Annotated in this window: 53 protein-coding genes and 2 pseudogenes; 31 read left to right on the forward strand and 24 right to left on the reverse strand. The window is 42.3% G+C overall.

Annotated features, from left to right (window positions below; translation table 11 throughout):
* The 5 genes from V7K35_RS25560 to V7K35_RS25580 all read left to right on the forward strand — a co-directional run.
* Positions 1–329: hypothetical protein (locus V7K35_RS25560; protein WP_335082821.1), on the forward strand; the 329-nt coding region annotated here is incomplete at its 5' end.
* 218 nt (positions 330–547) lie between these two features.
* Positions 548–1,720: an ABC transporter permease DevC gene (gene devC / locus V7K35_RS25565; RefSeq protein WP_335082823.1), complete on the forward strand. Its 1,173-nt coding sequence runs from the start codon at positions 548–550 to the stop codon at positions 1,718–1,720.
* A gap of 65 nt (positions 1,721–1,785) precedes the next feature.
* The gene (locus V7K35_RS25570; RefSeq protein ID WP_334797276.1) at positions 1,786–2,478 is read left to right on the forward strand and encodes a DevA family ABC transporter ATP-binding protein; all 693 of its coding nucleotides are present in this window, start codon (positions 1,786–1,788) and stop codon (positions 2,476–2,478) included.
* 630 nt (positions 2,479–3,108) lie between these two features.
* On the forward strand, positions 3,109–4,044 hold the full coding sequence (locus tag V7K35_RS25575; RefSeq protein ID WP_335082825.1) for a M23 family metallopeptidase: 936 nt from the start codon (positions 3,109–3,111) through the stop codon (positions 4,042–4,044).
* Between the two features lie 121 nt (positions 4,045–4,165).
* Positions 4,166–4,705: a late competence development ComFB family protein gene (locus tag V7K35_RS25580; RefSeq protein WP_298921257.1), complete on the forward strand. Its 540-nt coding sequence runs from the start codon at positions 4,166–4,168 to the stop codon at positions 4,703–4,705.
* A 62-nt stretch (positions 4,706–4,767) separates the two neighbouring features.
* On the opposite strand, the gene V7K35_RS25585 is transcribed toward V7K35_RS25580, so the two are convergent.
* A complete protein-coding gene (locus tag V7K35_RS25585) occupies positions 4,768–5,739 on the reverse strand; it encodes a L,D-transpeptidase (protein WP_442939764.1) in 972 nt (323 codons plus the stop codon).
* Positions 5,740–6,018: 279 nt separating this feature from the next.
* Between V7K35_RS25585 and V7K35_RS25590 the strand changes: the two genes are divergently transcribed.
* From V7K35_RS25590 to V7K35_RS25600, 3 genes are all read left to right on the forward strand, one after another.
* Positions 6,019–6,168: a hypothetical protein gene (locus tag V7K35_RS25590; protein ID WP_334724397.1), complete on the forward strand. Its 150-nt coding sequence runs from the start codon at positions 6,019–6,021 to the stop codon at positions 6,166–6,168.
* Between the two features lie 368 nt (positions 6,169–6,536).
* Positions 6,537–7,193 carry a sigma-70 family RNA polymerase sigma factor gene (locus tag V7K35_RS25595; protein ID WP_334797282.1) on the forward strand — a complete coding sequence of 219 codons (657 nt, stop codon included), beginning with the start codon at positions 6,537–6,539 and terminating at the stop codon, positions 7,191–7,193.
* 156 nt (positions 7,194–7,349) lie between these two features.
* Positions 7,350–7,964: an anti-sigma factor family protein gene (locus tag V7K35_RS25600; RefSeq protein ID WP_335082829.1), complete on the forward strand. Its 615-nt coding sequence runs from the start codon at positions 7,350–7,352 to the stop codon at positions 7,962–7,964.
* A 16-nt stretch (positions 7,965–7,980) separates the two neighbouring features.
* On the opposite strand, the gene V7K35_RS25605 is transcribed toward V7K35_RS25600, so the two are convergent.
* Positions 7,981–8,436 carry a gamma-glutamylcyclotransferase family protein gene (locus V7K35_RS25605; protein ID WP_335082831.1) on the reverse strand — a complete coding sequence of 152 codons (456 nt, stop codon included), beginning with the start codon at positions 8,434–8,436 and terminating at the stop codon, positions 7,981–7,983.
* A gap of 158 nt (positions 8,437–8,594) precedes the next feature.
* Between V7K35_RS25605 and leuS the strand changes: the two genes are divergently transcribed.
* A complete protein-coding gene (leuS, locus tag V7K35_RS25610) occupies positions 8,595–11,213 on the forward strand; it encodes a leucine--tRNA ligase (protein ID WP_335082998.1) in 2,619 nt (872 codons plus the stop codon).
* A gap of 511 nt (positions 11,214–11,724) precedes the next feature.
* Here the strand turns inward: leuS and V7K35_RS25615 are convergent.
* Complete coding sequence (locus V7K35_RS25615; protein ID WP_335082833.1) at positions 11,725–11,976, reverse strand: hypothetical protein; 252 nt, start codon at positions 11,974–11,976, stop codon at positions 11,725–11,727.
* Between the two features lie 599 nt (positions 11,977–12,575).
* Here V7K35_RS25615 and V7K35_RS25620 point away from each other — a divergent pair.
* Positions 12,576–13,730, forward strand: coding sequence for a pyridoxal-phosphate-dependent aminotransferase family protein (locus V7K35_RS25620; protein ID WP_335082835.1), 1,155 nt, complete (start codon positions 12,576–12,578; stop codon positions 13,728–13,730).
* A gap of 558 nt (positions 13,731–14,288) precedes the next feature.
* Here the strand turns inward: V7K35_RS25620 and V7K35_RS25625 are convergent.
* From V7K35_RS25625 to petM, 6 genes are all read right to left on the reverse strand, one after another.
* Positions 14,289–14,516: a DUF2949 domain-containing protein gene (locus tag V7K35_RS25625; protein WP_012410503.1), complete on the reverse strand. Its 228-nt coding sequence runs from the start codon at positions 14,514–14,516 to the stop codon at positions 14,289–14,291.
* 492 nt (positions 14,517–15,008) lie between these two features.
* A complete protein-coding gene (locus V7K35_RS25630; protein ID WP_335082837.1) occupies positions 15,009–15,533 on the reverse strand; it encodes a DUF192 domain-containing protein in 525 nt (174 codons plus the stop codon).
* 153 nt (positions 15,534–15,686) lie between these two features.
* The gene (nblR, locus tag V7K35_RS25635) at positions 15,687–16,373 is read right to left on the reverse strand and encodes a response regulator transcription factor NblR (protein WP_273768161.1); all 687 of its coding nucleotides are present in this window, start codon (positions 16,371–16,373) and stop codon (positions 15,687–15,689) included.
* 319 nt (positions 16,374–16,692) lie between these two features.
* A complete protein-coding gene (locus tag V7K35_RS25640) occupies positions 16,693–17,610 on the reverse strand; it encodes an NAD(+) kinase (protein WP_334797289.1) in 918 nt (305 codons plus the stop codon).
* A gap of 131 nt (positions 17,611–17,741) precedes the next feature.
* Positions 17,742–18,740 carry an SDR family oxidoreductase gene (locus V7K35_RS25645; protein WP_335082839.1) on the reverse strand — a complete coding sequence of 333 codons (999 nt, stop codon included), beginning with the start codon at positions 18,738–18,740 and terminating at the stop codon, positions 17,742–17,744.
* Between the two features lie 246 nt (positions 18,741–18,986).
* Positions 18,987–19,091, reverse strand: coding sequence for a cytochrome b6-f complex subunit PetM (petM, locus tag V7K35_RS25650; protein WP_334970983.1), 105 nt, complete (start codon positions 19,089–19,091; stop codon positions 18,987–18,989).
* A gap of 207 nt (positions 19,092–19,298) precedes the next feature.
* Here petM and pdxA point away from each other — a divergent pair, with 207 nt between their 5' ends.
* Genes pdxA through V7K35_RS25665 form a run of 3 tightly spaced genes read left to right on the forward strand, consistent with a single transcriptional unit; the run spans position 19,299 to position 21,057 of the window.
* Positions 19,299–20,390, forward strand: coding sequence for a 4-hydroxythreonine-4-phosphate dehydrogenase PdxA (pdxA, locus tag V7K35_RS25655; RefSeq protein ID WP_335082841.1), 1,092 nt, complete (start codon positions 19,299–19,301; stop codon positions 20,388–20,390).
* Between the two features lie 39 nt (positions 20,391–20,429).
* A complete protein-coding gene (locus V7K35_RS25660; RefSeq protein ID WP_335082843.1) occupies positions 20,430–20,768 on the forward strand; it encodes a type II toxin-antitoxin system RelE/ParE family toxin in 339 nt (112 codons plus the stop codon).
* Positions 20,761–21,057, forward strand: a complete 297-nt coding sequence (locus V7K35_RS25665; RefSeq protein WP_335082845.1) for a helix-turn-helix domain-containing transcriptional regulator — start codon at positions 20,761–20,763, stop codon at positions 21,055–21,057. The genes V7K35_RS25660 and V7K35_RS25665 overlap by 8 nt, the downstream gene beginning before the upstream one ends.
* Positions 21,058–21,198: 141 nt before the next feature.
* Here the strand turns inward: V7K35_RS25665 and V7K35_RS25670 are convergent, their stop codons facing one another.
* Together V7K35_RS25670 and V7K35_RS25675 are read right to left on the reverse strand one after the other, a co-directional pair.
* Positions 21,199–21,660: a protein rep gene (locus tag V7K35_RS25670; RefSeq protein ID WP_335082847.1), complete on the reverse strand. Its 462-nt coding sequence runs from the start codon at positions 21,658–21,660 to the stop codon at positions 21,199–21,201.
* Between the two features lie 148 nt (positions 21,661–21,808).
* On the reverse strand, positions 21,809–22,528 hold the full coding sequence (locus V7K35_RS25675) for a response regulator transcription factor (RefSeq protein WP_335083000.1): 720 nt from the start codon (positions 22,526–22,528) through the stop codon (positions 21,809–21,811).
* A 1,020-nt stretch (positions 22,529–23,548) separates the two neighbouring features.
* Between V7K35_RS25675 and V7K35_RS25680 the strand changes: the two are divergent.
* Positions 23,549–23,995, forward strand: a pseudogene (locus V7K35_RS25680) (rhodanese-like domain-containing protein); the annotation flags it as partial.
* Between the two features lie 833 nt (positions 23,996–24,828).
* Here V7K35_RS25680 and V7K35_RS25685 read toward each other — a convergent pair.
* From V7K35_RS25685 to trpB, 4 genes are all read right to left on the reverse strand, one after another.
* Complete coding sequence (locus V7K35_RS25685; RefSeq protein WP_335082849.1) at positions 24,829–25,458, reverse strand: ribonuclease H-like domain-containing protein; 630 nt, start codon at positions 25,456–25,458, stop codon at positions 24,829–24,831.
* Positions 25,459–25,547: 89 nt separating this feature from the next.
* The gene (locus tag V7K35_RS25690; protein ID WP_334797300.1) at positions 25,548–26,096 is read right to left on the reverse strand and encodes a CAP domain-containing protein; all 549 of its coding nucleotides are present in this window, start codon (positions 26,094–26,096) and stop codon (positions 25,548–25,550) included.
* Positions 26,097–26,429: 333 nt separating this feature from the next.
* The gene (locus tag V7K35_RS25695) at positions 26,430–26,957 is read right to left on the reverse strand and encodes a CAP domain-containing protein (protein ID WP_335082851.1); all 528 of its coding nucleotides are present in this window, start codon (positions 26,955–26,957) and stop codon (positions 26,430–26,432) included.
* Positions 26,958–27,821: 864 nt separating this feature from the next.
* The gene (gene trpB, locus V7K35_RS25700) at positions 27,822–29,057 is read right to left on the reverse strand and encodes a tryptophan synthase subunit beta (RefSeq protein ID WP_335082853.1); all 1,236 of its coding nucleotides are present in this window, start codon (positions 29,055–29,057) and stop codon (positions 27,822–27,824) included.
* 229 nt (positions 29,058–29,286) lie between these two features.
* Between trpB and V7K35_RS25705 the strand changes: the two genes are divergently transcribed.
* Together V7K35_RS25705 and V7K35_RS25710 are read left to right on the forward strand one after the other, a co-directional pair.
* Positions 29,287–29,634, forward strand: a complete 348-nt coding sequence (locus V7K35_RS25705) for a translation initiation factor (protein ID WP_334795555.1) — start codon at positions 29,287–29,289, stop codon at positions 29,632–29,634.
* A gap of 141 nt (positions 29,635–29,775) precedes the next feature.
* Positions 29,776–29,934, forward strand: coding sequence for a YqaE/Pmp3 family membrane protein (locus V7K35_RS25710; protein WP_334871726.1), 159 nt, complete (start codon positions 29,776–29,778; stop codon positions 29,932–29,934).
* A gap of 264 nt (positions 29,935–30,198) precedes the next feature.
* Here V7K35_RS25710 and V7K35_RS25715 read toward each other — a convergent pair whose 3' ends face one another.
* From V7K35_RS25715 to lpdA, 4 genes are all read right to left on the reverse strand, one after another.
* Positions 30,199–30,879, reverse strand: coding sequence for a carbonic anhydrase (locus V7K35_RS25715; protein WP_335082855.1), 681 nt, complete (start codon positions 30,877–30,879; stop codon positions 30,199–30,201).
* Positions 30,880–31,797: 918 nt separating this feature from the next.
* Entirely contained in the window at positions 31,798–32,049 is a 252-nt protein-coding gene (locus V7K35_RS25720; protein WP_273769510.1) for a DUF5340 domain-containing protein, read from the reverse strand.
* Between the two features lie 245 nt (positions 32,050–32,294).
* Positions 32,295–33,185 carry an indole-3-glycerol phosphate synthase TrpC gene (gene trpC / locus V7K35_RS25725; RefSeq protein ID WP_335082857.1) on the reverse strand — a complete coding sequence of 297 codons (891 nt, stop codon included), beginning with the start codon at positions 33,183–33,185 and terminating at the stop codon, positions 32,295–32,297.
* An 88-nt stretch (positions 33,186–33,273) separates the two neighbouring features.
* On the reverse strand, positions 33,274–34,704 hold the full coding sequence (gene lpdA / locus V7K35_RS25730) for a dihydrolipoyl dehydrogenase (RefSeq protein ID WP_335082859.1): 1,431 nt from the start codon (positions 34,702–34,704) through the stop codon (positions 33,274–33,276).
* Between the two features lie 1,056 nt (positions 34,705–35,760).
* Here lpdA and V7K35_RS25735 point away from each other — a divergent pair.
* From V7K35_RS25735 to V7K35_RS29825, 7 genes and pseudogenes are all read left to right on the forward strand, one after another.
* Positions 35,761–37,599 carry a ShlB/FhaC/HecB family hemolysin secretion/activation protein gene (locus V7K35_RS25735; RefSeq protein ID WP_335083002.1) on the forward strand — a complete coding sequence of 613 codons (1,839 nt, stop codon included), beginning with the start codon at positions 35,761–35,763 and terminating at the stop codon, positions 37,597–37,599.
* Positions 37,600–38,189: 590 nt separating this feature from the next.
* Positions 38,190–40,826 carry an EAL domain-containing protein gene (locus V7K35_RS25740; protein ID WP_335082861.1) on the forward strand — a complete coding sequence of 879 codons (2,637 nt, stop codon included), beginning with the start codon at positions 38,190–38,192 and terminating at the stop codon, positions 40,824–40,826.
* A gap of 74 nt (positions 40,827–40,900) precedes the next feature.
* The gene (locus V7K35_RS25745) at positions 40,901–41,821 is read left to right on the forward strand and encodes a histone deacetylase family protein (protein WP_335082863.1); all 921 of its coding nucleotides are present in this window, start codon (positions 40,901–40,903) and stop codon (positions 41,819–41,821) included.
* A gap of 293 nt (positions 41,822–42,114) precedes the next feature.
* Positions 42,115–42,252: a hypothetical protein gene (locus tag V7K35_RS25750; protein WP_334793126.1), complete on the forward strand. Its 138-nt coding sequence runs from the start codon at positions 42,115–42,117 to the stop codon at positions 42,250–42,252.
* A 177-nt stretch (positions 42,253–42,429) separates the two neighbouring features.
* Entirely contained in the window at positions 42,430–42,876 is a 447-nt protein-coding gene (locus V7K35_RS25755) for a tellurite resistance TerB family protein (RefSeq protein ID WP_335082865.1), read from the forward strand.
* 318 nt (positions 42,877–43,194) lie between these two features.
* Positions 43,195–44,550, forward strand: a complete 1,356-nt coding sequence (locus tag V7K35_RS25760) for a UDP-N-acetylmuramoyl-tripeptide--D-alanyl-D-alanine ligase (RefSeq protein WP_335082867.1) — start codon at positions 43,195–43,197, stop codon at positions 44,548–44,550.
* Positions 44,547–44,687: pseudogene (locus V7K35_RS29825) on the forward strand (GNAT family N-acetyltransferase); the annotation flags it as partial. The gene V7K35_RS25760 and the pseudogene V7K35_RS29825, both read left to right, overlap by 4 nt.
* Before the next feature lie 84 nt (positions 44,688–44,771).
* Here the strand turns inward: V7K35_RS29825 and V7K35_RS25765 are convergent.
* The 3 genes from V7K35_RS25765 to trmFO all read right to left on the reverse strand — a co-directional run bounded on the left by V7K35_RS25765 (position 44,772) and on the right by trmFO (position 47,338).
* Complete coding sequence (locus tag V7K35_RS25765; protein WP_334793123.1) at positions 44,772–45,107, reverse strand: hypothetical protein; 336 nt, start codon at positions 45,105–45,107, stop codon at positions 44,772–44,774.
* A gap of 206 nt (positions 45,108–45,313) precedes the next feature.
* Positions 45,314–45,715 carry a fasciclin domain-containing protein gene (locus V7K35_RS25770; protein WP_292871282.1) on the reverse strand — a complete coding sequence of 134 codons (402 nt, stop codon included), beginning with the start codon at positions 45,713–45,715 and terminating at the stop codon, positions 45,314–45,316.
* Positions 45,716–46,021: 306 nt separating this feature from the next.
* Positions 46,022–47,338 (reverse strand): FADH(2)-oxidizing methylenetetrahydrofolate--tRNA-(uracil(54)-C(5))-methyltransferase TrmFO, encoded by a 1,317-nt coding sequence (gene trmFO / locus V7K35_RS25775; RefSeq protein ID WP_335082869.1) that lies wholly within the window; start codon positions 47,336–47,338, stop codon positions 46,022–46,024.
* A 550-nt stretch (positions 47,339–47,888) separates the two neighbouring features.
* On the opposite strand from trmFO, the gene V7K35_RS25780 reads away from it, so the two are divergent.
* Complete coding sequence (locus V7K35_RS25780; RefSeq protein ID WP_335082871.1) at positions 47,889–49,310, forward strand: VWA domain-containing protein; 1,422 nt, start codon at positions 47,889–47,891, stop codon at positions 49,308–49,310.
* Positions 49,311–49,598: 288 nt separating this feature from the next.
* Here V7K35_RS25780 and panB read toward each other — a convergent pair whose 3' ends face one another.
* Complete coding sequence (gene panB / locus V7K35_RS25785) at positions 49,599–50,372, reverse strand: 3-methyl-2-oxobutanoate hydroxymethyltransferase (RefSeq protein WP_335082872.1); 774 nt, start codon at positions 50,370–50,372, stop codon at positions 49,599–49,601.
* A gap of 85 nt (positions 50,373–50,457) precedes the next feature.
* Positions 50,458–51,564 carry a ligand-binding sensor domain-containing protein gene (locus tag V7K35_RS25790; RefSeq protein ID WP_335082874.1) on the reverse strand — a complete coding sequence of 369 codons (1,107 nt, stop codon included), beginning with the start codon at positions 51,562–51,564 and terminating at the stop codon, positions 50,458–50,460.
* Positions 51,565–52,369: 805 nt separating this feature from the next.
* Here V7K35_RS25790 and V7K35_RS25795 point away from each other — a divergent pair.
* The 7 genes from V7K35_RS25795 to V7K35_RS29830 all read left to right on the forward strand — a co-directional run bounded on the left by V7K35_RS25795 (position 52,370) and on the right by V7K35_RS29830 (position 57,610).
* Positions 52,370–53,800 carry a form I ribulose bisphosphate carboxylase large subunit gene (locus tag V7K35_RS25795; protein ID WP_335082876.1) on the forward strand — a complete coding sequence of 477 codons (1,431 nt, stop codon included), beginning with the start codon at positions 52,370–52,372 and terminating at the stop codon, positions 53,798–53,800.
* Between the two features lie 100 nt (positions 53,801–53,900).
* Positions 53,901–54,308, forward strand: a complete 408-nt coding sequence (gene rcbX, locus V7K35_RS25800) for a RuBisCO chaperone RbcX (RefSeq protein WP_335082878.1) — start codon at positions 53,901–53,903, stop codon at positions 54,306–54,308.
* Positions 54,309–54,354: 46 nt separating this feature from the next.
* The gene (locus V7K35_RS25805) at positions 54,355–54,690 is read left to right on the forward strand and encodes a ribulose bisphosphate carboxylase small subunit (RefSeq protein ID WP_335082880.1); all 336 of its coding nucleotides are present in this window, start codon (positions 54,355–54,357) and stop codon (positions 54,688–54,690) included.
* Between the two features lie 150 nt (positions 54,691–54,840).
* On the forward strand, positions 54,841–55,065 hold the full coding sequence (locus V7K35_RS25810; RefSeq protein ID WP_335082882.1) for a type II toxin-antitoxin system Phd/YefM family antitoxin: 225 nt from the start codon (positions 54,841–54,843) through the stop codon (positions 55,063–55,065).
* Entirely contained in the window at positions 55,065–55,445 is a 381-nt protein-coding gene (locus V7K35_RS25815) for a type II toxin-antitoxin system VapC family toxin (protein ID WP_335082884.1), read from the forward strand. Before V7K35_RS25810 ends, V7K35_RS25815 begins: the two co-directional genes overlap by 1 nt.
* An 87-nt stretch (positions 55,446–55,532) precedes the next feature.
* Positions 55,533–56,804: a ribulose bisphosphate carboxylase small subunit gene (locus V7K35_RS25820; protein ID WP_335082886.1), complete on the forward strand. Its 1,272-nt coding sequence runs from the start codon at positions 55,533–55,535 to the stop codon at positions 56,802–56,804.
* A gap of 572 nt (positions 56,805–57,376) precedes the next feature.
* Positions 57,377–57,610, forward strand: coding sequence for a transposase (locus tag V7K35_RS29830; protein ID WP_442939766.1), 234 nt, complete (start codon positions 57,377–57,379; stop codon positions 57,608–57,610).
* Positions 57,611–57,671 lie beyond the last annotated feature (61 nt).

Below are 57,671 nucleotides of genomic sequence, written 5' to 3' on the forward strand. Positions count from 1 at the left end.
TGGATGAACGAGTCTTTGAGGTGGATGAACGAACCTTTGAGGTGGATGAACGAGTATCTGAGGTGGATGAACGAGTCTTTGAGGTGGATGAACGAACCTTTGAGGTGGATGAACGAGTATCTGAGGTGGATGAACGAGTCTTTGAGGTGGATGAACGAGTCTTTGAGGTGGATGAACGAGTATCTGAGGTGGATGAACGAGTCTTTGAGGTGGATGAACGAGTCTTTGAGGTGGATGAACGAGTCTTTGAGGTGGATGAACGAGTCTTTGAGGTGGATGAACGACTCTTTGAGGTGGATAAATCCAGTTTTAAACCTCATCTATGTTGACAAGTGTAGTTTTTGCCCTCACCCTAAATGCCTCTCCCAAGTAAGGGCAGAGGGACTTCTTTCCGGCTCCCCTTCTCCCAATATTGGGAGAAGGGGCTGGGGGATGAGGGTTTTTCCTTTTCATACGGAAAGAACTACAGTTTTCAAGGTGGACGCGGTTTAACTCTCCCCTACCCCCTACCCCCCTGCCCCCTGCCCCCTGCCCTCCACTTCTTATAATGGGATTAATTAAACAACTGCGACGGCGAACCCCTCTAGGATGGCTGCAACTGAATTATGAAAAAAGCCGTCTTTTAGTGGCATTGTCAGGTATTGCCTTTGCGGATCTTCTCATGTTCATGCAGCTAGGCTTTCAGACTGCGCTGTATGACAGTAACACCAGACTGCATCGCAGTTTGCAAGCAGACATTGTTTTAACCAGTCCCCAAGCCCGTAACTTGCCAAGCTTGTCTACATTTTCTCGTCGGCGACTTTATCAAGCAATGGATATACCAGGGGTAAAGTCGGCAGAACCAATGTATTTCAACAACACAATCTGGAAGAATCCCCAAACACATCGTGAGACGGGGGTATTAGTTATTGGCTTTAATCCAGACAAGCCAGCCTTTGACTTAACAGATGTTAACCAGCAATTGCAGAAAATTAAGCTGCCAGATACCGTTTTGTTTGATCGTGGTGCAAGAGGAGATTATCAAAAAGCGATCGCTCAAATTGACCAAGGTAAAACCCTAACCACCGAAATAGAACGGCGCACAATTACCATTAGCGGCTTATTCCAAGTCGGGGCTTCCTTTGGCGCAGATGGCAATCTGATTACCAGCGATCAAAACTTTTTGCGGCTATATTCCGGGCGACAGTCAAGTAGTGTCAGTCTAGGTTTGATTGTTCTTAAACCAGGCTATGACCCGAAAAAGGTGGCAGCAACATTGAAAGCCTACCTGAGAGATGATGTCAGAGTATTAACCCATGCAGAATTTATTGAATTAGAGAACAATTTCTGGAGAACAAATTCCCCAATTGGGTTTATTTTCAGCCTGGGTGTATCGATGGGGTTTGTGGTGGGCGTGATTATCGTCTATCAAGTCCTCTCCACCGATGTGAATGCCCATGTTCGGGAATACGCCACCTTTAAAGCAATGGGATATCGCAATTATTACCTGCTAGGTGTGGTGCTTGAAGAATCGTTGATATTGGCAGCACTGGGCTTCTTCCCTGGATTGGGAGTGTCCTTAGCACTTTACCAACTGACTCGCACAGTTACAAATTTGCCCATGTACATGACTGCGATTCGGGCATTACAAGTATTAGTGCTGACTATCATTATGTGTGCAATTTCTGGTGCGATCGCCACCCGCAAACTGCAAGCCACCGACCCCGCTGATATGTTTTAAAAATGGGCATTGGGCATTGGAATAATTAACAATGCCCAATCTAAAATCCAAAATCCAAAATTGTTATGCTTCCCGTCATCTCCATCCATAATCTCGACCACTATTTTGGTCACGGCTCACTCCGAAAACAAGTTCTATCTAACATCAACTTAGAGATTAACGCCGGTGAAATTATTATTATGACCGGCCCCTCTGGTTCTGGAAAGACTACCTTGCTCACCTTAGTAGGTGGATTACGTTCTACCCAATCTGGTAGTTTGCAGGTATTAAGACGCGAACTTTGTGGTGCTAGTGCAGAAGAACTAGTGCAGGCGCGACGCCGTAACGGTTATATTTTCCAAGCACATAACTTGCATGGTAGTTTAACAGCACTGCAAAACGTCAAAATGGCTTTGGAATTGCACAAACATCTTGGGTTAAAAAAGATGCTAGCTAGGTCAGCCCAGATACTAGAGCAGGTAGGATTAGGAAATCACCTGCATTACTATCCTGATAAACTGTCTGGGGGACAAAAACAAAGAGTAGCGATCGCTCGCGCCTTGGTCAGTCATCCTCAAATTATCTTAGCGGATGAACCCACCGCCGCCCTTGATAGTCAATCAGGACGAGATGTAGTCAATCTTATGCACAAACTGGCAAAAGAACAAGGCTGTACCATCTTGATGGTTACTCACGACAACCGCATCCTAGACATTGCCGATCGCATCGTTCACATGGAAGATGGTAAGCTCAAGTCAAAATTAAAACTATTAGCTTAGAGGATGAGTCCTCTCCCAAAAGGAGACGATGCCGCACAACCAGTGTCACCCGTTCGCCCTTCGCGTTCCCGCAGGTAGGGCGGTTCATTTAATAAAAATTAAGTGCATCTTCATAGCGAATTGGTATAAGTTCTGGAATAATCCAGGCAAATATTGTTGAAGTTGGAATCACACCACTTGAAGTGGCGTGAGATTCAAAAGTGTTTATTACTCAAGCTCAGAACTCAGAACGTCGAGCTTTTTACTCCATTATTCCAGCTTAGAACTCGAAACGAGGAAATTTTAGCTAAAATCGCTGCTATCTTACCCCCTATCTCAACATCAGTAGAAGCTGTTATAAGTATATAAACGGTAATTAGGGTAGGCAAACTAACGCCACGGTATGCTAATTAAGTTTTCAGATCATTGACAATGTAATGCACCTTGGTTATCAAAGTTAATATCAATTCATTAAATTACACTTACAAATCATTCTCTCTTGTCTCCTACTCCTACCCCTGTACTGTCCATAAGTCCCTAGACAATTTCCCAACATCTATGGTTTTCAACAACATTTGCTTCAAACAGGAAACACTAGTAGAAATAAGCTAGTCTATTTTCCAATCAAAGCAAGGTATTTTTTATAGCTCTATGATTACTGAGAATCGCACTAATAATTCAAACAATAAGTTGCTCCGTTTTGATGTCAAAAGTTTGACACCTAATCGCCGTGCAATAAATGTGTTAAAGGGAATATTTGCTGTTCTCCCTCTCACCTTGGCATTGCCTGTAGATGCTTTACAAGTAAAAGTGATTCCAACTAATCCTAAATTAGGAGATACTCTCTCAGTGGAGATTAATCTAGATCATCAGGATAATGGTACAAATCCAACAGTAGCTAGTGGTAAGAATACATACCCGTCCTTTAAAATTGCCCCCAATCAGTATCGGGCTTTTGTTCCCACAACTCCACTAGAAAAAGCTGGAAATAGACCACTTCGGGTTGCAGCGGATGGTCAGGTGCAAAACTTGGCAGTGAATGTGCTAAATCGTAAATTTCCTATACAGCGCATAACTTTGCCACCTGGTAAAGCCGGAGTGGATGCCACAGAATATGAACTAAAACGGGTGGCAACTTTCAAGGCACTACAAACACCACAAAAGTATTGGAATGGAGTATTTCTGAAGCCAAATGCTGGGCGGATGAGTACAAACTATGGTGTACGTCGCTACTATAATGGTACATTTGCAAAAGACTACTATCATCGTGGTCTTGACTACGCTGGTGCTGCCGGTTCACCCGTGATTGCCCCAGCCGCTGGGCGAGTTGCTTTGGTAGGTAGGGTATCCCAAGGGTTTCGGATTCACGGTAATGTAGTTGGCATTGACCACGGTCAAGGAGTAATCAGTATTTTCATGCACCTGAGTCGTATTAACGTTAAAGAAGGTGATTTTGTGAAAGCTGGTCAACTAATTGGCGCAGTGGGTTCCACAGGTGCTGCCACGGGTCCACATTTACACTGGGGTCTATATGTCAATGGACAATCTGTTGATCCAACACCTTGGCGGACTAAGGTCGTTAACTAGTAGAGGCGGAATTGATCGCGTCTGTGCATAATTTGTGTTTTTTTTGCTGAGAATTAGGCAAAAGAAATTGGATTGATACCGTCCCTACCAAGCTTTGCTAACATAAATGATGATCAGCGTTATGAGTATCGAAAAAATTGTAGAACAAGCTCTCCAGGATGGTTATTTAACACCAGCAATGGAAGCAGAAGTCGGTAGAATCTGTGACAACGCCTCGGAACTCTCAATTGAAGAGTATATGGCGCTGGATCGGCTGATGGGAGCACTATTGACTGGTGAGGTAGTGGCGGTACCTCGGAAACAATTCATTAACGTCATGGAAGAATTGGTACTGACTGAAGCGATCGCCCGAGTCGCAGAAATTGAAGCCACCAGCGAAAGTTCTCTAGATGTCGGCGATATTGCTGCTTACGCTCTCAATCGGCTACCACCTTTGTATGCTACTACAGAAGAAGGTGCTACCTTCCAGCGCCAAACGGCTCGGGCACAACTGCAAGAATTAATTTCTCAGCAAGTAAGTGAGGCAATTAACCGTTACCTTGATCGACCCCATTTCTTCCCAGAACGACAAGCCTTAGGCAAAAACACTGGCAATGAGGTTGTACGCCAAGTTAGTGCTTTACTCCAAACATACGCACCTAATTTTGAGCAAAAATTATAACTTTAAGAGTCATTAGTCATTTGTCAGGAGTTTTAGACAAAGGACAAAGGACTCTTAATTAATTAATCACGCACTAACACTGTTGTCCCTAAACTCACTTGCTCATACAACAATCGGACATCAGAATTACGCATCCTTAGGCAGCCGTGGGATACAGCCGTTCCTACCAGGCCAATATCCGGTGTGCCATGAAAGCCAATTTCATTCCTTCCATCTGACCAAAAACCAATCCATCTATCTCCCAAGGGACTATCCGTACCAGCCTGAAATACTTTACCAGTGATCGGGTGACGCCAGATTGGATAATGTCGCATGTGGATCACCTGGAAAGAACCTGTGGGCGTTTCCCAACCTTTCTTACCTACAGCAATTGGGTAGCTGGCTATAACCTCATCTCCTGCGTATACATAGGTGCGGCGATCGCTTAAATCAACCATTACTTGCGTCTTGGCATCAGCCAGCCTATTAGAAGGTATTTGTTGGGCTGAAGCCTGAGACCATAGAGCTTTTGGCCAACTATCCGCAACTGGATTTTGTCTTTCTGCTTGCGCCACCAGCCGCGTCTTAGTTGGTAGGTCGGTTGCTTCAGCTACATCATTCTTAATTATTTGAGGCTGAGTTTGAGGCTTAATAGCAGCAGACCTGAGTATAGGTGTCTTCCGAACAATTGTACGTCTATCAGTTGCTTTCGCTACATTCTTCTTAATTATTTTCGATTTAGTTTGAGGCTTAATAGCAGAGGACTTTGGTGTAAACGCCCTCTGAGGAGTTGAGCCTTGGGTAACTTCACCAACTGGCACAGATGCACCCAGCGCAATTTCCCCTAAACTCACTTGTGAAACATTCTTGTAGACTTTCTCTGAGCGGCTTCCCTTAGGATTGGTTAGGGTAGAATCTCGCCGCATCGAACTAGATGCAGACTTCTCAGACTGCCCTTGGGCCGTAGTAATGCGCCAATGGACAGCTAAAGATAAAAATGCTGTGCCAAAACAGAGCAACATTACCATCCGCCCTACAGATTCGTTTCTTACCATTGCCATCGCCTATTGTTTATCCCTGACATATCCAGCCGAGCAATTGGATGTGTTCATCATCCGATTATCAAAAATTTATCAATACTTATCATTTCCGATATAAATCTGCCAACACCTCTGGGCAAACTAAGACTATGCAAATTGTCCCAGCAGCAAAACTCCAAGTGACCAACCTCATTCCTCCAAAGTTCTGGGGGTTGTAAGCCAATACTCGGACTTTCTGGTGGAACCTTTGAAATGTAGCAATCAATCATTAATGGTGTAGGTGGGAGAAAAACCATGTTTGAAAAACTATTGCTAGCAGTCACAATTACATTTTCCCTCAATTTATTTTTTCAAGTTCGCGTACCAGAGCAACAAAATGGTGCTACCTACGGTTCACAACCAGAACAATCAGCAACTATTCTGGTAATAAAATCAAAAAAATAAATCACCATTATAGTAACCACAGCAAGCCAACTTCCAGAAATTATTGCTTGAATTTTAAAGCTATCAAGAAGTTAGAATTACAAAATTTTTATCTTCATCCTTATAACCAGATTTAATTATTTTTATCAAGCGTATATACCCAGTTGCTAAAATGACCAAAACATGCATATTGCTGCGCCTTTGTTAGTTGATGGATGCAAGGGCAACTATGCGAATAGTATAAGGAAAAAGTTGCTCTCCTTATTGCTATAAATGTATCCAAAATTGTATGCTTCAGTGTTCCAGTCATAAATCCGTCACCTTAGCATGGAACTTCTGTCCCATTAGCAGGTCTAATAGATAGGGATGATTTAGAGCCAGTACGATCTATGAGTCAGTCGATTACTGTATCCTGGTCAACGGTTGATGCAAAGTATCCAGAAGCATCAGTGCAAGTTGACAAACTCCCTAATCACGATTTAATTTTGCGCTGTCAAGCGGGACTGCGACCAGATCGTGCTGCGTTTGCAGAACTATTACGTCGCTATCAAAGTCAAGTTGATAAAGTTCTATACCACCTGGCTCCAGATTGGGCTGACAGAGCCGATTTGGCTCAAGAAGTTTGGATTCGAGTCTATCGGAATATTAACCGATTACAAGAGCCTGCTAAATTTCGGGGCTGGTTAAGCCGCATTGCCACCAACTTGTTTTATGATGAGTTGCGTAAACGCAAGCGGGTTATGAGTCCTTTGTCACTGGATGCTCCCCGCTTGTTAGATGACGGCGAGATGGATTGGGAAATCGCCGGCGATACCCCAGGTCCTGAAGAAGAACTGACAACTAGAGAATTTTACGAGCAATTGCGGGAAGCGATCGCGGATTTACCAGAAGTCTTTCGTACTACCATTGTCCTCAGAGAAATCGAAGGCATGGCATACGAAGAAATTGCCGAAATCACTGGAGTTTCATTAGGAACTGTGAAATCAAGAATTGCCCGAGCTAGATCGAGGCTGCAAGCTCACTTGCAGAATTATCTAGACTCCTAATTTACAGCATCTTGCCTCTGCCCAATGGCAGAATTTGAGCATTAATTAAGAATTACCACAAAGATGTAGATTGCCTCTGCCCTTAGGAGGAAAATTGGCTAATTTTTCCGAATTTCCGTGCAGTTTACCCGTGTTTAAATTGGTAATAATGTTAAGATGACTACTGATTCTCAGTTTTACGACCGTTCTCCTTTGAAACTTCCTCAAGATTTGTCAGATGGAATGGCCAAGCATACCAATGAATCAACGGGTCTTATGGATATGGTGAAGCGCGATCGCTTCGAGTTATTGAGTGCTTATCTCGATGGTGAAGTCACAGCCTTAGAACGCAGGCAAGTAGAAGAATGGCTGGCAAATGATGCCTCAGTTCAATGCTTGTATGCCCGACTCTTAAAGCTGCGCCAAGGCTTGCGGACTCTCCCAGTGCCAACAGCCCAACAGTCACCAGAAGCAACAGTTCAGCAAGTATTCACACGTTTGCGCCGCCGTTCCCGTTTAAACTGGATGGTGGGAGGCGCAGCCATTGCTGCTTGTGTAATCGGTGCAGTATCTGGCATAGTATCTGGTGGTTCTAGTCCGCGGCAACTAGCACAACGACCAGAAATAGAACCGATACAAACGTCATCAGCGTCTATGGTTCCACTTTCCCCGCTGATGGTGGGACTAAATAACCCGGTAATTGAAATTCCGAAAGCAGCAGTAGCTTCTCCAGAAAATCCAATCTATCCGGTACAGCCGCAACGGCACGACTCTAAACAGGATATAAACTAATCGTCAAGTTAACAGTTCACAGATCATAACTGTACTTTGCTGTTAAACCACAGCCTGTCCACCAACCGTCAGGTTGGAGGAATCCTCCTAATTGGTTAATTTGATCTAGAGTCATCAAATAAACCCAAGCCAAACCCAGAGAGAGCGACTGTGGCTGATAAATCTCGATAATTTGTCGATTATAGAGGTTTTCTGATGGTTGTCTAGTGGACTGGTAATTTTCCAGCAGATCTAGCTCATTTAAAATCCTTGGGTTGGAAAAAGAAAGTAAATATCCGTAAACTTGGGTATTCCCTAGCGTCATTGCTGGGTAGCCCATTGGCAGAGCAAACAATTTACCTTGTACAAAAGCTCTTTTAACATCTATTATCTTGTCAGTACAGTATTTTTTATAGTTAGCTTCACCTGGTTTGAGTGTGCCGTAAACAAAAACCTGCACCAAATCGGAAAATTGTATATTTGATTCAACCATCTAAACCTTTATAAAATGACTCTTGCTATACCTGAAACATTAGCAGTTCGGGCATAATCAGGCTGATGCTCAATTATATAAATATGTGAGTAGTTGACCTACAATATAGGTTAACCTAGCAGGTTAACCTAGATAGACCCAGTAGGAGAATTTTTTTGGTGGATTCCCGATATAACCCAGCAGCAATTGAGGAAAAATGGCAAAAAACATGGGTAGAACTTGGCTTATATAAAACACCCACAGCTAGCAACAAGCCAAAATTTTACGCTTTATCCATGTTCCCTTATCCATCGGGCAGCCTACACATGGGTCACGTCCGTAATTATACGATTACCGATGTGATTGCCCGTCTCAAGCGAATGCAAGGCTATCGGGTAATACACCCAATGGGTTGGGATGCCTTTGGGTTGCCGGCAGAAAATGCCGCCATTGATCGTGGTGTGCCGCCAGCAAAGTGGACTTATCAGAATATTGCCCAGATGCGGCAGCAATTGCAGCGTCTTGGTTTATCCATCGACTGGGGATGTGAACTTGCTACCTGTTCACCGGATTATTACAAATGGACGCAATGGATTTTCTTGCAGTTTTTGCAAGCGGGGTTAGCTTACCAAAAAGAAGCAGCAGTAAACTGGGACCCCATTGATCAAACTGTACTGGCAAATGAGCAAGTCGATAACGAAGGACGTTCTTGGCGCAGTGGGGCAATAGTTGAGCGCAAATTATTGCGGCAGTGGTTTTTCAAGATTACCGACTATGCTGAAGAATTGCTTAATGACTTGCATAAATTGACAGGTTGGCCAGAACGCGTCAAGTTGATGCAGGCAAACTGGATTGGTAAATCTACAGGCGCTTACTTAGAATTTCCGATCATTGGGATAGATGAAAAAATCGGCGTGTACACCACACGTCCAGATACCGTTTATGGTGTCAGCTACTTAGTGTTAGCACCAGAACATCCCTTAACAAAGCGCGTCACCACAAAAGAACAACAAGCGGCGGTAGAAGCCTTTATTAAAGAAGTTTCCAATCAAAGTGAGTTGGAACGGACTGCTGAAGACAAACCTAAGCGGGGTATCCCAACTGGTGGGGTGGTAATTAACCCGTTTACAGCAGAAAAAGTGCCCATTTGGATTGCTGACTATGTACTGTATGAGTATGGTACTGGGGCAGTGATGGGAGTACCAGCACACGATGTCCGAGATTTTAAGTTTGCTAAAAATTACGATTTGCCAATTGATTTTGTTATAGCTTCCTCAGATGATGTTGCAGGTTTTGACTTAACTCCAACATCAGAGATTGATGAAGTCACACAACTCATTCAAATTGAATATAATCAGGCATACACTGAACCAGGAATTTTAATTAATTCTGGGGCTTTTACTGGTATGGCTTCCGCAGATGCTAAACAAGCCATAATTGAATACGCCGAACAACAAGGTTTTGGTAAAGTGCGAGTGCAATATCGCTTGCGGGATTGGTTAATTTCGCGGCAGCGTTACTGGGGCGCACCAATACCTGTAATTCACTGTCCCAACTGTGGGATAGTGCCAGTACCTGATAAAGATTTGCCAGTTCAGTTGCCAGAAGAGGTGGAATTTACTGGACGTGGTGGTTCACCTTTAACTCAGTTAGAAAGCTGGGTAAATGTGCCTTGTCCAACTTGTGGCACTCCAGCGAAGCGGGAAACTGACACGATGGATACTTTTATTGATTCTTCGTGGTATTTCTTGCGCTTCCCTGACGCTAAAAATGAACAACAGGTTTTCGATTCTAGTAAAGTTAACGACTGGATGCCAGTTGATCAGTACGTGGGTGGGATTGAACACGCAATTTTACATTTGTTGTATTCGCGGTTCTTTACTAAGGTACTACGCGATCGCGGTTTGATAAATTTTGACGAACCCTTTCAACGCCTATTAACTCAAGGGATGGTACAGGGTTTAACTTACACAAATTCCAATAAGGATGGTAAAGACAAGTGGGTTCCCTTTAATCTTGTAGATCCAGCCGATCCACGAGATCCTAAAACAGGTGAAGCACTGGAACTCGTTTATGCCACCATGTCTAAATCAAAGGGCAACGGTGTAGCGCCAGAAGATGTAATTTCCAAATACGGTGTAGATACGGCGCGGATGTTCATCTTGTTCAAAGCGCCGCCAGAAAAAGACCTGGAATGGGATGAAGCCGATGTGGAAGGACAATCCCGCTTTTTAAATCGGGTTTGGCGTTTGGTGACAGATTATATTGCGGCTGGCGTATCCCGTAAGCAAGCCCAATCTGATTTAACTAAGGCAGAAAAGGAATTGCGGCGGGCGATTCACACGGCTATTCAAGCGGTGACAGAAGATGTCGAAGGTGAATATCAATTCAACACAGCTATTTCAGAATTGATGAAGTTGAGTAATGCTTTAACGGATGCCAGCGGCAAAAATTCACCAATTTATGCAGAAGGGATTCGGACTTTGGTAGTATTGCTAGCACCCTTTGCACCACACATTGCTGATGAATTATGGCATTTATTGGGTGAAACTGATTCAGTTCACACTCAAACTTGGCCATCATTTGACCCAGCTGCTTTAGTAGCTGATGAAATCACTTTAGCGATTCAGATTAATGGCAAAACTCGCGGCACAATTCAAGTGCCAGCGCAAGCAGATAAGTCAGCGCAAGAGAACTACGCCCGTGAATCAGAAGTTGCCCAGCGTAACCTTGAGGGTAAAGAGATTAAAAAGGTGATTGTGGTGCTTGGGAAGTTAGTGAATTTTGTAGTCAGTTAAGAGTAGAAGGAAGAGAACACGGCAGGCGTTCATCCTGACCAACCATTGCTAAATCACATCTGAATTCATAACTCTGTATTCCTATTTTTTAATGCCCGATTGCGATACCAAGCGGGGAAGCGTATCGTCATCAAGATGGCGATCGCAACCAGGACTATGTGTAGAATCGTAGAAATGTTGAGTGGCAGCGGCCAACTGATCAATGCACTCAGCGCAAAGGCAATTTATATAAGTGTCCAGAGAGTAGGACTGTTTTATTTATACACGAAAAAGCGCTTGAGAGTTTTGCTCACTCAAGCGCTTTCCCGTAAAAGCTTATACCAACTCACTCGTTTGATGTAACATTTGAAATCTGCAACACTCCCTTCACAGGGAGTATTACGGGGATAACTTGTGACAAACATGTGGTGAAATGGTATCACTCCTTGCACTAACTAAGAATATCTCTTTTGCAAGAAAACCGGGGATCTAGTGAGTGACAGTTTATGAACTGACACTAGTTAAAAACGACTCACCATGAATGGTGACTAACAAGACTAAGCACAACTGGAGCAATTTTGTAAGTACAGTATAAAAACTTATAGTTTCTTAGCGTAGGCGTAGCCCGCCTTAGCGATCGCATACCGCTGAGTGCCGGTCCACAATGTGCAACAATTAGTAGCATAAATATCTCAACTTCAGCAGCAAATGAATCGCCATTGAGTAAGCCAGAGAAGTCTTGGATATTAGCATCGAAGCGATTTGGACTCAAATAAATCGTCACCTCCTCTATAGATGGAGGTATTCTTTAGAGAATGGCAATCCAATAACAAATCTTCGACCCAAGCAGATTGAAAAGTTCGGGTTAGGTATCTTCTATCTCTTAGCAAACGGTGACATCCTAGTCTTCCGCATAGTATAAGAGGTTACTTCCTTCGTTGAAGCAAAACAGAGCTTTTTCACCGACGATTCCCGCGATATTCAAAACGATTTTGCGTATTTCAATAAAAACAACAGAGGCGGATTATAGGTAAGATTTAAGAATTTCTCATACCTGTGCCTAAAATTGCGAAAGTCTAGATAGACGCTTCACGCCTGGCTAAAATAGCCACTCCCCTATGAGCAGACACCTTAACCTGGCATCTAGGTGTGTGGTAAAATTGCCTGGAACAAAGGTTTCATCTGAGTTGGAGTCTTATATAAATTGCAAAGGTCAAACTTACGGATCAATAACTCCCACAGTACTTTTCCTATGGATTCGGAAAATAGACAACAAGACTGGTGACAAACTGAGTGTAATTTGTAAATGAATATCTAGAATTTGCTACCAGACTGAACGAACTTCCCACAATTTTGACTTCTATTTAACTTTAGGATAGACACATGAACGATAAGCTGATGCTGATGATTCCTGGCCCAACCCCGGTGCCAGAAGCTGCCTTACTGGCATTAGCCAAGCATCCGATTGGGCACCGCACCAGTGAATTTAGCAACATATTGGCAGAGGTGACGGAAAACCTCAAGTGGCTGCACCAAACTCAAAGTGATGTGCTGACGCTGAATGTCAGTGGTACAGGTGCTGTAGAAGCTGGAATAATTAATTTTCTCTCTCCAGGCGATCGCATTTTAGTTGGCTCTAATGGTAAATTTGGCGAACGCTGGGTAGAAATAGGTGAAGCCTACGGTTTGAATGTAGAAGAAGTTAAGGTTGAATGGGGAAAACCCTTAGACCCCGCAGTATTCGCCGAAAAACTCCAAGCAGATACCCAAAAGCAAATCAAAGCCGTAATCATTACCCACAGCGAAACCTCGACGGGTGTGTTGAATGACCTACAAACCATCAACCGCCATGTCAAAGAACACGGTGAAGCTTTAATTATCGTTGATGCCGTGACTAGCTTGGGTGCGTTCAATCTACCTGTGGATGCTTGGGGCTTGGATATAGTCGCCTCCGGTTCCCAAAAAGGTTATATGATTCCGCCGGGATTGGGTTTTGTCTCTGTCAGCCCCAAAGCTTGGGAAGCTTACAAAACTGCGAAGCTACCGAAATATTATTTGGATTTAGGCAAATATCGCAAAGCCACAGCCAAAAATACAACTCCATTTACTCCGCCTGTGAACTTGATCGTAGCGTTGCATACCACGTTGCGAATTATGAAAGAGGAAGGCTTGGAGTCAATATTTGCTCGACACGAACGGCTCAAGAATGCTACCCGCGCCGCCATTCAAGGGTTAAATTTACCCCTGCTTGCAGCAGATAGTTCTGCTAGTCCGGCGATTACGGCTGTAGCACCGCAGGGAATTGAACCGGATAAGATTCGGTCATTGATGAAAAAACGCTTTGATATTGCCCTAGCAGGCGGTCAAGACCATTTGAGTAACAAAATTTTCCGCATTGGTCACTTGGGCTTTGTGAGCGATCGCGATATCCTTAGCTGTATATCATCCTTAGAAGTTACCCTAAGAGAACTTGGCTACGAAGACTTTACCCCTGGATCTGGTATAGCGGCAGCAGTTAGAGTGTTTAGTCAGTCCTGAGTACTAAGGACTAAATCAAAAGAGCGAGTTAAATTATCAACTCGCTCTTTTGATTTGGATGTAAATGAGTAGAAACCGCCATAGTCAATATATTTATGTATCAAATTTTACACATGGTAAAGTTGATCTGACAAGCTTCAATTCTCCTAGATGATACCAACTTGCCCTAGATAGTATTATTTACTCAGTAAACAGTCGCACAGGGTATTTGACACTAAATAATACTAACTTTGGTAACTTAGTATGATCTTAAATTGGCATAAATGCATAAATAGCATTGTTTAAGATTCCGGTACAGCCTTTTGGTAGAGACTTTTAATCCCTGGTGCCCGATAGCACAGGGTTAGCTAGTCTGCAAGCGTCTGACTCGCTCTAAGCGTTGGCGCAGCCTCTCGTAGATAAGGCTTTACGCTACGTTACGCGCTAGCGTCTCACGCCACTTGCTCTGCTTGGGGAAACCCTTACAGCCCGAACGCAAGAGCGTCCCTGTCTTGAGAACGGCTGTAGGGAGAAAACTGCGCTGCTTCACCAAAATCCCAAATCCCAAATTGGTATAATCTACGCTGTCTCCAGCCAATCATAAATTTGTTCTAACTGCTCTAGAGTAATTAACCCATACTGCCAAAGAATCATTGCCAAAGGGCCTGGATCTTGCTCTCGATGCCGAAGCGCCACAGCTAGGGATGCTGTGGAAATTGCCAAATCTTCTTGCAAAAAATGAATAAGTCGAGAATATTTTGATGGTGACATTTGTATCTCACCTCCTTGTGCAGAATGTATTGTCATATATTCAGTTCACCATTGCTCGGTAGCCAGTAGCCAATATTTCATCTGTCACTGTGCCGTTATTGGCTATACACCCCAACACAGTTTTTTAATCTGCCTTAAAGAAAGGCTTTTCATACAGGGCCTGAGAAATAGAAATTTCCGTACAAATCATCTGCTCGATTATCAAGCAGTATTTTTACTTAGTTAAATTGACTCAATCTTGTTTACTTTTATGCTTTATTTAATTACACATCTAGTAACAAAGATTCCATAGCCTATATTCCCTTATTGGCGACTATTTACATTTACGCTGAAGGGAATATTTTTGCAACCAAACCTTAAAACTGCGATTTGAGCTTGGAGACAGGAGAATTTTACATTATTATCACAGTTTTTAAATAGTAGCGTTACAGATGACTGTTTTACCACAATACGTGACATTTTTTACAAAAAAAACATATATTTCGATAGTATAGGCTCTGAACAGAGCAACCACCAAAATCTTTATCCTCACAAAGCGCCGGAGTTTCTAAACTCAATTTTGACAATATCGCCTACTTTCAACTTCAATTCGGCAGCTCTTCCAGAGCGAAGTTCAATCACCTTATCGATTGGTGTATTGGAGCCATAGGTAGGACAAGGCTCACTTGCACAAGGAGGTGCAGCTGCCTGAATATATTTAACTACACCCTTATGTAGAAATACCATGTCCAAAGCCACAGGTACATTCTTCATCCAGAAACTGACTGGTTGGGCTGAAGGGAACCCAAACAGCATCCCTCGGTTATCTGGCAAAGCTGGTCGATACATCAACCCCTTCGCTTGCTGTTCTGACGTCTGCGCCACTTCTAGCTGAATCGTTGTGCCATTAGGAACAATGGCTTTTGCAGAAATTGGTAGTGTTTGACCTAAACTCTCTGGTGCTGGAGTTTGAGAACCAGACGTAAGTGTAGGAGGTTTAGCTGTTGTTGGCACAGAACAGCCGATCAGAAAAATACTCAGTAACATTGAGAGCAAACCTAGCCAACGAGTCATAATTATTTTTGATGTAATTTAGATTTCAATTTTACTAATGTTGTAGGCAAAAACTGTTGGGGTGAGAAGCCGCAGCCCCCAAATGTGTCAGTCTAAGACTGGAAATGCGGCAACGAATCCCCTTGTTAAAGATAGGCATTCCATCACAATGTACTAGGATTCTCTTAAAACATACCCTACGCCTCGCACTGTCTGAATAAGGCGCTTTTGACCTTCATCTTCAATTTTTAGGCGCAAGTAGCGGATGTACACTTCAATTACATTCGACTCACCTAGAAAGTCGTAACCCCAAACATTTTCTAAAATTTGTTCACGGGTTAACACCTCACGGGGATGTTCCATTAAGAATTTTAATAATTCAAATTCCTTCATTGTCAAGTCAATTGCCCGTCCGCTGTGTATGGCACGGCGAGTTGCGATGTCTAAAATCAGATCCCCAAAGCGTAATTGCTCCGTGGTATCCAAATCAGGTTTTAAGTAGAGGCGAATTAACTTTAAAAAGTCTTCTGAGCGGTAAGGCTTGAGGATATAATCATCGGCTCCAGCTTCTAGACAAGCTACACGATCATCGACTGTATCCCTTGCCATTAAAATCAATACAGGCGATCGCATACCAGTGCTTCTCAGATTTTTACACAATGAGAGTCCTGATTCGCCTGCTAGCATCCGGTCTAAGACAATTAAAGCAGGCTGGCGATCGCGGCAGTGTTGCAAACCACTCGTCGCATCATGAGCCAAAATTGATTCATAGCCGGCTTCTTGCAAATCGCAAGAAAGCTGATTTGCTAGGCTCTCATCGGTTTCAATCACTAAAACACAGGGACTTTGAGCAACTGTCATAACAATTTGGGATATTGGATTTGGGATTGTAAAGATATTCCAGTGAAAATCCTTACATCAGTTAAAAGTGCAATTACGAGTTTGTAGTGATGGAGCAATCCTGATTTGACATGTGGCTAAGGATCTTTTAGCACGTTCAGGTGTCAGCCATCGAATTCTCGGATGCAATCTTAATAACTAACTCCAAATACCATCTCCATACCAGTAATTCTGGAAGGAAATCAGCAAATTGAGTATGGGGCATGGCAGCAGAGAAACAGAGGGAAGAATTTTCTGTTTGCTTCCTCGCTTCTTCAACAATGCCCTGCTTGGCCAATAACTAAGGTAATTCTACGGAAGTTGGTTTAGCGATATGTGGTAGACCCCAACCTAATTTTTCTCGTAAAATTCTGAAAAACTCAGGCGGTTGCAGGCGAATAAATCTGGCACTATATTGCGATCGCTCCATATATACTCTATCTTCTGGTAGTACATAGCATCCCCCATTACCATCCACCACCATCACCAGTCGAGCAATATTAACTGGATAGATGTTGACAGATTCAGTATCTGGAAATACCAATGCTCTAGAAGCTAGGGAATGGGGACAAATGGGTACTAGCTGTAAAGCAGGTACGCCAGGAGTCACCACTGGGCCACCAGCACTTAATGAGTAAGCTGTAGAACCAGTAGGCGTAGAAACAATCACACCATCCGCCGCAATATCTACTGGCGCATGACGCCCTATGGCAATTTCAAAATGGCACATAGAGGTCAAAGGTTCCCGATGCAGCACCATTTCATTCAAGCAAAGGGCTTCCCATAGCACTGAATCTCCCCGAAACACTTTGACGGTGAGCATGGCTCGTTCTTCAATTTCATACTCACCCGCCATCAACTGTTCTAGTGCTTGGGGCAATTGATTCAGGAAACTTTCCGTCAAAAATCCCATGTGGCCGGTATTCACTGTTAGTAGTGGAATACCACAGGGAGCTACCTGACGAGACGCTGCTAAAACAGTGCCGTCTCCCCCTAATACCACTGCAAACTCCATATCTGAGTCAAAACCAGGGGGTGTCAGACCGTCAATGGGGGTGTGGCATACAGGACTATCTGGGTTAGAGTAGCCCAGTATGCCACCGATACTCGATGTCACACATACATTCCAACCGGCTGCGGTTAGCTTGTCTTTTAACTCGATAGCGACACGACTCGCTATCGGTTTAACGTCATTGTAGATAATGCCTGCTTTCGGCACACTCAAATATCCAAGTTTAGGCGATGTCTCTGTATTATGTAATCCTTACACATTTTTGACCATGTAGTCATTAATCTAGAGTCAAATATCCAGAGTCTAAAGTTTTACGACTAATGTCTGTTTTGTAATGACTATTGACTATTGACTTTTGAAGACTGTTTAAAAGGAGTTTTTTTAGATTTCTGCTTTTTGGTTTTATTTTTCTGGTAGTCTAACTCTTTGAGCTTTTTCATTATTCGGCTGAAGTACTCTTGTAGATAGCTTTCTAGAGTTGTGGTTTGTTGCTGATCTAAACCAAAAACTGTGTACACTTCATCCATTGGAGCATTTAACTCTTTACCACTAGCCAACACTTCTGTAAACGCTAACCTATCTGCTACATTCCATCCCCACTGAAAGAACCGCATTAAGCCCCGCACAGTACGCAGCAAGTTTATTGGCATCCGCGTTACCCTGGCATCTTTTCCAGATAAGCGTTCGCACAGGTTGATGATTTCCTCTGCACTCCATGCACGGGTACCGACTACAGGAAAAGCTTGGTTTTCCGTTTCGGGCACGCTCAATGCTCGAATAGCAAACTTAGCAATGTCCTGAGTGTCCATATAGGCGATGGGAGAAGAATTACCAGTCACCCAAACTGGCTGTGCTTCCAAAATCGGAATCCCATACTGACTGATTAATCCTTGCATAAACCCAGCTAGCCGCAAGATGGTGTAATTCAAGCCAGACTCAGCCAGGAAGAGTTCTGTACACCGCTTAATTTCCATTAGCGGCACTTCTGGGTATTTATCAGCATCTAAAATCGAAAAGAAGATAAAACGCTCTACACCCGCTGCTTTTGCAGCCTGAATCAATGCTACTTTGCCGTCCCAGTCCACTTGTTTGATACTCAGTGAATCTGTAGGGCGAGATGTTGACGCATCAATAACTTGGGTTACACCTAACAATGCTTCCGCTAGGCTTTCAGGGTAACGCAAATTTCCCGGTACGAGTTCTGCACCCCATTCTTTGAGAAAAGCTGCTTTTTTACTGCTCCGAACAAGACAGCGTACTTTATATCCCTCATCGATTGCACGACGAGCAACTTGTCTTCCTAAGGTGCCAGTGGCACCGACAATTAATAATGTCATGAGGGTTGTAATAAATTTTAATGTTTTATGAAAAGAATGTTATCAGAATAACCTATGCAAACAAAAGTTTACATCTTTTCTCAGAAAATCAATTTATTTTGAAAAACTCATAGGAAAATAGCTGTCCGGTAAACGGACAAGCTTTTTTCCCAATTAGCGAAAAGTATGAACGCCAGCTTGAGGTGAACAGAACTTTCCAAGGCAGAGGAAAAGCTCTTTCCTCTCAATAGCCGATTACCGTAGGGATTATTCTTCTGTGCCCTGAATTTTCAGTAACAATGCGCCTAAGCCCCAGCCCACGAAGATTAAACCGAAGGACAATAGAGCTCCATCCAAAATTTCGCCGCCCATTGGTGTGATTCTCCTTATGCAAAGTGGTGTGTAAACTAGGTCTACCAGAAGCTTTTCAATAGTTGCTGTAGGATTAGACCTGTGTAAATAATTTTAAACTAGTTTAGCAGGTAATCCTTACTGGTTTAGGGGGCAATCCCTACTGTTGGAAGAGGAGGAGATGGGGAAATTGGGAAAAATTGATGATAATAATTATGAAGATATTTTATGTATCAAAATAATCAAGGTAATTTAGTAAATTTTTGCAAAGAGAATCGTCCGCGTTTGGTGCTGACGGTGGGAGATCCGGCGGGGATTGGGCCAGAAGTGATTTTGAAAGCTTTAGCAGATCCGGAAATTAGTAAAAAATATGACGTTACAGTGGTGGCTAACCGGGATTTGCTGGCACAGAGTTATCACAAACTGAATTTAACTGAGAATTTAGCAGCTTTAGCAAATCCAGACGAGTTGTCAGTCAGCGATGTGCAGTTTGATAGGGAAATTAAAGGTGAAATTATCACCGGAACAGGTAATGCAGCCAGTGGTGCGGCTAGTTTTGCCTATATGGAATATGCGATCGCTCAAACACTCGCTGGTAAATTTGATGGTATTGTCACAGGACCCATCGCTAAATCTGCTTGGAAAGCCGCAGGCTATAATTATCCAGGGCAAACGGAACTCTTGGCACAAAAATCAGGTGTTGACCGTTTTGGAATGTTATTCGTAGCGCGATCGCCCCATACTAATTGGACACTCCGCGCAATACTAGCTACCACACATATTCCCCTACGTCAAGTAGCTGATATATTGACACCGCAGTTGTTGACACAGAAATTGGATTTGCTGGTGGAGTGTTTGGAGAAAGATTTTGGTATAGATAGAGGGAGAATTGCGATCGCAGGTTTAAATCCCCACAGTGGCGAACAGGGACAACTTGGACATGAAGAACAGGATTGGCTAATTCCCTGGTTGGAGCAAGAGCGGCAAAATCGTCCACAATTGAAGCTAGATGGGCCAATATCGCCAGATACGATGTGGGTTAAACCTGGCCAAGCTTGGTATGGAAATTCTTTAGTACAAAATCCAGCTGATGCCTACTTGGCACTTTACCACGACCAAGGCTTAATTCCTGTGAAGCTGATGGCATTTGATCGGGCAGTTAATACTTCTATTGGTCTTCCTTTCGTTCGGACTTCACCCGATCATGGGACAGCGTTTGATATTGCGGGTAAGGGAATTGCTGATGCTACGAGTATGAAAGCAGCGATACATTTAGCGGCTGAGTTGGTTACTCGAAGATTGGCGGCGAGAAAACTATGAATTATTTCATGATTTGTAAATAGATTTGTCCAAAGAATCATGGAAGTGCAACCAAGAGAAATTAGGAATTATCTGACAGGAGATGGAAAAAATATTTTTGATGAGTGGCTTGATTCTCTGCGAGATAGAAGAGCAAAAGCTAAAATAAGAGCCAGACTTGACCGAGTTGAAGATGGTAATTTAGGTGATTGTAAGTCAGTTGGAGAAGGTGTTTTTGAATTGAGAATCGATTATGGATCAGGTTATCGCATATACTTTGGACAAGAAGGGATAACAATTATTATTCTTTTGTGTGGTGGAGATAAAAGCACTCAGGAACGAGATATTGGTAAAGCTCAGGAATATTGGAAAGACTATAGGAGTAAAGATAATGCCTAGAAGTGTAAGCTATCACGAAGGACTAATTAAACATCTCCAAGACCCACTAGAAGCAGCATCTTATATCGAAGTAGTTATAGAAGAGGGTGACCCTAAAATGTTAGGAAAAGCGCTCACAAATGTGATTGAGGCACAGGGTGGAATTGATCAGTTTCCAGCGCAAGTTAAGCAATGCTATGAGCAACTCAACTTGATATTATCTGAGCAAGGTGAAATTGAATTTTATTGTCTCAGTAAATTACTCGATGCATTGGGATTACAGCTAGCAGTAACAGTGAAGTCAGCATGAGGTAATTTCTTAAGGATAGTTTAAATCACTCAGTCTTATATAGGACTTACGCACACTCTACGAATTCTCGGCGCTCTTGGCGTCTTGGCGGTTCGATAAATTAAGCGAAGTTGGCAATTTTTGCGTAAGTCCTATTATACCTTACCAATTTATTTTTACTATAAATTGCCCCTCGAAGTTATTTACAGTAATAAATAGCCAACGGTGCTTGGGGTAATCAGTGACAACCTGTGGGATAATTTTGTAAGCCCTTGCTTTCCACATCAGCGATCGCCGCCACTGACAAACCGGACAGTGACGAACCCTACAGAATCGGGCATCTGATAGCTTTAACTTAAGAATGCCTTCTGATTCCTCTGGCATTAATTGAAACTTCAGCAACTCGGAACAAATTCTCATCCGCCAAGCATACTGCTGAAAATAATGTTCGTCTGCTTTGGCGTAATAATGCAAGAGTTTATCAGTATTAGCTCTGTGCTTGTCCCAAATTTTACCTATAGGCGAAACTTCGGTTAAGCTCTGTATATTTTTATTTTGTTGGAACTTATCTTGAGACGATATATTAAAAGCAATAAAGTTACTGTCTGAGGCTTGACCAGACACGAAATTACTAAATCAGTTTGTATCAATGTCCCAAATTAACGCAAGTTATCCGGTCAAGCCTCAGTAAAAGTATTTAAGTAAGCAATAAGACTAATGCTAACTTATCTGAGTCGTTCATTATTATCAAGTACTCCCGAAATCAGAAAGATCAGGAATCAGTATTTTCGTCAGGCGCTTCAAACTTGTAACCATAGCCCCGCACAGTTTTAATAAACTCCGGTATGCTGGCATCGACTTCCATCTTCTTACGAAGCTGACCAATATGCACATCAACCACTCGTCCATCTCCTATGTAATCGCAACCCCAGATTTTTTGGATTAGCTGTGGACGACTCCAAGCCTGATTAGGATGACTTGCCAAAAAATGTAAGATATTAAATTCCAGCGCTGTTAAGGCCAGAGGTCTATCATTAAGTGTTACCTCCCGACCCTCTGGGTTAATTGCTAGCTGCTTGAAGAGAATACGTTGTGTTGGGGAGGGGTTGATGTAGCGTATTCGCCTCAAAAGAGCTTCTACTCTAACTTCAACTTCTGCAAGACTAAATGGTTTAGTCATGAAATCATCAGCACCTGCGCTCAAGATTTTAATTTTATCAGCCTCGTCAGTCCTACTAGTCAGTATCAGCACTAAAACATTAGTACGACTCTGCATTTCTTGACAGAGGCTATAACCATTAACATCGGGCAAATTCCAATCCAGAATTACTAAAGTTGGGTTGAATTGCTCAAACAACGACAAGGCAGTCTTACCATCTGCTGCCGACTCTATTTGATATTTCCGACTTAAAAAACGATACACGAGATTTCGGACACCGAAGTCGTCATCAACGATGAGAATTTTGGGAGTAGTCTCAGAAACTATAACCATAATGCTGCCTATTGTAGATTGGGCGATTTGCTGTTGCGCCAGCTTTACTTGAGGTGTTTCTGTTGAGAATGTATTCACACGCATCAATACTGAGTACTATCGCTACTATAGTACTTGTGTACAAGTAATTTTCCATAAATATGAAAACTTCAATCATCTAATGCTTATAGAATATATAATTATTGGATGATTTTTGTAAAATTTTTGATTTTTATTGTATAATATTAAACTTTTTTAGTGAAAATGAGTGTAATTGAAGAGGGTCTACGAAAGTTTACTCAGCGTGCATTTACATGTAGCTACCCTCTTAAGCATATAGTATACTACAAGTTTCCAGATGAGACTATTACAAGTCTTGGACTGGCAGCAAGCTAAGGAGAATTTTGGCAACAACTGGCAAAATTTTTGTAAGCTCTTAATCTGGCGAAGGGGAGTCTTGAAGATGGGGATTGGGACCCCACTTAATTGGGAGCCACCAAAAAGTGATACTTTTGCATTAAACCCGCATCGCGTTGCCGCGTATGCATTGGGATGGGGAAACAAATTTCCCAAGTCTTTAAATCTGTCCATACCTTGAGTCCTCTTGGTAAAGCCTGGGATGAATAATATAGCGCAGCTTGTGTAACTCTAACAGTGCAGCAAGAGATTGAAAAGATATTATTTTTAGCGATCGCAGATATTGAAAAATTCCAAAATTACTATATTAATGATTGAATATTTTTAATTTTAAACTAATATTTTTTCAGTTATGTATGGATTATAGGAAATTTAATCTTGTTTAAATGTGGCTGTATTATTCAATATTATCAACATAAAAATTAATATTAAATTAACTTAATATAAAATATTGTCTTCTCATAGTCTTAAATGGCTTTATTGGCAATTCATTAATTGGTATAAATTATTTAAATCACCCACTCTATCTGAGGAGAGAGGTTGAAAATATTCATCCCAGAGAAAGAGCAATTAAATATGCTAAGTCCATTAAATTGCTATTAATATCGTCAGTAAGGAATAATTATGACTAACAATTTAGCAGGCGGCATCATTCCCCCACAGCCACCAATAGAAACACAATCTGAAGCTCATGTCTTGAAGACTCGTCTAGAATGGGGCGAACCAGCTTTTACAATATTGGATGTGCGCGATCGCAACACCTTCAACGAAGGTCACATTATGGGATCGATGCCGATGCCAGTAGATGGATTAGTAGAGCGGGCAGTAGCTTCTTTAGCTAAGAGCCGGGATATTTACGTTTACGGGGCTAATGAAGAAGAAACTGCCCAAGCCGCACAACAACTACGTTCTAATGGATTTGAGCATGTCTCTCAACTCAAAGGTGGTCTTGCCGCGTGGAAGGAGATCGGTGGCCCAACAGAAGGTATTGTCGAATCTACAACTCCCCCAGGTGCAGATGACTACAATGTGGTAGATCGGCTAAAAAATCACCAAGAGAATCTGCAAAAGGGAGGCACTAGCCCGACAGAAGCCATTAAAAGGGGAGCTAGTAACCTAAAAGAAGGCATTCAAGAGGGAGCCAGTAATTTAAAGGAAAGCATTCAAGAGGGAGCCAGTAACCTAAAAGAAGGCATTCAAGAGAAAGCAAGTGAGGCTAAGGAAAAAGCCAGTGACGTCAAGGAAGGCATTCAAGAGAAAGCCAGTGAGGCTAAGGAGAAAGCCGGTGACGTAAAGCAAGACATTCAACAGAAAGCCGGTGACGTAAAGCAAGACATTCAACAGAAAGCCGGTGACGTCAAGGAAGGTATTGAAGAGAAAGCCAGTGACGTGAAGCAAGACATTCAACAGAAAACCGATGACGTGAAGTAAGACATTAGCGAATCTAGAACTCCTACAGGTTCAGATGATTCCAATGTTGGCTCTTATGCATAAAATAACTTAGGGACTTCCAGTTAAAAAAACATCCCATCCCTGCGGGACGCTCCGCGAACGTAGGGGCGCAAGGCCTTGCGCCCCTACAAATGTAAAAATAATTTTGGATAATTTATTTTTTGTCAGTCCCTTAGCAAATCAGCAATAGACTTCTTGCAAAATCTCAATTTTTCGTGAGGAAAGAAGTCAGAATTCATAGAGAACTCTGAACCGCGGCTTTTGCCATTCCTCGTAGGGATACGGGGAAGCAAGCTATGTAATAGCGTGCAGGAGAACAAGTTGCCGTTTGCCCTTGGCGTTGACTATAAGAAAAGGCATGTGAGAAGTTGAAGAGTCAGGAGACAAAATATTCTCCCTCCACAGGCTTATCCTCCAGAAATATAACTTTTGCAAGAGGTTTACTGTTTGATTCAGTGTTCAAACAAATCCTTGAATTGCAACAAATCTAAAGAAACAATTGTTGGTAGAAATTCAAAACATTCTTGAGCAATTTCCCAACGTTCTTCTCGTTTGAGCATTTCTGTTAACTTCTGCTGCACACTAAGTAAGTAGCGCACATCATTGGCAGCGTAACTCAGTTGAGCTTCAGATAAACTAGCAGCGTTACCCCAATCAGAACTTTGAGAGCTTTTATCCAGTTCCACTTTTTCTAACTCTTGCACCACATCTTTAAGTCCGTGGCGATTTGTGTAAGTACGGGCTAACTTACTAGCAATTTTGGTGCAAAAAACAGGCTGAACCTGAATCCCCAGATTAGCTCGTAAAGTGGCAAGGTCAAAGCGAGCAAAGTGAAACACTTTTACAACATTTGTCGCTTCCAAGAGTTTTTTTAAGTTTGGAGCGTCAGCTTGTCCTTTGGCTATGCGAATTGCAGTCACTTTTCCTTCTAAATTGCACAGTTGGACAAGACACAAGCGATCGCGTTGCGGCAATAATCCCATCGTTTCTGTATCAACTGCGATCGCTGTAGATTCTAAATACTGTCCAAGGGCTGCGTCACTGAGATCGCGATCGCTCACCTGAAAATCTAGTAATGTCATGAATTGTTCAAAAATAATTGCAGTGTCCAGCAGATAAAAGTCTTGTCAGACACTACATTATTATTGTGCAAAAAAATCAGAAATTAAATCTACCTAGTGCGGAAAAACATTTGTGTCAGGTAGACTTCGCCTTGATTATTAGTAGCAACGCCAATTCCAGTCAGGTTATAATTTCCTTTAAGATTTTTTAAATGTCCGGGACTGTTGATCCAACCAGTAACAGCTTCGTCCACAGGGTTGCTATATCCCCGATTGAAAGCAACATTTTCCGCCGCACTGTTGTAGCGAATAGGGATAGCTTTGACTCGCCGTTCAAATCCCTGATGGCTAAATGGGGTTTTACCTTTAGCCATATTTTGACTATGAATTCTTGCCTGCCGAGTGATATTTGCATTTGTGGTCAACTTTGGTAATCCTTTAGAAGCCCGATATCGATTAATTTCGTCAAAAACTGATTTTTCTAACTCTGTAGTTTTAAAAGTAGGAGTCGATATCGCAACCTGACTGGAAAAAAGTGACAACAGCTTATTACGGGTGGATGTATTTGTAGAAGGATAATTTGGTATCGGAACAGTCGTTAATCCACTAGCAAGGACAAGCGCACTTAAAGCGATGCCAAAAGCAGTTTGTCGGAACATGGAGAATTGCGTAATGTGTAGAGATGACTTCTACTCTACCCTATAGTTCCAATAATATATACCATGATCCTATTAAGGATTGATGAATTTCGGCAATCTGGCTACATCGTTGTACAGGAAGTATAAACAATCATTTCCAATTGTCAATACTTCAATAAATAAGCTTCATAAAATTACGGTTATTTTTACCGATAATTTAAGAATTTTCATCAATTACTCAAAAAATAATCTTGTCTTCAATAGACAAATGTCATTGAAACTACATTATTCAGCCTGCTAGCAGGCTGAAGTCTGGGAAGTTTGAAAAAACAAACCTAAATTTTACAAAATCTATCAGCGAAGGAAAATTTGTGTGAAGTAGATTGCGCCTTTACTGTTGCTAGCTACACCAATCCCCGTCTTATCATAATTACCTTTGATATTGGCTAGATGCCCTGGACTTTTGAGCCAGCCTTGAACAGCTATTGTGGCAGGATCACTATATCCCTGGTTGTAAGCAACATTTTCACCAGCTCCTCTGTAAGGAATACCGATTGCTCTAACACGTTCTGAAAATCCCGTATGTCCAAAGGGAACTGTACCATTAGCCATGTTTTGACTGTGAATCCTGGCTTGATTCTCAATGGCAGAATTACGAGTCAGCGCTGGTAGCCCTTGGGAAGCTCTGTATTTATTAATTTGGTTGAAAACCGACTGTTCTAGAGCAGCAGTGTCTATCCTAGATGCTGCAATCTTAAAAGTATCACTTGATACATATAAACTTTTTGCAGTAAAAGTTGGATTTGTTACCTGAGTAGCGATCGCTCCACTATTAAGAATAATGGTGCTTAAAGCAAGTCCGTAAATTGTTGTTTTAATCATTTGCTGTAACTAAAGTTACAGACAATCTAACCAAGATAGGTAAATGTGACAAATTGGTTGTCGGTCTATATACCTCTGTTTATGGGGTTTTATGTCCAAAAAATACCAGTAAACGTTTATATTCGTGTTTTTACGAAAGTTTTTTATATTTTTAAATAATTTGCATCTACCATTAGTATGATTATTTTTAGATAACCTCCTTTCTGTCCTTCATTTTGTAATACACGAATATTTCCAATATCTGGCTAATAATGGTTAAACAACAATCAAAAATTTCTAATAATTAACAGTAGCAATACTTAGTAAAATCAATTATTATGAACTATTATTGAATAAAAAGAGATAAATTTACTAAGGATTAATACTGAGTAAATTGGGGAATATGAGATATACAGCAGTTTTCTTTTGCATGAAGTACAAAGCTACGCGTTCGGAGGCAGGAGGTAAAAACTCTTTATATGTGATTTTGAGTCCTGCCTTTTGTACCTCACTTACTTGCAAACTGCTGTAAATGGCATAAATTTTTTCACTAAAACTTCTGGGCGACTAGCTTTGGTTGAGAGTTTCTAACTCTTTCTGTACCACGCGCAACACCCGCGCAATATATTCTACACGCCACTATTCCCGTTCCTTAGTTACTTTGACATCAGGCTCGTAAACTTCAATCTCAGTAGCTAAACTTCGGCTTGGCTAGTTTTTCATAAAGTACTTTATTCCCAGGATAGATATTCCTGGAAATGTGCATAGTCAGACTTTGCACAAAGTTTTAGGCGTGCTAACTCGTCGTGAGTGGGTTGCGGTAGCATAGAGTGTTGGAATTGTTGATCCATTATTGCTTCCTCTCAAAAATTGGATGTACATTTTTTAGGCATCATTTAATAACTTGGCTACTGTATGTACATCCTTATCGCCGCGTCCAGAGCAGTTAATTACAATCCGGGGACTGTCGGTTAGTTGAGGACATAGAGTTTCGAGGTAGGCGATCGCATGGGCTGTTTCCAATGCCGGGATAATCCCTTCCAATTTTGACAATCGCTGGAATGCCGCCAAAGCCTCTGCATCCGTCACACTATAGTATTCGGCACGACCAATATCCTTCAAATAGCTATGTTCTGGACCTACACCGGGATAATCTAAACCTGCACTAATTGAGTGTGCCTCAATGATTTGCCCATCCTCATCTTGCAGGAGATAGCTCATTGCTCCATGCAATACACCAACTCGTCCTTTTGTCAAGGTTGCTGCGTGTTTTTGGGTATTGACACCTTCTCCGGCTGCCTCAATCCCAATAAACCGGATAGAAGCCTCATTGATAAACTCATAGAATAGTCCCATAGCATTGGAACCACCACCGACACAAGCCAAGAGAATATCAGGCAATACACCCCACTTTTCGATTGCTTGGGCGCGAGTTTCTTGGCCAATTACTGCATGGAAATCACGTACGATCATCGGGTAAGGATGGGGTCCTGCTACCGAACCCAGGATGTAGTGAGTTGTTTCCACATTTGTCACCCAATCGCGGATTGCTTCAGAAGTGGCATCCTTGAGCGTTCCTGTTCCCGCTTCCACCGGACGCACTTCTGCCCCCATCAGTCGCATTCTGAACACATTCAAAGCTTGGCGTTCCATGTCATGAACGCCCATGTAAATTATGCATTCCAGCCCAAAACGAGCGCAAACTGTTGCCGTAGCAACTCCATGTTGTCCAGCACCAGTTTCGGCAATAATTCGTTGCTTACCCATGCGCTTTGCCAACAATACTTGACCAAGAGCATTATTAATTTTGTGAGCACCAGTATGATTTAAATCCTCGCGCTTTAAGTAAATTTGCGGTCCCGTGCGATCGGGTCGGGCATAATGAGCAGTGAGGCGTTCAGCGAAATACAATGGTGTGGCACGTCCTACATAGTCCCGTAACAACTGCTGTAGTTCTGCTTGAAAACCAGGATCATTGCGGTATTGCTGATAAGCTGTTTCTAATTCAGCAAGGGCAGGCATGAGCGTTTCAGGTACATACTTACCGCCAAAGCGTCCAAAGCGGCCTAGCGTATCGGGAACCTGAGCAGTTGAACTTGGAGATAGGGGAGTGGTAGTCACAAGCTGATTTTGATGACGGGAATGACTTTATTATTATAGAAAAGTCTGAGGCATATATGGAAAATGGTGATTAAGAACTAAATTCTTCGTTGATACTCAATGCCCAATGCCCAATTCCTTTAAATCCCTCACAATGGATTTGTGATGTTAGCCTAGAAATTGATATCCGAGCAGAGTGGTTGCGTAGAAGTTTCCACTGCCTTTGAAATTTTTCTTAAACATTCATTTTATGTCTTCTTCCAATCCCAAATCTTCTGACAAAAGCTTTATCTACCGCGAATTTGGCAACGACAACTCTGCCGCCACAGAAAGACCAATTCCAGAACTGCCATCACAACAACAAAATCTCAAAGTACAAGCTTCCCGCAAAGGACGCAAAGGCAAAACTGTCACGGTGATTAGCGGTTTTCAAGCCAAACCAGAAACCTTGGCAGATTTGGTGAAGCAGTTGAAAACCCAGTGTGGCACAGGTGGGACAATTAAAGATAACGAAATTGAAATTCAGGGCGAACACAAGCAGAAAATTGTCGAGATTTTAACCAAACTAGGTTATAAAGCCAAAATCAGTGGTGGCTAATTTTAAGTACGGTTTACCGGATCTCAACCGTGACCTAGATTGAGAGGAGCAATGTTATCTTTGAGAGGTAGAAATATACTTGAGCAGTGGTGAATCACTTCACCGACAATCTATCTTTTGTGAGATTAATAGGAGGTTCAAATGGATTTAGTTCGTCTTCTGTGTGCCATTTTCTTACCGCCTTTGGGAGTTTTTTTGCAAGTAGGTTTTGGTGTAGACTTTTGGATTAATATAGTTTTGACGCTTTTTGGTTACATTCCTGGGATTATTCATGCAGTGTGGATAATTTTGAAGAAATAATTCTTTGTAAGTGGAGGTTGGGTGTACCAACCTTGACAGAGGCAATTCAGAAATTGCCTCAATAAAAAGACTTAAAAATCGGATATCTGCAAAGTTTTGAACAAGAATAAGAAAAGAGTATTCTGAATTGTACATTCTGCATTCTTCAAAAGTTTGCCGGAGGTATTACAAGACTGTAGTGAAAAACTAACTATTTTTTTTATTTAAAATAAAAACTCTAAAGACACGAGCAATCATGTCTCCAAGGTATAACTTTCTGTGGCACTAAATACCGAATTGACTATCATTTTTTAACATGGCGTAGAGTCTAAACTCTAGAAGCAAGGGGCAAATGTGCAATTGCCATTGCTTAGTTAAGACGTTCAAATCTTTGATCAATCCAGTGCTTATATCTAGTACCCAGCCATGAACCATAGGCGCTTTTCGCTCATAGAGTACCTGACGCATGATGGAAGTTTGGTAAATATTTTTTACTTGCGCCACAACATTCATTTCCGCCAAACGATTCAGACGTTCTTCTCGTGTTGGCAAGGCATCAATTTCTTCTTGTTTCTGTAAATATAGTTCTCGAATCGGATTTACCCAGTTATCAAGGATTCCGATGGTTCTCCCTTCTAAAGCCGTCTTAATTCCTCCGCAATCGTAGTGACCACAAACAATAATATGTTCCACCCCAAGATGTAAAATCGCGTATTCTAAAACAGCTAAAAAGTTAATGTCCGTTAGAGAAACTTGATTGGCAATATTACGATGTACAAATAATTCTCCTGGTTCTGTACCGGTAAATCTTGTTAGTGCCAGACGACTATCAGAACACCCGATGTATAGAAAAGGTGGTGTTTGTCCATTAGATAATTCTTGAAAGTAAGTTGGGTCTAAAGCCAGTTTATCGGTAACCCAAGCTTGATTATTTCTCAATAGTTCATCAATGCTGTTATATTTCATCTTTCGTCCACTTCGAGAGAGAATATCATATTTATTTTAGCTGGTCTACAATTTTTTATAAATCAATATGAGCTTTTTGAGAGCTAAAATTATTGTGAAGATTACATTTTTTTATCCAGGATTAATTATTGTATGGCTTAAAAAAAGCTAACTTACTCGTTAGGTAAAAAAGCTATGTATAATTTTATAAAATGAGCTAAAGAAAGTAATATACATTGCTCTATGAAGATAAAATTGGGAAGATGCATTACTAAAATGAAAATAATTAAAGTATAGCGGCTGTTACATCCAATATTTGCTATAACAACCCGATTTGATTGCGTGAAAAAATCTAAGTATATGTAGCGTGCGTTATGGACATTAGTCCCAACGCACCAAAGCTTTCGGACGGTGCTTTATACCATTTCAGATTAATAATGATACAAATACGTTTGTAGGGGCATGGCAATGCCCATTGGTGTCAACTTAAGCTATAAACCTCGTAAAATCTCGTTTCCAGTCTCTGGCTGGAAATACATACTCTGGCAGATCTGCCGCCAAGAGAGGGAAAGCTTTATCTACCGCGAATTTGGCAACGACAACTCCGTAGCCACAGAAAGACTAATTCTAGGACTGCCCTCACAACAATAAAATCTTAAAATAGTAAAAGTTATTAAACTAGCGAGTTTAAGGAGTTCAACAGTCAACTGGCGCGATCGCAATCCGGTTATCTTAGCCAAGGACACTTTGATTTTAAACGCATCACGGCAGTCCCTACCAAGATATCTTTGCAGCTGTTTATAGACGTTTATAGATGCTCCCTCATCCAGAATTAAAATCTAAGATAAGGAAGTACACATTTGTATTACACTTTCTGATGGTGGTAAGCTAACTTAACAAAGATGCCAAATTTGAGGTTGAAATATTAAGTTATCACCTTCAATCGGGGACAACAACTTTGCTACCGTTATGATGGTTTATCGACCAACGGTGATCAACTGTAACAGAGGAAAATTCGCAAATTTCTTCTAGTCGTTTTTGTTGTACGGCAGCTTTGCGAAGAGTAATAATTAGCTGATTCACCTGATGCCGTAAATCTGGATTATCATTTACTGCTAACATGGTTTGTCTTTCTAAAAGTTGAAGTATAAGTTCGTAGTGAATAGGTGAAGGTAGAGGAATTTGCTCCATGAAGTTAAATTTTGATTTCATATTTGGGATTTTGTATTAGTAAAAATTTATCTCTTGTAAATGGATTGTTACATAATAAATAACTACTTGCTTATGGTTTTGATTTGATTAGCAATGAAGATTTGGTAAAGATATGATGATATTTGATGGCAAAGTGCTGCGGATCTACGCATAGTGTGCCCAATTGCCCAACAATTCTGTATGGTTAGTTGCCCTGCACCCCTAGTGCAAGGCAAGTGTTTTTTTCAAAAATTCTTCGGCAATATACGGGCGATCGCAGCACCCGGATCTGGTTGTTTTACCAATGATTCTCCAATGAGTACAGCTGATGCGCCTGCTGTAAGCACCAAATTCAAATCATCTGGGTTCTGTAGTCCTGACTCGCTGACAACAAGGATGTTTTTCTCCTGCAACTGGCTACCCCTTGCAGCTAAAAGTTGGCAAGTAGTTTGCAAGTCAACAGAGAAATCTCCCAAATTACGATTATTTATTCCTACTAAGGATACCCCATCTAAGGCTAACACACGGTCAAGTTCTGCCAAACTATGAACTTCAATTAAGGCTGCCATTTTCAGGTTGTTAGCAATTTTGAGAAAGTATTTCAAATCTTGATCGCTTAGGATAGCTGCAATCAACAAAATAGCATCTGCACCGTGAACCCGCGCTAAGTATATTTGGTAAGCATAAATGACAAACTCTTTGCACAGTAGGGGCAAATCTACCGCAGCCCGAATCTTGGCTAAGTTCTCAAAACTACCTTGAAAGAACTTGACATCTGTCAGCACAGAAAGACAACTTGCTTTGGCTTGCTGATAAGAAAGGGCGATCGCAACTGGGTCAAAATCTTCTCGGAAAACGCCTTTGCTGGGTGAAGCTTTTTTAACTTCTGCAATCAATGCTGGCTTAGTCTTACCTTGGCGCAAGGCGGCGACAAAATCACGGGTTGGCGGCGCACTAAGTACCTGCTTTTGCAATTCCTGCAAAGGAACCTTTTCCCGCATTTGGTCATATTCTACTTCTTTCTGCCAGACAATTTCTTCCAAGATGTTGTTTGGCGCTGCATCAGGCATAACAGCCTGATAACGTAATATGGATACATTAATAGCTGGGTTAGGGGAACGGCGACGAATTTGCATAATTAGTGTTGAGTTAGGAGTTATGAGTTAGGAGTTATGAGTTAGGAGTTATTAACATTCTTACTCCTAACTTCTCACTCCTAACTTTTTAGATAGCGATCGCTCGTTTATAAGCTTCGTCCAGCACTTCCGAAAGTGACGGGTGAGCGTGAACTAAATGTGCGAGACTTTGGACAGATTGACGGTTAGCGATCGCGGCTGACGCTTCGTGAATTATGTCTGAGGCGTGCAGTCCAAAAATGTGGACGCCCAAGACTTCTCCTGTGTCTTTGCGATATATCACCTTGGCAACACCATCGGCTTCATTTTCAGCTAACGCTTTGGAATTCCCTTTGAAGTAACTCTTACTTGTGGCAATTTCAAACCCTTCGGTTTGTCCCAACTCCTTAGCTGCGGTTTCCGTTAAGCCCACATAGCTGATTTCTGGGTGGGTAAACGCCGCTGCGGGGATGCTGCGATAGTCTACTATTCTTTCCCTCCCAATTATATTTTCCACCGCGATGATGCCTTGAGCAGAAGCCGCATGTGCCAACATAATCTTGCCGTTAGCGTCGCCAATTGACCACAAATGCGGCACTACTTCACCGGCTGATAGCACTGCCATGCGATCGTCAACTGGAATAAAATTCCGCCGATCAAGTTCCACACCCACAGACTCTAAACCAAGATTTTGTGTCGCCGGAATGCGTCCTGTAGCCACTAAGCAAGCATCTACTTCGATGACATCTACATCTTCTTTGGTTTTGAAATCTGCTAACTCAATTACCACAGGTGAACCTGGGATGACTTTTTTGGCGTATATCCCTACTTTGGTTTCAATATCGCGGGGAGTAATCAGCACGCGTTCAGCAAGTTTGGCAATGTCGCGGTCAAATCCTGGCATTAGCTGATCTAGGGCTTCAATCAAGGTGATTTCACAACCTAAAGCTGAGTAAATGTCAGAAAATTCCAAGCCGATGTAACCACTACCAATAATTGCCACCCAGTCTGGTAGCGACTCCAACTTAACGCCTTGGTCGCTGGTAAAGACAGTTTTGCCGTCTACTTCAATCCCTGGAGGCACAAAAGGAATTGAACCAGGCGAAAGGATGATGTCTTTAGCCGTGACCGTTTTTTCGCCACCGTCTCCGGTAATAGAGACTTTTTGCGCCCCAGCGATTTTTCCCCAACCCCTGATAATATCGACTTTTAGACGTTTGAGACTGTTGGTTAAGTCGCCTTGAATTTTTGATACCAGATTATTAGCATGATTAGCGATCGCTTGGCGATCAAATTCCACGCTACCAATTTGAATTCCCAGCGACTTGAGGTGGTGGGCATTGCGTAACTCCCGCACACGTCCAGATGCAGCCAGCAGCGCTTTAGAAGGGATACAGCCCCGATTAACACAGGTTCCTCCCATATCAGCAGCTTCAATAATCGCTGTTTTCAGACCACAACTTACGGCGTGTAAGGCTGCGCCATGTCCGCCTACACCAGCGCCTATAATTACTAAATCGTAATCAAATTCTTGACTCACGTTAGTTTCCCTGTGTGCTTCGCCTATTTATTCTCAACTTGACCGACAATCAGCGCAACCCCTTTATAGTTAGTTATCAGTTTTGTTGCTGGGTTTAAGCCCCTAACACACAGTTATCAGTGAACATTGGGAATTGGTAACTGATTTAAATCCCCTACCATCCGCCTGATAACTTTTTACTGATTTAACGTTCGGGTGTTGCTAACTTAAATTATGATTCACTCACTTCTAGCAAAAAGATGGATGTTTTCAGTAATTATAGTCAAATCTAGATACTTATTTTTTTTATACTCAAAAGGAAGTGGGGATTAAGGAGTAGGCCTGTCAAGGTGACATGTAGCTTTATCTTTAAACCATATTCAAAATTGATTAGAGGATGAATAAATTAGATAATGCTTAATATGCCATTATACCACTTTCTCTACTCTAAATCTTTTTGCTTACCTTCTGAAGTAATAAGTGTAACCTGGATCGCGCCATACACAAAACCCTGATTCATTTAAATACTTTAGTACATTGTGGCATCAGTTTATCTATCTTTAACAAAGGGATTTTGCCCCAAGTCTTGTTAATTAGACCTCTTGAATAAATTTAACTTGTCATGTTGAGCGGAGCGAAACAGAGTAGTGAGATTCTTCTCTCCACTGCGTTTTGCTCAGAATGACATTCCTGATTTTTTGACTTTTGCAAGAGGTCTATTGAGATATAGCAATCCTAAATGAGTCGTGAAAATCTCCGATTCCTCTCTCTGCGCTCTTTGCGCCTCTGCGGTTAATTTATTTTTACAATGACTTAGGACTGCTATAGTAGGTGGATTTACACGCCGTGTTGTACTAAGTCTATTTCTCTTGCAGCAACAAATAATTCCAACATATCTGCTTGCTTATGCAGTTTGAACACCATCAATGTTTTTAAGTCTGCAATAACCAGATGATTTAGCTTTAAATTGGGATTTGCCCAAGATATCAACTTTAACGGCAAAACATGAAGTAAAATTCACATCTGAAGCAGTCCCCGTATAATCCCATAATTCCTAACAAAAAATAGTCCAGTGTGATGATTGATAAATATCCTCAGAATCTTATAGTGTCCTGCTTACCGCTGAGTATGCTTGTATTACTCAGCAGCATATTTTATAGTCCACTAAAAGCCCACGCTGTTGATACTACACAATTACCAACTAGTAATTTCATCCTTTCCCAAAGAATTCCACCACCACAGGATATCCAACCACCCGCACCTTCGCCACTTCCCTCACCCGAACTGCCACAGCCACTCCCCCCACCAGCAGAACTATTTCCCCCCTCTGCCCCAACTCCTATACCTGAGGAACCATTTCCTGGCAACTTTCTTCAAACTATTGTTGTTGAACGGTTTGAAGTTGTTGGTAGTACGGTCTTCAGTCCTGAAGAGTTAGCCCTCGCCACTGCTGAATTTACCAAACGACCGATCTCACAGGCTCAACTGTTTCAAGCCAGTTCTAAAATCACTGATTTATACGTCAACAATGGTTACATTACTTCTGGTGCCTATATTCCACCCCAAACACTCCAATCGCCTGTTATTCAGGTAGTTGGAGGTAAATTAGAACCACTCAAATCCTATATTGTCAAAATTCAGGTGGTCGAAGGTAAATTAGAAGATATCCAGGTAACTGGAACTCGGCGGTTAAATCCGAATTATGTCCGTAGCCGACTAGCAATAGCGACATCACCGCCTCTTAATCGCCAGCGTTTACTAGAGGCGCTACAACTTTTGCAACTTAATCCTTTGATTCAAAAGGTATCTGCTGAACTCTCAACAGGATCGCGGGCTGGTACGAGTCTCTTAGAAGTCAAGATCAGCGAGGCAAAAACCCTTAGTAGCCAAATAATTCTTGATAATGGGCGATCGCCTAGCGTTGGCAGTTTTCGCCGCGGACTACGATTGAATGAAGCTAACTTACTCGGATTCGGAGATGGTCTGAGTTTAGGATACACTAATACCGATGGTAGCAACTCCTTTGACGCTAGTTACACATTACCACTCAATCCCAAGAACGGAACCCTCACCTTCAACTATGGCACTACATCGAGTCATGTCATTGAACCTCCTTTCGACTTTTTAGATATCGAATCAACTTCTCCCTATTACGAACTGACATTCCGCCAGCCAATAGTTCAAACTCCCACACAAGAATTCGTCCTTGGATTAACGGCGTCCCGACGGGAAAGTAATATTTCGTCCTTGCTACAGAGAGAGGGGTTTCCCGGTTCTGTACTTTCGCCTGGAGCGGATGAGCAGGGACGCACCAAGATATCTGCGTTGCGATTTTTTCAAGAATGGACGAGTCGTAATAGCCGTGAAGTCATCGCCCTCCGCTCGCAATTTAGCTTGGGTATAGATGTGTTGAATGCCACAATTAACCAAAATGCTCCCGATAGCCGTTTTTTTGCTTGGCAAGGGCAAGCGCAGTGGGTACGCCTTTTAGCTCCTGAAACCTTACTGTTACTTCGTTTAAATAGCCAACTCGCATCCAGAGCACTTTTGCCTTTAGAGCAATTTGGCTTAGGTGGGCAGGATAGTATTCGAGGCTACCGTCAAGATTACCTGCTGACAGATAATGGCACTTTTGTTTCTGCTGAAGTTCAAGTGCCGATTCTGCGCTTACCCCAGATAAATAGCACATTACAGGTTGTGCCGTTTATAGATTTTGGTGTTGGCTGGAATAGTTCTGGTAGAGAAAATCCCAACCATAATACTCTAGCTGCTGTTGGTCTGGGGTTGCGTTGGTCACAGGGCGATCGCTTCACCATTCGTCTTGACTGGGGCATTCCTTTAGTATCTGTTGACTCAAATGAGAGAACATTACAAGATAACGGTTTGTATTTTAGTTTACTCTATAATCCTTTTTAAAATTTAGGGGTTCATTGTCCTTCCTTTTGCTACCAGAGGCTGCGCCAACGAGAGTTCACGCCATTGAACCAACTGGCGTGAGACGATGCCGCGCAAATATACCATGTGTTCTATTCAGTATTTGATTTTATTCTGGGTATCCTAAGGAAGACAAGGTTGGATGATATAGACAAAAAGACAAAGTTTATAACTTATGGATGAGTGCAGAAAACAGCTAGAACTTCTAGTGCAAAAACTGATTGAACAATTAGCCATCTCATTCCAGAAGGTCAATCATGAAGAGAAGGGCTGGTTTGCACCCTCATACCAATTTTGGGATTACAGACAGTGACAACTTTAATTGAGCAAATTTTCCATAAGTTCAACCTGAAAGTCTTAAATTTATGGCAATACGCTTGGTGTTAGTGATATTTTGTCCCGAAAGATCCCCCCAAGTGGAGCAAGTGGCTTCCCTTAAAAAGGGGGACTTAATTCCCTTCTTTTTAAGGAGGATTAGAGAAGATCAACCCTTAACCTAAGTGGATTGCAACTTCTGGGAGTAGTATTTTTTAGACTAAAACATTAAAGATATGAGAATTTGAGGAATAGCCATGCTAGGAAATGAGCGGGAAAAAATACGCCATATGTTGGTCATCCAAGACCTACAAGGGCAGCGAACTGTCGTTTTGCAAGAGGCTACTTATTCTTTGGGGCGGCATCCCGCAAACACTATTGTCTTAACTTCCCGGTCAGTATCAATGCAACATGCAATTTTATTGCGAGTAACTGTTCCGCAGACTGACCAATACGGCTTCCAGATTATTGATGGCAACTACAAGGGCAAAGGAAGTACTAATGGCTTATTTGTAAATGGCACTAAATGCTTTTCTCATAATCTTAGAAACGGAGATGTCATTGCTTTTGGCGGTAATCAAGCTCAAGCAAAATATTATGCTATTTCCAACCTCTCAGAACAAGCATTTTATGAATCTTCTGATGTTGAAGACTTATCTGGTTTCCTATCACAGCAAGCCAGTCCTGCCAATCCTTTTCAAACCCTAGCTATCGATCCCACCTTTGAAGCAGCTAGTGAGTCCGCCCTAGCTCGCCTAGCATCCTTCCCTGAACTAATCCCCAATCCAATTATTGAGATGGATTTCGAGGGAACAGTGACTTATCTCAATCCAGCCGCAGCTCTGAAGTTTCCCAAACTTAGAGAAGTTGGGACACAACACCCCATTTTAACAGGACTTCTGGGTGCAGTTAACAATTTAGAAAAAAATTCTTTTGTGCGGGAGGTGGAAGTAGGTGCAGAAGTTTTTGAACAATCCGTTCTCTACCTTCCTGAAAGTGATTTAATTAGAACTTTTATTGTTAGGGATATTACAGAGCAAAAGCAAGCCACAGCCGAACTGCGCCAGCGCGATCGCTTACTACAGGCAGTTGCAGAAGCCGCTAATTATTTGCTAAGGGAAATGAATTCCGAAACTGGTATTGATCGAGCTCTAGCTGTATTGGGCGAAGCTGCCAAAGCAGATCGTGCCTATCTCTTTCAGAACCATCCCCATCCTGCTACAGGGGAAATAGCAGTCAGCCTACGGTTTGAATGGACGCACTCCTTTATTCAACCTACCCACCACCATTGGCAGAATCAGCCTTATCAAGCTTCTGGATTAGCCCGTTGGCATACTGTTCTATCTCGCGGCGAGTCGATTAGCGGACTCACCCAAAAATTTCCTGTCGCCGAACAAGAATTTCTGATTAGAGATGGCATTCAATCGCTTATCCTGGTGCCTCTCCGGTTAAAGAACGAATTATGGGGTTACATTGGCTTGGCTGACTGCACCTTTGAGCGGCATTGGTCAAGGCACGAAGAATCTACCCTTTTAACGATGGCCGCCAGTATCATTAGTACGCAGCAGCGTCAGCAAGTAGAAGAAAAGATTCGCTATCAAGCCCTTCACGACCTGCTGACAGGGTTGCCTAATCGTCTACTATTTAATGAGCTGCTCAGTAAAACTCTGCCAAACGCCACTCGGAATGGCGAAAGTTTAGCTGTGATCTTCCTCGACCTGGATCGCTTCAAGGTCATTAATGATACTTTAGGGCACACTTTGGGAGACCAATTGTTACAAAGTGTCACTCAAAGATTAAAAGACTTACTCAGAGGCGGAGACACCATAGCCCGTTGGGGAGGTGATGAGTTCACTATCTTACTCCCGCGAGTCCATGACATTGAAGAGGTAAACCAGGTGGCGCAGAGAATCTTACAAGCCTTAGAGGATGCTTTCCATCTTCAAGGGCATGAACTTTACGTGACTGCCAGCCTCGGTATTGCGTTGCTTGATGACAACAGTCCTGACGCTGAAACACTAATCCAGCACGCGGATGCCGCTTTATACTATGCTAAGGACAAAGGGCGGAATAACTACCAATTCTACAGTGTTTCCCTGAGCGCTAAAAATCCTGAACTCCTAACTTTAGAAAAGAGCTTGCGTTATGCCCTAGAACGCGAAGAATTTACGGTGTATTATCAGCCTCGTGTGAACATTGCCACAGGAGAAATTACTGGTATGGAGGCTCTGTTGCGTTGGCAGCACCCAGAGATGGGCTTGGTTGCACCCAGTGTCTTTATTCCCCTCGCCGAAGAAAGTGGATTAATTGTTCCCATTGGCGAATGGGTGCTGCGGACAGCCTGTAGCCAAAATAAAACCTGGCAAGATGCAGGATTGCCACCCATGATGATCGCTGTCAATCTTTCTCTTAAACAGTTCTGCCAACCTAAATTGGTGGAGACTATAGCCAAAGTTTTAGAGCAAACCGGTCTGGAGCCGCGCTTTTTAGAATTAGAAATTACCGAAACTACAGCTATTGAAAATTTAAGTTTTACCAGAAAGGTATTACAAAATCTACAGCAGATGGGTGTCTACATCTCCATAGATGACTTTGGTACGGGTCATTCCTCGCTCTCGCGCCTACAGCTTTTGCCACTCCACAATCTGAAAATAGATAAATCTTTTATTCAAGATTTGACACAGGATGTCAAAGTAGCTCATATTATTAAAGCCATAGTTAGCTTGGGACACAGCTTAGGATTGAAGTTAACAGCCGAAGGGGTAGAAAAAGAAGAGGAACTAGAGTTCTTGAAATCTATCAACTGTGAGGAGGTACAGGGCTTTTTACTCTACCGACCGCTTTCTGCAAAGATTGCAACAGAAATTCTCGAAAGTAAACGACCAATGCTCTAGTCACAAGGAAAAACTGTTTGTACCAGTGAGGATACAATAGCATTCATTGACCTGCTGCCAACCTTTTTCGTCTTATGCTGCCAGTCATCTATTCCGACGAATTTTTAGATCACAAGACTGGAAAATACCATCCCGAAAGACCAGAACGTTTAAGTGCGATCGCCACTGCCCTAAAAGCAGCTACCTTTGCAGATAAGATTGACTGGCGATCGCCTACACCAGTATCAGAACAGCCATCACTGATGTCTATGTTGGTTAAAGCGCATAGCCCAGCCTATATCAAAAAACTTTGGCAAATCGCCTCTAGTGGCGGTGGCCCTTTGGATGGAGATACGCCAGTTTCCCCTCGCAGTTATGATGTGGCATTGTTGGCAGTCAGTGCCTGGTTAGATGGAGTTGAGGCTGTATTAAAGTCGGCTAATCCGGCTTTTGTACTAGCGCGTCCCCCAGGACACCATGCAGAAAGTGATGCAGGAATGGGCTTTTGCCTATTTTCTAATGCAGCGATCGCAGCTTTATTTGCCTTAGAACAACCTGGAATTAACCGCGTCGCCATCCTCGATTGGGATGTGCATCACGGTAATGGTACTCAGGCGATCGTCGAAACCCAAGCACGCATCGCCTACTGTTCCCTACATCAGTACCCATGCTATCCCGGTACTGGAAGATCGACAGAACGCGGTTTTCATAATAATGTCTTAAATTTACCAGTACGCCCTGGTAGTGATATTGCAGTATATCAGCCACTATTTGAAACACAGGTTGTACCGTTTTTAGCTAACTTTCAGGCGGATTTACTGATTGTCAGTGCTGGTTATGATGGCAATGCCGCAGATCCTTTGGCAAGTATCAATTTGCAGCCACAAGACTACGCTTTATTTACTGATTATTGTCTGGGGTTAACTCGTAAAATTCTGTTTGGCTTAGAAGGTGGCTACGACTTTGATACTCTTTCTCAATCAGTTGTAGCGACGATTGAACGCTGTTTACTTTAAGCTTTCCTTGTTTACCTCATTGTCGGACAAAAGTTTATAGAAATGATGTATGCAAAGGTTTCTTCACCAAAAAAGCAGAAGGGAAATTGCAGTAAGTCTTTCTTCTCTGCCCCTTCGCCCAATGCCCTTTTTTGTAAACTTCATCGAATCTTCAGAAAGAAAAGTTTGAGTTGGTTCAGAAAGAGCTAAAGTTTTGTTAAGATGCAATTGCTAGCAGTTTCTCAGCGAAATTCACCTATCGGGGTGTGGAGAAATAAAAAGTACTAGCAGCACAAAGTTCAAAAGGTGAAGCAATGACCACCTACATTTTTTTCGATGAAGCTCTACGGATGCTGACTAATGCCTACTTGATATCAGTAGTACTGTTAATAGCAGCTTCTGGTATAGGTTTGGCGGTAATTGAAATAATAGAAAAGACAGGAGAACCTTAAGTTTACAGATGGCAATGTAGTTCTTGCCAAAAACCATTGGGTGCAGGTGTTCGCCGTGAATAAATCTTGGGAACACTAAAGCATGAAAGTCTCACAGCGTTGCAGTCTTACCTGGAAACCCACCAAACACACAGGTAACTGTAGCGCTATTGGGACTCTAACCAAGGAGCTACTACAATGGGTCTATTCGACGCCGTGTTGGGTACAGAAAGCCAAACCCAAGCAGCACTCAATCCAGAAGAAGCTTTTGCTGTCATTATCTTGGTGGCAACAGCCTCAGACGGTTACCTTTCTGTTGAGCAAGCAAATTCTATCACTTCTGTGCTGTCCCGGACGAAACTTTTTAAAAGTTATCCGCATGAGATGATGAACAGGCTGTTTGACAAAATCTTGGGCATTCTCCAGGGTGATGATTTTAATACTTTATTTGATGCAGCAAAAAATTCTCTATCTCAAGACTTGCGGGAAGCAGCCTTTGCAGTAGCCACCGATTTAGTCTTAGCTGAAGGTATTGTCGCTGAAGAAGAAAAATACTTCTTAAATGATCTATATCAAGCTTTAGGTGTTTCTAGTGAGATAGCAATCAAAATTGTGCAAGTAATCTTGATTAAAAACCGGGGCTAGGACGATAAAACATATGCTTAATTAAACTATATAAATAGCTTATAGACAGAGTGTGCCAAAGGAGTTAAGCTTCTTTGGCACTATTTTTGGTATTATTGTGACCAAAGAAAATAAAAAAGGTAAAGTAAGAAGAAAGAAATCACTTTTCCCCACACTTTACAGAGCAAGTATTTTTAAATATGGGGTTTCCTTTTCTCATTTTCCTTCATTAGGCTTAGATTCGCGACTTTTCCCTTAAAGTCGCAAATCTTGTTGTTCAATGCAGTATTATGTCATAATTCGATTTTATAATTTTGAACTTTAAATTGTAAATTACTTATGCATTGTTCTGCCACCCTAACCCAACTGGTTAAAGTTCTTTTGGCCAGTCCGATAAACTTATCTGAAACTGCTTTAACACAAGTAAGTAGCGGTATCCAAACAGATAGCCGTACCTTGAAACCGAGTGAAGTATTTTTAGCTTTGCGAGGCGATAAGTTTGATGGACATGAATTTGTGGCAACCGCGATCGCAAAAGGTGCAATAGCTGCAATTGTAGATTTTGAATACGAAAATCCTGGCTTTCCTATATTACAGGTAAAAGACACCCTCAAGGCATATCAGAAAATCGGCAGATGGTGGCGCGATCGCTTTAATATTCCGGTGATTGGCGTAACAGGTTCCGTGGGCAAAACTACAACCAAGGAACTGATCGCCGCAGTTTTAAGAACAAAGGGACGAGTTCACAAAACTTATGAAAATTACAACAACGAAATCGGTGTTCCAAAAACTCTTTTAGAACTTGGCACAGAACATGACTACGCCGTGATCGAAATGGCGATGCGCGGTAGGGGACAAATTGCCGAACTGACGCAAATAGCGCATCCAACAATTGGAGTGATTACTAATGTGGGGACGGCGCATATTGAGTTACTGGGTTCAGAAGAAGCGATCGCCCAGGCAAAATGTGAATTATTAGCCGAAATGGCTGCTGATAGTGTGGCAATTCTCAACCATGACAATCCTCTATTAATGGCCACAGCAGCGAAAGTTTGGCACGGACAAGTTTTGACTTACGGCTTTTCTAGTGGGGATATCCAAGGGCAGTTAATTGATCACCAAACTGTGGAAGTCGCAGGAATCCAACTACCTCTGCCGTTACCTGGGCGTCACAATGCAAGTAATTTTTTGGCAGCTTTAGCGGTAGCAAAGGTGTTGGGGATCGATTGGGCAAGCCTCAAAGCAGGTGTGGTGGTGGATATGCCCACAGGGCGATCGCAGCAGTTCGCCTTACCCAACGATGTGGTAATCTTAGATGAAACTTATAATGCTGCACCAGAAGCTATGATAGCAGCGTTGCAATTATTGGCAGACACACCCGGAAAGCGGAAAATTGCCGTATTGGGTGCAATGAAAGAATTGGGAGAGCGATCGCAGCAGTTGCACCAGCGAGTGGGAGAAACAGTGCGAAAATTGAATCTAGACGGCTTGTTGGTTTTGGTAGATGGACAAGATGCCGAGGCGATCGCCCTTAGTGCTGAAGGTATCCCATCAGAATGCTTTGCAACTCATGCTGATTTGGTGGCTAGATTGAAGACATTTGTGCAAGCAGGCGATCGTTTATTGTTCAAAGCCGCCCATTCCGTAGGACTAGATCAGGTAGTCAATCAGTTACGTGCAGAATTTCCCAAATGATACCTCTAGAAACCCAACGTCTTATAGTGCGAGACTTTGTAGAATCAGATTGGCAAGCGGTTCATAAATACGCCAGCGATGATGAAGTTGTGCGTTATTTAACTTTTGGCCTTAATAGACGGACAAAAAATAAATTATCCAAAATTATTTGTACATTTGTAGGGGCACAAAGTCTTGTGCCCCTACGATAGGATGTTTTTTTAACTGGAAGTCCCTAAATTTCAGGCGTTGTTGGAAAGACTAGGGCTATTACCGTAGCGTCTTTGAAAAAGAATTGCTGCCAAATTAGTCACCAAACAAGTAATTGCTAGCCACAGCAAGATATAAGTAGGAGCCATCACTACCCCAATCATGAACCAAGTATATACGTGCAATATCATCACGGAAGCGAAAAAGCTGGCAATTCCAGCAGATTGCCACACTTGATATGATGGGCGACGTAACGCTACCAAGCTCATCGTTAAAATTGTGACAAGCAAGTTCGCTGGGACGAGAAATGCACAAATACTTACGCAGTTGCCACGAGAGAACTCAATTAAGGTGTTAAAATCGAGCATTAATTTGTTGGGATAGACGTTAGCTTTTTAAGAATTTAATTTATTCTATTTTAAAATAACTAAATCTACATTCATATATCAGTGAGTAATCACATTGCAAATATAACATAAGTTAAACTATTTAGTTCCATTTTGATACTACGAATAGTTAGTTAATTATAAAGATTTTGGATAAGTAGGGTGGAAAACCACCCACCCTAGCTGAATTAACCCGGTAAAATCACTGTATCGATAACGTGTACCACACCATTATCAGCTTCAATATCTGCTGCTAGAACTGTGGCATTTTTAACTTCAAAACCATCAGAAGAATCAATTTTAATGGGTGAACCTTCTACAGAATTAACCGTACCGAGTTGTGCCAAATCAGCCTGTAGCAGCTTTCCTGGAACGACATGATACTTTAGAATCCGCGTTAGCTGGGGAATATTCTGTAACAGAGTTTGGATAGTTCCCGCTGGTAACTTGGCAAAAGCATCGTCATTTGGTGCAAAGACGGTGAACGGCCCAGGACTTTTTAATGTTTCTACTAAACCAGCAGCTTGTACAGCCGCCACCAGTGTTTTAAAAGACTCAGCCGTAACTGCAATATCAACAATATCAGCCATATATCTTACCTAAATTTCTGCAAAAGATTTTAAAGGATAATAAACCTATTTTAAGTTTTATTAAACAAAATAAATTTAAAATCAGATCTTAAATAAACTACACGTAGATGTGTACTTCTCGTCAGATATCACCTGATGATGTTTCTAAAAAAATTCTTAGTTAGTTGAACAGCGGATGTATGAAGTGGCGGTGGGGGCAAAAACTGATGGGCGCATGATCGCGATCGCTTGATTCAAACAATGCTCGATTATACTGTCAAGCTTCAACCGGGGGAACCCCGACAACGCAGTGGCTCCCCATGCTCGTTAATTATGATTAGCTTTCCAGTTTGCTAGATCAGTTAAAGAGCGATCGCGGTAACGTCCATAACGCTCTTGTTTACTTTTGATTTTCGCACCCAGTTCGGGAAAAATCCCAAAGTTGGGCGGCATTGGTTGGAAATGCTTCGGCGAAGCAGAACTAATAAATTCCAATAACGCACCCATCATTGTTGTTGGTGGTAAAATCAAAGGTTCTTTACCCAAAGCTAGCCGCGCTGCATTAATTCCCGCCAAGCAGCCACCCGCAGCCGCTGCGGTGTAGCCTTCAGTACCAATCAACTGTCCAGCAGCTAACAATGTCGGGCGCTCTTTAAATTGCAGAGTCGGATGGATTAGCCCAGGAGCATTAATAAAAGTATTGCGGTGCATCACTCCCAACCGCACAAACTCTGCCTTTTCCAAACTGGGAATTAGCTGAAATATTCGCTTTTGCTCACCCCAACGCAGATTAGTTTGGAATCCTACCATATTCCACAGTTGACCGGCTTTATCTTCTTGTCGCAACTGCACCACAGCATAAGCACGTTCGCCTGTGCGAGTATCTGACAATCCTACTGGCTTTAGGGGGCCGTAGCGCATAGTATCTTCCCCCCGCTGTGCTAGTTCTTCAATGGGTAAACAAGCTTCAAAAAATTTCGCCGTTTCCCGTTCAAAACCTTTGAGTTCTATTTGTTCAGCAATACATAGTTCTTCTCGAAACTGCAAGTACTGCTCTTTATTCATTGGGCAGTTGAGATAAGCGGCTTCACCTTTGTCATAACGTGATGCCATAAAAGCAACGTCACGGTTAATCGATTCTCCCACAATAATCGGACTAGCCGCATCGAAAAAGCTGAGGTATTCCATCCCGGTAAAGCGGTGCAAATCTTGGGCTAAGTCAGGACTGGTTAAAGGCCCAGTTGCCAAAACCACAATTCCTTCTGGAATCGCAGACACTTCACCCCGACGAAATTCAATTAAAGGATGATGTGCTAAAGTTTGAGTCAAGTCTTGGCCAAATTGTCCCCTGTCTACAGCTAGCGCCCCACCTGCCGGAACAGCGTGTTCATCAGCTTTAGAGATGACGATAGAACCAAGTTGGCGTAATTCTTCGTGCAATAATCCAGCTGCGCGATCGCTTGCCATTGCCCCAAAGGAATTACTACATACTAATTCTGCCAGATGTTCTGTATGATGAGCAGGGCTGAAGCGTTTTGGACGCATTTCATGGAGAATTACTGGTACTCCAGCTTGGGCTATTTGCCAAGCTGCTTCAGTTCCAGCTAGTCCACCTCCAATTACTTGTATCGGTTGTTGTTCCATAGTTCAATTTTTAGTTCCTATATTATTAAGTATCCATCAGCATCACAGAAGTGAAATTAAATAAACTTATTTGGGGTCAATTAATTGGCAAACTGGAGAAGTTGTGCGGTTCTTCAATCCTCGTAGAGACTTTTGGGGAGAGCATTTTCGATTAGACGAGGCTGTGATTCAACATCAGAAAGACATTGGATAAGTCACAGTATGCATTTTAGATTTTAACAGTGGCGACGTTTACGCACCTAGAGCGATAAGCTTTAATCGCATCTGGTCAGTATCCACCAGCATCGACCGTAGAACGTATCAACAAGTAGAGTGTTGCTGAGTTGGAGTACAAATAATTCTAAACTCTTGTACAAAAGTACGAAAACTCAATTTTTCTTTGCGCCTGGAGCGCCTCTGCCAGCTAAGTGACAAATCTTTAGAGGATGTTTGGAAAGTTGGCATTTGAGCAAAAAAATATCAATGTAGAAGCTGTGAATACGGATACACAGTACTACTAGCATATTATTATCAAGCAATATGCTTGTTATTGTGTAACACAGTCTGTATTATGAAAGCTAAGGAGAAAAATTTACTTTACCTAGATACTAACTGTATGCCCACAAATGACATCGTTTTTCTACAAGACTTGACTGGATCGTACTATGATGACTTACCCAAACTGAAGGTTTTACTTCCTGCGGTAGTAAACCGATTAACCAGCCCTTATTTAACTCAGATTTTTGGTAATGATCTTGAATTTGGTCTTGCCTCTTTCAAAGATAAACCAGTATCGCCTTTAGGTAGTCCTGGTGATTATGTTTATCAAAAAGAGGTTTCTTTAACCACTGATGCAAGACAAGTCAAGACAGCAGTAGGTAACTTTGTTGTTGGTGGCGGTAATGACGAACCCGAATCACAATTAGAGGCGCTTTTACACGCTGCCTTAGATAGTAGTATCGGTTACAGAGTAGGCTCAAAGCGTTTAGTTTTCCTAGCTACCGATGCAACCTATCACGTTGCAGGGGATTTGAAGAACGCTAGTCCGACTCCTACCACTGTAGTGGCTAATAACGGAGATGGCGTAATCGATCCTAATGAAGATTATCCAGATATTACACAAGTACAGGCGGCTCTGATCGCAAATGATATTATTCCTGTTTTTCTAGCTACCAGTGATGTTAAAAGTACTTACGACGGGCTGGTTAGCAGTTTAGGTCGGGGTATTGTGACAACTCTTGATAGTAACAGCGAGAATGTGGCTGATGTCATAAAATTTGCGATCGCTAAAGCAAATGCCGTAATAACCGTTGAGGGAACCGACGGTGATGACAACATTGATGCCTCTACTATAACTACGCCTGGCAATCAGGTTGTTTTTGCCGGGGCGGGTAACGACACTGTTGACCTCTTTGGTGTTACTGGTAACCATTTTATTGATGGAGGAGCAGGTTACGATGTCCTTTATGGTGGGATTGGTCAAGACAAAATTGATGGGGGCAGTCTTGATGACAACCTATATGGAGGGAACGGTAATGATACTCTCCTTGGCAGTAGTGGCAACGATGTTCTACGAGGACAAGGCGGCGACGATATCCTTCAAGGAGATAGTGGCAAGGACGATTTATTTGGGGGAGCAGGCAACGATACGTTTATATTTGACACTGGTTCACCATTTACGGCTACTGACCTCGGAATAGATATAATCAACGACTTCAGACAACTTGCAGGTAATACGGACAAAATCGAACTATCGAGAGATACTTTTACCGTTTTGGGTTCTTCTGGTTTTATCTTTGCTTCTGTGGCTACCGACGCAGATGCTGAAATAAGTACTGCCAACATTGTTTACAGTACAGGGACTCGTAGCCTGTTTTATAACCCAAATGGTGCAACATCTGGATTTAGTTCTACTCTCGAAGGAGGTCAATTTGCAACATTTGCAGTGGGTACTCCCACTCTAGTGGCCGGTAATTTTACTATTGTTGATTAATTACAATACTCCGGACAGAATCAGGCTGCGATAACGCCATAAGAGGATGTTTTAAAAGGGTCTTTTGGTTTCATGGTAAGCACTGTGAAGCATCTCAGGACATGACTTAAACCTTGATTTTTCGTCATTAACCTAAGTCTGAACGGCAAAACTATACCTTCCAGGACTTTTAAAACATCCTCTTAAACTCCATTTATTTTCTGGTATTAGTTCATAATGGTCATAGAAATTAAGGAATAGGAAATAAAGTAAGAGTTTTTCCCAATCCCTAGTCGCCAGTCACTTTATTTATGATGGAAACTTCCGTTCTCTGACTTCCACAGCATAATCTTGCACGGCTTTGGTAATCGTCTCGCGCAAGTTTGTGTAAACTTTGGCAAAGGGTGGATGCTTCTCTGTAAGCCCGATTACATCTGAGGTAACTAAAACTTGTCCATCGCAGTGAGTTCCTGCGCCGATACCAATTGTTGGAATGCTCAGTTTTTGTGTAATCTGCATTGCTAAATCTGCGGGGATATGCTCTAAAACTAGAGAAAATACACCAGCTTGTTCGAGAGCGATCGCTTCATTTAAAATTCTTTCTCCGGTTTCCTGGCTCTTTCCCTGTTGTCGCAAACCAAGTTGATGTATTGATTGCGGTGTCAAACCTACATGACCCATTACCGGAATTCCGGCTTGTACTAAACGAGCCACAGTTTCTGCGATCGCTGGATAGCCACCTTCCAATTTTACCGCTTGAGCGCCTGTTTCCTTCAGTACCCGCCCAGCTGAATGCATCGCTTGCTGGAGACTTTCTTGATACGTCAAAAATGGTAAATCTACAACCACTAATGCACGTTTAACTCCTCGACGCACTGATTTAGTGTGGTATATCATCTCATCCAAAGTTATGGGTAGTGTTGTTTCATACCCTAGAATTACTGCCATAGAGTCACCCACAAGGATTAAGTCTACACCAGCTGCGTCGAGGAGTTGAGCGATCGCATAATCCCAGGCGGTCAATGCCACAATTGAACGTCCCTGTTGTTTCCATTGAATTAATTGCTGGGTAGTGATTGCCATTGCCAATTTTAGATTTTGGATTGGGGATTAGGTATTGGTTATTAAGTATTGGGTATTAGAAATAAATTTTTCTAGTCCCCAGTCCCTACTTAACGGCGCGACTGAAAGCAATATGGGTTTTTGCACTGTTCGTTTTGGGCATTAACCAAGCTAGACCTTCACTAGTACCTATCCATAATTTATTGCCGATGTCAGGTGCAAGGGCAAGAATCCTACTTGAAGGGAGTCCAGCAACTTCTGGGTCTAACACAGCTCCTGTATTTGGATTTAATCGTAACAAACCATTGTTAGTCCCGACCCAAACACTACCATCTTTAGCAAAACGTACTGCTGTCACGTTACGCCCACGTAGGCGAGTCACAGACCGCAACACTGCACCAGTTTTTGGGTTAATAACTAGCAAATTATTCGGCATTCCCGCCCAAATTAATCCTTCTGGACTAATAGCTAAGGCTTGTACAGTCGTCCCTGGTAAATCGGCTATCCGCTTCATAATCGTTGCACTAGCAGTATTTACCCGCACTAATCCATCAAGAGTGCCAACCCACAGTTGACCTTCAGCATCTAAAGTCAAAGTATTGGCGCTGACACCAGGCAGATTTTTTAATGTTGTCATAATCAAGCCTTGGTCGGGACTAATTAGGGCTAAACCACTATCGGTTCCAGTCCACAAATAACCCCGCTTGTCAAGTAACAGTGACAACATCCGTTTAGAAGGCAAAAATAAATTCTGCGCGGTGATTTCGTTAGTGCGGGGATCTACTCGGATTAGTCCCTCATAACTTCCCACCCACAAGCGTCCAACTTTGTCTTGAGCTAAAGCACCAATGGTAACATTCGGTAAACTAACACGAGAAACAATCTTGCCGGTTTTAGGATCAATCCGCGATAGTCCCCGCCAAGAACCTATCCAAAGATTGCCCGTAAAATCTTCTAGTAAGTTGCCGACACGATAATCAGTTTCTAGGGAATGTTCTTGTACTCCCCGGTCATCGGGTAAGGGTTTTACTCGCGGTCGCGGTGCAGAAAGTGGGTAAACTGGGGTTAAATCAGATGAATTAATATCAGGGGTTTTTTGTGCCCATCCGATACTTGGCACAGCGATCAACCCCAGCAAGATAGAAGTAATTAATAAACTAGCACGCTTGTAAAACAATACCACGGTGACATTTCCTTTGGAGACAGTACCCATAGCTGTTACCTAAACTGGCTTTGGATTAATTCCAGTGTTCCCCTAACTGGGATTAATTAAACGTCATCTGGAATTTTTCTCAAATTTAATCGGCATCGGAAAAGTTTTTCCCAGTTCCCAATCCCTAGTCCCCAGTCCCCAGTCCCCAATCCCCAATCCCCAATCCCCAATCCCCAAAGGCTCAATACAATTATTCATGACACTTTGTAAAGTATTTGTAACAAAATGTTTAAATCTTTATGTAATAACAAATTCATATAGTTAAGTTAAAAACTTTCTAAGAATAACTTATTAATTTCTTGATATATTGTGAAACAAGTTACAAATTACGTAGTGTGGAATTTTTTATCTTTCGCTCACCACTCTGCTAAATCTCTGTAAAGTAAATTCTTTTCTGGTATCTTTTCCATCAACGGGGAAGATATGAGGAGTGTAGAGGCGGGAATATGTGCCAGCCAGCCCAATCCCCCGAATAGCCCAATTTATAGGGGTATTATCTAAATGCTGCCCGTAAAGCGCGGAAGTTTTGGTGAAATTCAGAAGGTTTAGTTGGGTGCGAAAAAGAGATAAAAAAGAATTTTGATTCGTAGGAAGGGGGAAAAGTAGAAGCGCTAAGACGTGTACCTCTAGAAGGAGAGAACACTGGTAAGGCAGATTACTACTGCTACCTTTTTCCAAAGACAACCCCTAACAAAAAATTTCCCTGATCTTCTCCCCATAGAAGGGGGGAAAGAGCGCGGTAAAGGGAAGTTGCACAAAACGTGATTTGATAATTAAAAAGAGTGATTTCAGGGAAGGATAAAATATGTCTTACGCTCAAACGAAGACTCAGAGCAAATCTGGGTATAAAGCAGGTGTACAAGATTACAGACTAACTTATTACACACCCGATTACACACCAAAAGATACCGATCTTCTAGCTGCGTTCCGCATGACACCCCAGCCTGGTGTTCCTCCCGAAGAAGCAGGTGCGGCTGTAGCGGCTGAGTCTTCCACAGGTACTTGGACAACTGTGTGGACAGACTTGCTCACCGACCTCGATCGCTACAAAGGTCGTTGCTATGATATCGAACCAGTTCCCGGTGAAGACAACCAATATATTGCCTACGTTGCCTATCCTTTGGACTTGTTTGAAGAAGGCTCTGTAACCAACGTATTGACCTCAATTGTCGGTAACGTATTTGGTTTTAAAGCTCTACGGGCACTGCGTCTAGAAGATATTCGCTTTCCAGTAGCTTACATCAAGACCTTCCAAGGGCCTCCTCACGGTATCCAAGTTGAGCGCGACAAGTTAAACAAATACGGTCGTCCTTTGCTAGGTTGTACCATTAAGCCTAAATTGGGTCTTTCCGCTAAGAACTACGGACGCGCTGTATACGAGTGCTTACGCGGTGGTTTGGACTTCACCAAAGACGACGAAAACATCAACTCTGCACCATTCCAAAGATGGCGCGATCGCTTCTTGTTCGTTTCTGAAGCTATCAACAAAGCCCAAGCAGAAACCGGTGAAATTAAAGGTCACTACCTAAACGTCACCGCCCCCACCTGTGAACAAATGTTGCAACGGGCTGAGTTCGCTAAAGAACTCAAACAGCCCATCATCATGCATGACTACCTCACCGCAGGCTTCACCGCCAACACCACATTGGCTCGTTGGTGCCGCGACAATGGTATATTGCTCCACATTCACCGTGCTATGCACGCTGTAATCGACCGTCAAAAAAACCACGGTATCCACTTCCGTGTATTGGCTAAAGCCCTACGTTTGTCTGGTGGTGATCACATCCATACCGGTACCGTAGTTGGTAAGTTGGAAGGTGAGCGCGGCATCACAATGGGCTTCGTTGACCTGTTGCGTGAAAACTACATTGAGCAAGACAAGTCTCGTGGTATCTACTTTACCCAAGACTGGGCTTCTCTACCTGGTGTAATGGCAGTTGCTTCTGGTGGTATCCACGTATGGCACATGCCCGCGCTGGTAGAAATCTTTGGTGATGACTCCGTACTACAATTCGGTGGTGGTACTCTAGGACACCCTTGGGGTAACGCTCCTGGTGCAACCGCTAACCGCGTCGCCTTGGAAGCCGTTATTCAAGCTCGTAACGAAGGCCGCAACTTGGCTCGTGAAGGTAACGATATCATCCGCGAAGCTGCTAAGTGGTCTCCTGAACTAGCTGTCGCTTGCGAACTGTGGAAAGAAATCAAGTTCGAGTTTGAAGCAATGGATACCGTCTGATCTGGGTTAACAGTTAAGAGTTAAGAGTTAAGAGTTAGGATTTGCATTAATTCATAACTCATAACTCATAACTCATAACTCTTCAGGGCTGGGGTCAAGCATGAATCTTAAGCAAATTGCGAAGGACACAGCCAAGACTGTCCAAAGCTACCTGACTTATCAGGCTCTAAAGACAGTATTGGCACAGCTAGGCGAAACGAATCCTCCATTAGAACTTTGGCTGCATAACTTTTCGTCTGGCAAAATTCAGAATGGTGAATCATACATTGAGCAACTGTTGCGAGAAAAACCAGATTTGGCTTTGCGAATCATGACTGTCAGAGAACACATTGCCGAAGAAATCATTGAATTTTTACCGGAAATGGTTCGCACTGGCATTCAACAAGCCAACATGGAGCAGCGTCGCCAGCATTTAGAACGCATCACACGAATAGACACATCTAGCCCCAGTCTGCAACCAGAACAGCAAGCAACTTCAGATCCGAATTTGGATAACTTATCCAATTAGTTCACTCAACCTAGTAGTAAAAAATCGCAACCCATTATCAAAAGCTATGCAAACTTTACCAAAAGAGCGTCGTTACGAAACCCTTTCTTATCTGCCCCCTCTGTCTGACGCTCAAATTGCCAAGCAGATCCAGTACATTTTGAATCAAGGTTACATTCCAGCGATCGAGTTTAACGAAACTTCTGAGCCAACAGAATTATATTGGACACTGTGGAAGCTGCCTTTGTTCGGTGCTAAATCTACTCAAGAGGTATTGAGCGAAGTTCAAGGATGCCGTTCTCAATTCAACACCAGCTATATCCGTGTTGTAGGTTTTGACAACATTAAGCAGTGCCAAATTCTCAGCTTTATTGTTCACAAACCCAACACCAACAGATACTAAAGTTAGCAAGCTTTAAGTAATTTGTTGATTAGATAATAGGAGAGGTAGAGTTTTCTGCCTCTCTTTTTTTATAGGACGGGAAACTCGGAGGTTTTTTTTAGTTTGTGATGCAGAATAGAATCGTAAATTGATAATCAAAAGGTGATACTTGTGCAGTACATTACTCTAGCTGAAGCATCTAAAAATTTACCCGACTTAATTGAAGCAGCACTTAGTGGTGAGGAAATAATCATTATCAAAGATAATCAACCTTTGGTGAAGTTAACTCCTGTGTCGCCAGTTCAACGTCGTCCTAAGTATGGTAGTGCCAAGGGACTTGTGACAATATCTGATGACTTTGATGAACCACTAGAAGATTTTAAGGAATATATGTAATGAGGCAGCTACTGGACACTCATATTTTTATTTGGTTTGTGATGGGTGATCGAAGAATCAGCGTTAGTATGCGATCACAAATTGAAAATAATGAAAATCTACTGAGTATTGCTAGTGTTTGGGAAATGGCAATCAAGCACAGCATTGGGAAACTCAACTTTGGTCTAGCTTTTAACGAGTTTATCGAACAGCAAATAATTAGGAATGGTATTGAATTACTGCCAATCACCATAGATCATATTACTGTTGTTGCTACACTATCTTTACATCACCGTGACCCATTCTATCGACTTTTAATTGCACAAGCACTCGTAGAAAATATACCTTTAGTAAGTGCTGATAAAATTTTTGATGCATATCCAATAAAACGTGTGTGGTAGCGTTGCTTTTCTACCAAAAGATAAATAAACAATCATCACCAAAAAAACTTAACATTACTTTAAGCAGTACTAGGCAAAAATAATTTTATGGGTTACTACATCGCTCCCCGCTTTCTGGACAAATTGGCTGTCCACATCACCAAAAACTTTCTAAAGCTTCCTGGCGTGCGAGTCCCGGTGATTTTGGGTATTCACGGACGCAAAGGAGAAGGCAAAACATTTCAATGTCAATTAGTCTTCGAGAAAATGGGTATCGAAGTGACTAACATATCTGGCGGCGAATTGGAAAGTCCAGATGCAGGAGATCCGGCGCGGTTGATTCGGCTGCGCTATCGGGAAACAGCAGAACTGATCAAAGTACGCGGCAAAATGTGTGTACTGATGATTAACGATTTAGATGCAGGTGCTGGACGCTTTGATGAAGGCACTCAATATACTGTAAATACGCAGTTGGTGAATGCCACACTGATGAATATTGCTGATAATCCTACAGATGTGCAGTTGCCTGGAAGCTATGATTCCACGCCTTTACATCGTGTGCCGATAATCGTCACAGGTAATGATTTTTCCACCCTCTATGCACCGTTAATTCGGGATGGACGGATGGAGAAATTCTACTGGGAACCAGACAGAGACGATAAGGTGGGAATTGTCAAGGGAATTTTTGAAGCGGATGGACTGTCACAGCGGGAAGTTGAACAGCTAGTTGATACTTTTGTCAATCAGTCCATTGACTTTTTTAGCGCTTTGCGATCGCGCATTTATGACGAACAAATCCGCAACTACATCCATCAAGTAGGTTTTGAGCAGATATCCTTGAGTGTGGTTAATAGCGTTAAAGGGCCACCAGAATTTAAAAAGCCAAATTTCAGCCTGTCTCACTTAATCGAGTCTGGTAACTTCCTGGTTGGTGAACAAAAACGGGTGGAAAATTCCCATTTGGTTGATGATTACAATCGACTCAATCGGGGTAGAAATTCTCAATCTGCACCACCTGCTGTAACACCAATTATTCAGCCACCACGCAATGGTGTAACTCAAGAAGTAAAAACTAATGGATTTCAGCAACAGGAAGTATTGAGTAACCATTTGAGCTTGGATACACAAGCACAAATTAGGCAATTATTGTCTCAAGGTTACAAAATTATTATTGAACACGTAGATGAGCGCCGTTTCCGCACAGGTTCATGGCAAACTTGTGCTCATAGCCACATTGATGCAGAGTCTGATGCAATATCAAACTTGGAAGCAACTTTAGCAGAATATAGCGGTGAGTATATTCGCTTGGTAGGTATTGATCCTAAGGCCAAGCGGCGGGTGATGGAAACGATTATTCAACGTCCGAATGGGAAAAATTAGGGCTACCTCACCATACGTGTCAACTTAAGGTGAAAGCCTTCCTATAACAAGCTTTTAGAGATTGTCTCGTGTCTCGTTCCCAGTCTCTGACTGGGAATGCCTAATCTGAGGCTTTGCCTCAAGACTAGCGGCACCGCAATTGAAGAGCATTTCCAGCCAGAGGCTGGAAACGAAACGAGGTTTTAAAGGGGTTTGCGCTTAAGTTGACACCAATGCTACGTCATACCAATTCTTTATCAAGCTGCGCTAGATAAGGCTTCAAGAATAAAATCCTAAGAAGTGAGAGGGGCAATCATCCAGGTGTAATTTCTTTGAAGACAACTTTTTAGCCCTATCTCTTCATACTCTTTTTTATGCGAAGGTATTGATTTTGTAAAGTATTCCTTTAGGTATACTTTTTTTTGGCTGGGTTACTCGAAATCAAAAACGCAGCCGGACAAGATTTAGCAATAAAAGGAGAAGTGCTTGAATTGCTCAATCGCAATTGGGAGACGATATTGCACTCCTTCAAGTTGACCAAGCTCTTCTCACATTTGTCTTATGATTTGAAATGACCTGAAAAGATTATTCCCATCTGCCAACCTCCCTATTCTCCACAACTCAACCCTATTGAGAGATTTTGGCTGTTTGTTAAATCTTACATTAAGCCTCAAGTATTTAACACACTTGATAAACTTCGTGTAGGCGCAGCCTGCCGTAGCCATCGCCTTCACGAGGTTACCAGTAATCTGACAAGAGAGCGTGTTATTTCTTTAACTTTCTATGACTTTATTCTTGAAGCTCTTTTCTATGCAGCTTCAATATAAATTGATATTAGCAAATTGATCAACTCAAGCGATCGCTTGCAATACAGTATAGTTGTGAACA

This window comes from Nostoc sp., from assembly GCF_036917275.1.
Taxonomy (GTDB): domain Bacteria; phylum Cyanobacteriota; class Cyanobacteriia; order Cyanobacteriales; family Nostocaceae; genus Nostoc.

Excerpts from the sequence above, each read along its gene's own strand:
- devC (WP_335082823.1), top strand. The coding sequence starts at position 548 with ATGGGATTAATTAAACAACTGCGACGGCGAACCCCTCTAGGATGGCTG.
- V7K35_RS25570 (WP_334797276.1), top strand. The coding sequence starts at position 1,786 with ATGCTTCCCGTCATCTCCATCCATAATCTCGACCACTATTTTGGTCAC.
- V7K35_RS25575 (WP_335082825.1), top strand. The coding sequence starts at position 3,109 with ATGATTACTGAGAATCGCACTAATAATTCAAACAATAAGTTGCTCCGT.
- V7K35_RS25580 (WP_298921257.1), top strand. The coding sequence starts at position 4,166 with ATGAGTATCGAAAAAATTGTAGAACAAGCTCTCCAGGATGGTTATTTA.
- V7K35_RS25585 (WP_442939764.1), bottom strand. The coding sequence starts at position 5,739 with ATGGTAAGAAACGAATCTGTAGGGCGGATGGTAATGTTGCTCTGTTTT.
- V7K35_RS25590 (WP_334724397.1), top strand. The coding sequence starts at position 6,019 with ATGTTTGAAAAACTATTGCTAGCAGTCACAATTACATTTTCCCTCAAT.
- V7K35_RS25595 (WP_334797282.1), top strand. The coding sequence starts at position 6,537 with ATGAGTCAGTCGATTACTGTATCCTGGTCAACGGTTGATGCAAAGTAT.
- V7K35_RS25600 (WP_335082829.1), top strand. The coding sequence starts at position 7,350 with ATGACTACTGATTCTCAGTTTTACGACCGTTCTCCTTTGAAACTTCCT.
- V7K35_RS25605 (WP_335082831.1), bottom strand. The coding sequence starts at position 8,436 with ATGGTTGAATCAAATATACAATTTTCCGATTTGGTGCAGGTTTTTGTT.
- V7K35_RS25620 (WP_335082835.1), top strand. The coding sequence starts at position 12,576 with ATGAACGATAAGCTGATGCTGATGATTCCTGGCCCAACCCCGGTGCCA.
- V7K35_RS25625 (WP_012410503.1), bottom strand. The coding sequence starts at position 14,516 with ATGACAATACATTCTGCACAAGGAGGTGAGATACAAATGTCACCATCA.
- V7K35_RS25630 (WP_335082837.1), bottom strand. The coding sequence starts at position 15,533 with ATGACTCGTTGGCTAGGTTTGCTCTCAATGTTACTGAGTATTTTTCTG.
- nblR (WP_273768161.1), bottom strand. The coding sequence starts at position 16,373 with ATGACAGTTGCTCAAAGTCCCTGTGTTTTAGTGATTGAAACCGATGAG.
- V7K35_RS25645 (WP_335082839.1), bottom strand. The coding sequence starts at position 18,740 with ATGACATTATTAATTGTCGGTGCCACTGGCACCTTAGGAAGACAAGTT.
- petM (WP_334970983.1), bottom strand. The coding sequence starts at position 19,091 with ATGGGCGGCGAAATTTTGGATGGAGCTCTATTGTCCTTCGGTTTAATC.
- pdxA (WP_335082841.1), top strand. The coding sequence starts at position 19,299 with ATGTATCAAAATAATCAAGGTAATTTAGTAAATTTTTGCAAAGAGAAT.
- V7K35_RS25660 (WP_335082843.1), top strand. The coding sequence starts at position 20,430 with ATGGAAGTGCAACCAAGAGAAATTAGGAATTATCTGACAGGAGATGGA.
- V7K35_RS25665 (WP_335082845.1), top strand. The coding sequence starts at position 20,761 with ATGCCTAGAAGTGTAAGCTATCACGAAGGACTAATTAAACATCTCCAA.
- V7K35_RS25675 (WP_335083000.1), bottom strand. The coding sequence starts at position 22,528 with ATGGTTATAGTTTCTGAGACTACTCCCAAAATTCTCATCGTTGATGAC.
- V7K35_RS25685 (WP_335082849.1), bottom strand. The coding sequence starts at position 25,458 with ATGACATTACTAGATTTTCAGGTGAGCGATCGCGATCTCAGTGACGCA.
- V7K35_RS25690 (WP_334797300.1), bottom strand. The coding sequence starts at position 26,096 with ATGTTCCGACAAACTGCTTTTGGCATCGCTTTAAGTGCGCTTGTCCTT.
- V7K35_RS25695 (WP_335082851.1), bottom strand. The coding sequence starts at position 26,957 with ATGATTAAAACAACAATTTACGGACTTGCTTTAAGCACCATTATTCTT.
- V7K35_RS25705 (WP_334795555.1), top strand. The coding sequence starts at position 29,287 with ATGTCTTCTTCCAATCCCAAATCTTCTGACAAAAGCTTTATCTACCGC.
- V7K35_RS25710 (WP_334871726.1), top strand. The coding sequence starts at position 29,776 with ATGGATTTAGTTCGTCTTCTGTGTGCCATTTTCTTACCGCCTTTGGGA.
- V7K35_RS25715 (WP_335082855.1), bottom strand. The coding sequence starts at position 30,879 with ATGAAATATAACAGCATTGATGAACTATTGAGAAATAATCAAGCTTGG.
- V7K35_RS25720 (WP_273769510.1), bottom strand. The coding sequence starts at position 32,049 with ATGGAGCAAATTCCTCTACCTTCACCTATTCACTACGAACTTATACTT.
- trpC (WP_335082857.1), bottom strand. The coding sequence starts at position 33,185 with ATGCAAATTCGTCGCCGTTCCCCTAACCCAGCTATTAATGTATCCATA.
- V7K35_RS25735 (WP_335083002.1), top strand. The coding sequence starts at position 35,761 with ATGATTGATAAATATCCTCAGAATCTTATAGTGTCCTGCTTACCGCTG.
- V7K35_RS25740 (WP_335082861.1), top strand. The coding sequence starts at position 38,190 with ATGCTAGGAAATGAGCGGGAAAAAATACGCCATATGTTGGTCATCCAA.
- V7K35_RS25745 (WP_335082863.1), top strand. The coding sequence starts at position 40,901 with ATGCTGCCAGTCATCTATTCCGACGAATTTTTAGATCACAAGACTGGA.
- V7K35_RS25750 (WP_334793126.1), top strand. The coding sequence starts at position 42,115 with ATGACCACCTACATTTTTTTCGATGAAGCTCTACGGATGCTGACTAAT.
- V7K35_RS25755 (WP_335082865.1), top strand. The coding sequence starts at position 42,430 with ATGGGTCTATTCGACGCCGTGTTGGGTACAGAAAGCCAAACCCAAGCA.
- V7K35_RS25760 (WP_335082867.1), top strand. The coding sequence starts at position 43,195 with ATGCATTGTTCTGCCACCCTAACCCAACTGGTTAAAGTTCTTTTGGCC.
- V7K35_RS25765 (WP_334793123.1), bottom strand. The coding sequence starts at position 45,107 with ATGCTCGATTTTAACACCTTAATTGAGTTCTCTCGTGGCAACTGCGTA.
- V7K35_RS25770 (WP_292871282.1), bottom strand. The coding sequence starts at position 45,715 with ATGGCTGATATTGTTGATATTGCAGTTACGGCTGAGTCTTTTAAAACA.
- trmFO (WP_335082869.1), bottom strand. The coding sequence starts at position 47,338 with ATGGAACAACAACCGATACAAGTAATTGGAGGTGGACTAGCTGGAACT.
- V7K35_RS25780 (WP_335082871.1), top strand. The coding sequence starts at position 47,889 with ATGAAAGCTAAGGAGAAAAATTTACTTTACCTAGATACTAACTGTATG.
- panB (WP_335082872.1), bottom strand. The coding sequence starts at position 50,372 with ATGGCAATCACTACCCAGCAATTAATTCAATGGAAACAACAGGGACGT.
- V7K35_RS25790 (WP_335082874.1), bottom strand. The coding sequence starts at position 51,564 with ATGGGTACTGTCTCCAAAGGAAATGTCACCGTGGTATTGTTTTACAAG.
- V7K35_RS25795 (WP_335082876.1), top strand. The coding sequence starts at position 52,370 with ATGTCTTACGCTCAAACGAAGACTCAGAGCAAATCTGGGTATAAAGCA.
- rcbX (WP_335082878.1), top strand. The coding sequence starts at position 53,901 with ATGAATCTTAAGCAAATTGCGAAGGACACAGCCAAGACTGTCCAAAGC.
- V7K35_RS25805 (WP_335082880.1), top strand. The coding sequence starts at position 54,355 with ATGCAAACTTTACCAAAAGAGCGTCGTTACGAAACCCTTTCTTATCTG.
- V7K35_RS25815 (WP_335082884.1), top strand. The coding sequence starts at position 55,065 with ATGAGGCAGCTACTGGACACTCATATTTTTATTTGGTTTGTGATGGGT.
- V7K35_RS25820 (WP_335082886.1), top strand. The coding sequence starts at position 55,533 with ATGGGTTACTACATCGCTCCCCGCTTTCTGGACAAATTGGCTGTCCAC.